Origin of the sequence: Desulfobotulus mexicanus (assembly GCF_006175995.1) — a bacterium.
Taxonomy (GTDB): Bacteria; Desulfobacterota; Desulfobacteria; order Desulfobacterales; family ASO4-4; genus Desulfobotulus; species Desulfobotulus mexicanus.
The window spans coordinates 1-42395 of record NZ_VDMB01000026.1 but is presented as its reverse complement, the minus strand read 5'-3'; the positions used below and the strand labels follow the sequence as shown (position 1 = coordinate 42395).

37 protein-coding genes, 1 tRNA gene and 2 pseudogenes are annotated in these 42395 nt (G+C 47.9%); 20 read left to right on the top strand and 20 right to left on the bottom strand.

The annotated features are described in order from the left end of the window. A pseudogene (locus FIM25_RS14660) lies at positions 1-769 on the bottom strand (Rpn family recombination-promoting nuclease/putative transposase); the annotation flags it as partial. Positions 770-1217: 448 nt separating this feature from the next. Next, on the bottom strand, positions 1218-2747 hold the full coding sequence (locus FIM25_RS14650; RefSeq protein WP_218961443.1) for a sigma-54 interaction domain-containing protein: 1530 nt from the start codon (positions 2745-2747) through the stop codon (positions 1218-1220). A 176-nt stretch (positions 2748-2923) separates the two neighbouring features. Here FIM25_RS14650 and FIM25_RS14645 point away from each other — a divergent pair, with 176 nt between their 5' ends. The 3 genes from FIM25_RS14645 (at position 2924) to FIM25_RS14635 (ending at position 5500) form a co-directional block, all read left to right on the top strand. Further along, positions 2924-4615, top strand: a complete 1692-nt coding sequence (locus FIM25_RS14645) for a CoA-transferase (RefSeq protein WP_139450606.1) — start codon at positions 2924-2926, stop codon at positions 4613-4615. A 139-nt stretch (positions 4616-4754) separates the two neighbouring features. Then, positions 4755-4958 carry a hypothetical protein gene (locus FIM25_RS14640; RefSeq protein WP_139450605.1) on the top strand — a complete coding sequence of 68 codons (204 nt, stop codon included), beginning with the start codon at positions 4755-4757 and terminating at the stop codon, positions 4956-4958. Between the two features lie 35 nt (positions 4959-4993). After that, a complete protein-coding gene (locus FIM25_RS14635) occupies positions 4994-5500 on the top strand; it encodes an amino acid ABC transporter substrate-binding protein (protein WP_139450604.1) in 507 nt (168 codons plus the stop codon). A gap of 152 nt (positions 5501-5652) precedes the next feature. On the opposite strand, the gene FIM25_RS14630 is transcribed toward FIM25_RS14635, so the two are convergent. Then, positions 5653-6774, bottom strand: coding sequence for an ATP-binding protein (locus tag FIM25_RS14630; RefSeq protein ID WP_246052220.1), 1122 nt, complete (start codon positions 6772-6774; stop codon positions 5653-5655). Between the two features lie 391 nt (positions 6775-7165). Here FIM25_RS14630 and FIM25_RS14625 point away from each other — a divergent pair, with 391 nt between their 5' ends. Next, positions 7166-7840, top strand: a complete 675-nt coding sequence (locus tag FIM25_RS14625) for a YkgJ family cysteine cluster protein (RefSeq protein WP_139450602.1) — start codon at positions 7166-7168, stop codon at positions 7838-7840. 118 nt (positions 7841-7958) lie between these two features. Here FIM25_RS14625 and FIM25_RS14620 read toward each other — a convergent pair whose 3' ends face one another. Continuing rightward, a complete protein-coding gene (locus FIM25_RS14620) occupies positions 7959-8804 on the bottom strand; it encodes an RnfABCDGE type electron transport complex subunit B (RefSeq protein ID WP_139450601.1) in 846 nt (281 codons plus the stop codon). 540 nt (positions 8805-9344) lie between these two features. On the opposite strand from FIM25_RS14620, the gene FIM25_RS14610 reads away from it, so the two are divergent. From FIM25_RS14610 to nifJ, 8 genes are all read left to right on the top strand, one after another. Continuing rightward, the gene (locus FIM25_RS14610) at positions 9345-9863 is read left to right on the top strand and encodes a SoxR reducing system RseC family protein (RefSeq protein ID WP_139450599.1); all 519 of its coding nucleotides are present in this window, start codon (positions 9345-9347) and stop codon (positions 9861-9863) included. A gap of 193 nt (positions 9864-10056) precedes the next feature. Beyond that, positions 10057-10425, top strand: coding sequence for a cytochrome c3 family protein (locus FIM25_RS14605; RefSeq protein WP_139450598.1), 369 nt, complete (start codon positions 10057-10059; stop codon positions 10423-10425). Between the two features lie 62 nt (positions 10426-10487). Next, positions 10488-11798 (top strand): 4Fe-4S dicluster domain-containing protein, encoded by a 1311-nt coding sequence (locus FIM25_RS14600; protein WP_139450597.1) that lies wholly within the window; start codon positions 10488-10490, stop codon positions 11796-11798. After that, a complete protein-coding gene (locus FIM25_RS14595; protein ID WP_179953415.1) occupies positions 11795-12766 on the top strand; it encodes an RnfABCDGE type electron transport complex subunit D in 972 nt (323 codons plus the stop codon). The genes FIM25_RS14600 and FIM25_RS14595 overlap by 4 nt, the downstream gene beginning before the upstream one ends. Continuing rightward, on the top strand, positions 12754-13344 hold the full coding sequence (rnfG, locus tag FIM25_RS14590; RefSeq protein WP_139450595.1) for an RnfABCDGE type electron transport complex subunit G: 591 nt from the start codon (positions 12754-12756) through the stop codon (positions 13342-13344). The genes FIM25_RS14595 and rnfG overlap by 13 nt, the downstream gene beginning before the upstream one ends. Beyond that, positions 13345-13941, top strand: a complete 597-nt coding sequence (gene rsxE / locus FIM25_RS14585; protein ID WP_139450594.1) for an electron transport complex subunit RsxE — start codon at positions 13345-13347, stop codon at positions 13939-13941. Between the two features lie 9 nt (positions 13942-13950). Next, complete coding sequence (locus FIM25_RS14580) at positions 13951-14526, top strand: electron transport complex protein RnfA (protein WP_139450593.1); 576 nt, start codon at positions 13951-13953, stop codon at positions 14524-14526. A gap of 95 nt (positions 14527-14621) precedes the next feature. Further along, complete coding sequence (nifJ, locus tag FIM25_RS14575; protein ID WP_139450592.1) at positions 14622-18152, top strand: pyruvate:ferredoxin (flavodoxin) oxidoreductase; 3531 nt, start codon at positions 14622-14624, stop codon at positions 18150-18152. A gap of 95 nt (positions 18153-18247) precedes the next feature. On the opposite strand, the gene phaC is transcribed toward nifJ, so the two are convergent. The 4 genes from phaC to FIM25_RS14555 form a co-directional block, all read right to left on the bottom strand. After that, complete coding sequence (gene phaC / locus FIM25_RS14570) at positions 18248-20101, bottom strand: class I poly(R)-hydroxyalkanoic acid synthase (RefSeq protein WP_179953414.1); 1854 nt, start codon at positions 20099-20101, stop codon at positions 18248-18250. Positions 20102-20391: 290 nt separating this feature from the next. Further along, positions 20392-21696 (bottom strand): CBS domain-containing protein, encoded by a 1305-nt coding sequence (locus tag FIM25_RS14565; RefSeq protein WP_139450590.1) that lies wholly within the window; start codon positions 21694-21696, stop codon positions 20392-20394. A 130-nt stretch (positions 21697-21826) separates the two neighbouring features. Then, the gene (locus FIM25_RS14560) at positions 21827-22636 is read right to left on the bottom strand and encodes a hypothetical protein (RefSeq protein ID WP_139450589.1); all 810 of its coding nucleotides are present in this window, start codon (positions 22634-22636) and stop codon (positions 21827-21829) included. Between the two features lie 142 nt (positions 22637-22778). Further along, positions 22779-23327 carry a hypothetical protein gene (locus tag FIM25_RS14555; RefSeq protein ID WP_139450588.1) on the bottom strand — a complete coding sequence of 183 codons (549 nt, stop codon included), beginning with the start codon at positions 23325-23327 and terminating at the stop codon, positions 22779-22781. Between the two features lie 319 nt (positions 23328-23646). On the opposite strand from FIM25_RS14555, the gene FIM25_RS14550 reads away from it, so the two are divergent. The 3 genes from FIM25_RS14550 to FIM25_RS14540 all read left to right on the top strand — a co-directional run bounded on the left by FIM25_RS14550 (position 23647) and on the right by FIM25_RS14540 (position 26037). After that, complete coding sequence (locus tag FIM25_RS14550) at positions 23647-24090, top strand: hypothetical protein (protein WP_179953413.1); 444 nt, start codon at positions 23647-23649, stop codon at positions 24088-24090. A 227-nt stretch (positions 24091-24317) separates the two neighbouring features. Further along, entirely contained in the window at positions 24318-24770 is a 453-nt protein-coding gene (gene dtd, locus FIM25_RS14545; protein WP_139450586.1) for a D-aminoacyl-tRNA deacylase, read from the top strand. A 28-nt stretch (positions 24771-24798) separates the two neighbouring features. Continuing rightward, positions 24799-26037, top strand: coding sequence for a D-alanyl-D-alanine carboxypeptidase (locus FIM25_RS14540; protein WP_139450585.1), 1239 nt, complete (start codon positions 24799-24801; stop codon positions 26035-26037). A 467-nt stretch (positions 26038-26504) separates the two neighbouring features. On the opposite strand, the gene FIM25_RS14535 is transcribed toward FIM25_RS14540, so the two are convergent. Continuing rightward, on the bottom strand, positions 26505-27818 hold the full coding sequence (locus FIM25_RS14535) for an NAD(P)/FAD-dependent oxidoreductase (RefSeq protein WP_139450584.1): 1314 nt from the start codon (positions 27816-27818) through the stop codon (positions 26505-26507). A 231-nt stretch (positions 27819-28049) separates the two neighbouring features. Here FIM25_RS14535 and FIM25_RS14530 point away from each other — a divergent pair, with 231 nt between their 5' ends. The 5 genes from FIM25_RS14530 (at position 28050) to rbr (ending at position 32719) form a co-directional block, all read left to right on the top strand. Then, positions 28050-29309, top strand: a complete 1260-nt coding sequence (locus FIM25_RS14530; RefSeq protein WP_139450583.1) for a PqiA/YebS family transporter subunit — start codon at positions 28050-28052, stop codon at positions 29307-29309. Next, complete coding sequence (locus tag FIM25_RS14525) at positions 29296-30864, top strand: PqiB family protein (RefSeq protein WP_139450582.1); 1569 nt, start codon at positions 29296-29298, stop codon at positions 30862-30864. Before FIM25_RS14530 ends, FIM25_RS14525 begins: the two co-directional genes overlap by 14 nt. A gap of 46 nt (positions 30865-30910) precedes the next feature. After that, positions 30911-31552, top strand: a complete 642-nt coding sequence (locus FIM25_RS14520) for a PqiC family protein (protein WP_139450581.1) — start codon at positions 30911-30913, stop codon at positions 31550-31552. 97 nt (positions 31553-31649) lie between these two features. Next, entirely contained in the window at positions 31650-32105 is a 456-nt protein-coding gene (locus FIM25_RS14515) for a Fur family transcriptional regulator (protein ID WP_179953412.1), read from the top strand. Between the two features lie 38 nt (positions 32106-32143). Continuing rightward, on the top strand, positions 32144-32719 hold the full coding sequence (rbr, locus tag FIM25_RS14510) for a rubrerythrin (protein WP_139450579.1): 576 nt from the start codon (positions 32144-32146) through the stop codon (positions 32717-32719). An 81-nt stretch (positions 32720-32800) separates the two neighbouring features. On the opposite strand, the gene FIM25_RS14505 is transcribed toward rbr, so the two are convergent. The 11 genes and pseudogenes from FIM25_RS14505 to FIM25_RS17925 form a co-directional block, all read right to left on the bottom strand. Further along, positions 32801-33997: a multidrug effflux MFS transporter gene (locus FIM25_RS14505; protein ID WP_139450578.1), complete on the bottom strand. Its 1197-nt coding sequence runs from the start codon at positions 33995-33997 to the stop codon at positions 32801-32803. Next, the gene (locus FIM25_RS14500) at positions 33994-34599 is read right to left on the bottom strand and encodes a MarC family protein (RefSeq protein WP_139450577.1); all 606 of its coding nucleotides are present in this window, start codon (positions 34597-34599) and stop codon (positions 33994-33996) included. Before FIM25_RS14500 ends, FIM25_RS14505 begins: the two co-directional genes overlap by 4 nt. A 128-nt stretch (positions 34600-34727) precedes the next feature. Further along, the gene (locus FIM25_RS14495; protein WP_139450576.1) at positions 34728-35102 is read right to left on the bottom strand and encodes a chemotaxis response regulator CheY; all 375 of its coding nucleotides are present in this window, start codon (positions 35100-35102) and stop codon (positions 34728-34730) included. A 525-nt stretch (positions 35103-35627) separates the two neighbouring features. Then, positions 35628-35704, bottom strand: a tRNA-Pro gene (locus FIM25_RS14490). 102 nt (positions 35705-35806) lie between these two features. Beyond that, the gene (gene divK / locus FIM25_RS14485; protein WP_139450575.1) at positions 35807-36160 is read right to left on the bottom strand and encodes a DVU0259 family response regulator domain-containing protein; all 354 of its coding nucleotides are present in this window, start codon (positions 36158-36160) and stop codon (positions 35807-35809) included. Between the two features lie 140 nt (positions 36161-36300). Continuing rightward, positions 36301-36687 (bottom strand): acidic tetraheme cytochrome c3 TmcA, encoded by a 387-nt coding sequence (tmcA, locus tag FIM25_RS14480; protein WP_179953411.1) that lies wholly within the window; start codon positions 36685-36687, stop codon positions 36301-36303. 17 nt (positions 36688-36704) lie between these two features. Continuing rightward, a complete protein-coding gene (gene tmcB / locus FIM25_RS14475) occupies positions 36705-38039 on the bottom strand; it encodes an electron transfer complex ferredoxin TmcB (protein ID WP_139450573.1) in 1335 nt (444 codons plus the stop codon). A gap of 10 nt (positions 38040-38049) precedes the next feature. Further along, positions 38050-38712, bottom strand: a complete 663-nt coding sequence (tmcC, locus tag FIM25_RS14470) for a TmcC family electron transfer complex membrane anchor subunit (RefSeq protein ID WP_246052219.1) — start codon at positions 38710-38712, stop codon at positions 38050-38052. A gap of 100 nt (positions 38713-38812) precedes the next feature. Next, positions 38813-40087 (bottom strand): electron transfer complex subunit TmcD, encoded by a 1275-nt coding sequence (gene tmcD, locus FIM25_RS14465; protein ID WP_139450572.1) that lies wholly within the window; start codon positions 40085-40087, stop codon positions 38813-38815. Positions 40088-40459: 372 nt separating this feature from the next. Further along, entirely contained in the window at positions 40460-41932 is a 1473-nt protein-coding gene (locus FIM25_RS14460) for a two-component system sensor histidine kinase NtrB (RefSeq protein ID WP_139450571.1), read from the bottom strand. Between the two features lie 154 nt (positions 41933-42086). Beyond that, positions 42087-42389 (bottom strand): annotated as a pseudogene (locus FIM25_RS17925) (IS701 family transposase); the annotation flags it as partial. Positions 42390-42395: the final 6 nt, after the last annotated feature.

The window sequence follows — 42395 nt, the reverse complement described above, 5'->3', positions numbered from 1 at the left end:
TCWTCMTACCTTCGTTTATMAGTCTTTCCGCTGTAGTCATGGCAAGCTCCTTTCCTTTCAGGCTTACAYTACCTATSGTCTCAGCCACATATTCAGGCTGAAGATCTGTGGATTTAAAAATGTACTCTATGGCATTTTTGATGATCTTAAGACCATCTTCATCTTCAAACAAAGAGGATGCCAGCTCAAAATATTCCTTTATGTTGTCTTTCAGCTTCTCTGGATGAAAAATGTTCTTAAAAATGAGCATACAGAACTTCATGGAAACCATTACAAAGAGCTTCTCTTTGATATCCTCATCTTGCCAGCTTGAAAGATCCACAAAAACATACTCTGAATCCGGGATGAAGGGCTTGATCATGGGAGGCAGGTCTTTAAAACAGTCACTGAGAAGACCTGGCTGCCATTTTCTTTCTCCATTATAGATCACTATGGGAATAATAGGGGTGCGTTCTATTTTCTGCTTACGGCAGCGTTCCCAAAAACCACCCGTGTATAAGTGAATCTGAAAAGGAAGATCATTATCCACATAGCTTTTATGCTCAAAAAGCAGAGCTATACGAATCAGCGTACCTTTGAACTGACAGCTGTAAAGCAGATCAGAAAAATACTCTGACAGCTCCTAACCCAAAAAAGAACCCTTTTCCTCCTTCAGGGTACCCAGATCCAGTTCCTCAAGTATGGCAGGCGGCAGGGATGACCGTACCAGTTCCTCTGCATGGCCCTCTACCTCTAAAATCTTCTTGAAAAAAACATCATGGTTGCCCACTGGCTTCCTCTCAATCCTATTACGCTGTTCTTACAGTAAAAACTCCTGCATGGCTACAGACTTGCAGCAGCCATGGGCGACACCCCTTATTATCAATAATTATAATCCCCTGAATCAGAAAGCGCAAGAAACAGCAGCCAAAAGATCCCTCTGCTCGATACCACCCGGAAGACCAGATTTACACCTTATATATAGGGGCCACAGGATCAGCCCCCCCTGCCATCTTCCCATCAGACACCCTCGGCCTTGGTTCTGGCTATGGTTCTGCGGCTCACACCCAAGGCTCCCTAGATCTCACTGTAGGTCAGACCCCTGCCCAGCAAGGCAAGGATCTTCTCCCGTTTGATACTGTCTCTTTTACGGCCACCGTACTTACCTTCCATCTTTGCCCTGCCATGGCTGCCAATGTAGCTTCATATTGCCAGAATTCAGACCTCGCCCTTATCCTTCACACCACCCCCAGCTTTTTCATACGGCTGCGGAGGGTATTGGGATGCAGTCCCAGAATGGCGGCTGCTCCCCTTTCACCGGCAATTCTGCCCGCTGTTTCCCGCAAAACAGCACGAATATGTTCAGCCATCACCCCATCCAGCGTCCGGTTTCCCGTAAAATCCTCTCTGCCCTCCCTTACAACTTCATGCCCCCTGTCCGGCAGAAGGGAAAAGGAAAGGGGCCTGCCCTGACAGAGGATCAGGGCACGCTCCACCACATTCTGAAGCTCCCGCACGTTGCCGGGCCAGTCATAGGCCATCAGCCCGTCCAGTCCTCCGGGGGCGATATCGGGGCGATAGGGAAGATTCATCTCTTCACATTTCATACGGATGAAATGATGCACCATGGCAGGGATATCCTGCTTTCTTTCCCTGAGTGGCGGAATATGAACGGGAAAAACATTGAGGCGATACCAGAGATCCCGGCGGAACTCTCCCGAAGGAATCATGGATTCCAGATTCCTGTGGGTGGCGGCAACAATGCGTACACTGGCCCTCATGGATCTGGCACCCCCTACCCTTTCAAATTCTCCACTCTGGAGAACCCGCAGAAGCTTCACCTGAGCACTGGCCGGGAGTTCTCCTATCTCATCGAGAAAAAGGGTTCCGCCATCGGCCCTTTCAAACCGTCCCGGCATGGTTTCCAGCGCCCCGGTAAAGGCCCCCTTTTCATGGCCGAAAAGCTCGGAATCGATGAGGGATTCGGGAATGGCACCGCAGTTGACCCGAATCAGCGGTCCTTGGGATCTGCGGGAAAGGGAATGGATTTCCGATGCCACCACTTCCTTTCCCGTACCCGTTTCGCCCAGAAGCAGCACGGGGCTGTCCGTGGGAGCCACATGGGCCATGAGCTTACGGACTTCCTTCAGTCCGCTGTCTGATCCCACCATAACACTTCCCATCATACGGCGGGCATCCTGCTGCAGGGCCTTATGATCCCGGACCAGATCCATGTAACGCAGGGCATTGGACAGGGCGATGGCAAAGGGTTCATTGAGTTCCCTCACCAGTGCCGCATGGCTGTCTTTATAATGATTGGCCCCAAGGGTTCCAAAGGTCAGATTGCCGATGAGGGTTTTCTGGATGCGCAGACCACAGGTCATGCTGCAGAAATCCCCTATTTCCATCTGCTGCAGGGCAGCCACTCCCGAACGCACCGTCCGCAGAATCTCCCGGTTGATGGGATGGGTATGATCCCGTATCCATGGTGTGGTATCGGATCTGGACCGGGCCTGCCATGATCGGATGGCTTCCCATGCGGCATCGGAAAGGGGAAAGCTCTCATCCAGAAGAAATCCCCCTCCATCATAGGCAAGGGCAATGACCCGTGAGCGTCTTTTTTCGTACTCATAGAGGGTGATGAAGAGGGCATCCAGCGGCAGTAGATCCTTCATGTATAAAAAAGCATCATAAAGGGCCTGATCCAGATCCAGACTGCCACAGATGCGGCGGGTTACTTCGCGGAAATGTTCATGGGTAATTTTCACGACATATCATACCTTTCACGAATATTCGTTTTCATAAAAACGATATATCGTAATACATCCTCCCTATCTTCTACGCAATAGCTGATTTTATTAATAAAATAACAGATGGCACATTAATAGCAATATTACTGATACGGTTACGCCAATCAAGATTAATTTTTTAAAAAAGGGGCATAATGAAATTCATCGAAACTGCAAAGATATACGGCCATTTGATATCATTTTTAGCAACACAAAACCGATACAACCTGAGCTACCACCCCGGAGCGATTGATCGAAACCGGTTTATCACTGCTGCTGAGGCCGCAAAACAGATACCCGATGGATCAACAGTTATCTCAGTGGGTATGGGCGGCCATGCCAGATGTTCAATTCTTTTCAGGGCCATCAGGAACAGCTATTTAAAGGATAAAACCCCAAAAAACTTAACATGGATGACCGTCAGTGCCCAAGGCGGCAGGGGAAAGGCACCTGGTACAGTTGAGGAAGTTGCGGTTTCCGGCCTGATCAAAGAATATATCAGCGGGCATGTGGAAACAGCGCACAAACAGCTTGAAATGGGCGCTAATAAAGAAATTGAAATCCACATCCTGCCCCAGGGTGAAATAACACAAATTTTACACAATCAGTCTGAAGGGAACACCACCAGCCTGAGCGAAATCGGCATCGGCACCTTTCTTGACCCTGATCTTGGAGGCAATACGGCTGCAACCCCGCACAGCACCAAATCCTATGTAAAGAAAAACGGAGATTTACTGGAGTACTCTCTGCCGAAAATCGATGTCGCTCTTTTCAATGCCCCTTATGCAGACAGTGAAGGCAACATCTATTTCAAAAACGCATCGGCCATTACAGAAATCCGTGAAGCAGCACTTGCGGCAAACTACAATGGTGGAAAAGTCATTGCCACGGTGTCTAAAATCATTGAAAAAGATGAAACATCCATAAGCCTGTCGTCAAAGCATGTCACCCATATTGTTGTGAACCCTGCCAATGAACAGACAGCAAGTATCAAACAGAAAAAATACTGGCCAATGTTTACTGAGGGGGCTAAGGAGTGCATGGAAAAATCCATTGCCAAAATGAATACAATCAATAAGATCACCTCATACACCCCTAAACGCGGCCCCGTTGAAAATGTACTTGCCAGAATGGCGGCATCCTTATTTGTTAAGGTGGCTCAAAAGGGCAATCTTGTAAATTTGGGGATTGGACTGCCGGAAGAAGTCGGTCGTCTTGTCTATGAAGGGGGACTCTTTGATGATTTTACCTTCTCCTCTGAAACCGGGGTTTATGGGGGGCTTCCGGCATCAGGTCTATTTTTCGGCGGTGCAATCAACCCTCAGAAAATGTACAGTTCCGCATGGATATTCAATCATTATAAAACCAGTCTTGATATTACGGTATTGGGAACACTTCAGGTCGATTCCAAGGGTAATGTCAATGTGTCCAAACGAGGTGAAGGTGTCAAAAACTATGTAGGCCCCGGCGGCTTCATGAATATTGCCGACAGCGCAAAAACGATTATCTTCATCGGCAGCTGGATGGCAAAGGCCGAATTTAAACTTAAAGATGGTAAACTGACCCTTATCAAAAAAGGAATTCCGAAATTCGTTGATGAAGTATTGGAGGTAACATTCAATGCTAAAGCTGCATTGAAAAGAGGCAAAACTGTTTACTATGTAACCACTGTCGGTATTTTCAAACTAACGGAAAAAGGCCCTGAACTGATTCAGGTGATGCCGGGCATTGATGTTAAAAAGGATATTCTGGAGGCCTCAACGGCAAAAATTCAGATTTCAGAAAATCTTGAACTGGTTCCTGAAAGCATTACCACCGGGAATGGCTATAAACTTGCCTGGGATTAAAGCAAAGAGGCAGGACAAAATAAAATCAGAAGGGTATAAAAAATTTGAACACAAAATAAAAAAACATTGTTTCGACATCTAAATAAATGATAATATAAGAACATGTTTTCACAAAAATTCATATAAAGGAGACAGGGCCATGAAAAAAATCAGTATATCAATCCTGACGATACTCATTTTGTACGGCAGCAGCGCCTTTGCCCAGACCCCTGTACGCGTGGGTGCCACCAACGAGCAACCGCCCTACACGATAGAAAACAATAATGGCATGATCAAAGATATCCTTGAAGCCCTTAACGGAATACAGAAAGACTATCTGAACTCTTCACCTCCCCCTCCCTGAGAACCCGACAATCCATTGAGTCGGGAGAACTGGACATGGTTGCCATGGTAAACATTGCATGGGGATATGACAGGAACACAGTCAAAGCCAGCAATGATATTCTTGAGGTAAAAGATAAATATTTTGCCCTGCGTTCAAAAACAGAAGACCAGTCTTATTTCCAAAAAGTAGGCATTGAACCCACCGTTGTTGTGAACGGCTTTACCTACCGTTTCTGCAATTTTGAAAAAAATCAGTCTGTACTCCGGGAAAAATACAATACCCACACAGTAAGAAACGAACCCACGGTAATTCAGATGGTACTCAACGAGAGAGGCAATATTGGTGTTTCATCAACAACAACCCTTGGCTATTTCAGCGTTACCCATCCCGAAGAATACAAAAAACTCCTCATTTCCGAAATCAATGACTCAGTATATCATCGGCATTTCATCATCCGCAATGATGCAGTTATTTCCCCTGAAATATTCAATGAATACCTCCAATCCATTAAAAATAATGGAACATTTCAGACAATATTAAAAAAATACGGCCTCCAATAGGCATACCCATTCCCAATGCTATAAAGGAAAACATTTCATGTACAAACATCAGCTTTAAGCAAGTATAAGGTTGGGTTGTGTATTTCACGGACAGGCGCAGGGCCTTCCCCTGTAAATGATTTTTACGGCGCTGTTTTATGCAGGGGCACCCTCTACGGGGACGCAGGCTGCCGGGTAAAACAGGTGAGAAGATATTCTGTAAAACTTTTTTTGACCTCAAAGTTGGGATAATTCAGACGATAGAGAACCTCGCCGGGCAGCACTTCCTCATGGGCAGTAATGGTAAGATAACCCGTCTGAAAGAGGAGGGTTTCCACAAAAATATTATCCAGCTCAAAGCTGCCAAGGAGTTCCGCCCCCACTTCAAGCTTCTCAATGGCCGGAATGGGATAATGCCGCTCCGTAAGAAGCTGAAGAAGAAATGCAGGAGTGCCGCTTTCAAACCAGTAGTTTCTGAAAAGTCCTTCCCTGAAAAAATTCAAGATACTGAAAGGATTATAAATCCTCTCTCCCAACCAGGAATAACCATTATACCAGCGCCGTATATCATCAAGGTTTTTTCCTTTCAGATGCTCTTCAAAAACACAAACAAGCTCCGATTCTGTAAGTCCGCAGATGGTTGCAAACATGGGGGAAAGGGTAATATCCACAAGATTGTTAAGCCCGGAAAACAGGCTTACCTTGGAAAACTTTGAAACCCCTGTGATAAAAACAAAGTGAAGATGAGCATCACTGTCTTTAATTACAGAATAAAAGTTTTTCAAGCCATCCCGGATCTCCTCAACCCTGTCTCTGCATATAATGTTATCCAGAATGGGCTTGTCGTATTCATCCACAAGAAGCACAACCCGTTGATTATACTTTATGGAGACAGACTCTATCAACTGGGCAAAACGGCCTGAAATACTCTTGAAATCAGACACAACACCAAATTTTTGTTCATAAAAATACAATATTTCAGCTATTTTTTCTTCCAGCTCACTCCGGCTTCCAATAATACCCTGCCCAAAGGATACACGAATCACAGGATAAACCTGTTCCCAGTCCCTCCTATTTTCCAGCCATAGGCCTTCAAACAGGCTTCGGTTTCCCTCAAAGGCTTCTTTTAATGTATCTACCATCAAGGATTTACCAAAGCGCCTTGGTCTGGAAAGAAAATAATATTTGCCTGTTTCTTCAAGATCATGCACGAACATAGATTTATCCACATAGGCATATCCATTCCCAATGATCTCCCTTAAATTACTGATTCCGACGGGCAGTTTTTTCATCATCTCATCTCCATTACATGCCCATGCCTTTATTTCAGCCCAGACATCAGAAATTCCTTAAACTCTTGAATATAAAAAAAGTCTCCCTTCCAGAACCGCTCAAAGCTCTATAAAGGGAGACTTTCCATGTACAAGACCAACATCAAATATTAAGCCACCCCCATTGGGATTGCAAGGATAAGGTGTTGGGTTGCGTATTTCACGGGCAGGCGCAGGGCCTTCCCCTGTGAATGATTTTTACGATGCGGAACACTTTGACACTTGCGCCTCTTTCGGCTAGATCCAGCAGGCAAGGGCATTGATAAAAAAAGATCTTTGCCAGACATTCTTTCAGACCAGACCCTGCACTGCAGACGCAGTCAGTATAGCAGACTTACAAGCAAAAGGAGTGACCATGCAGACATCCTGTACCCAGTGCGGCGAATGTTGCCGCAAAGGCGGACCCGCCCTGCACATTGAAGACAAGTTTCTCATCATGCAGGGCAAACTGCCTGCAAGCGGCCTTTTTACCCTTAGAAAAGGCGAGATTGGCATGGACCCGGTGGAAAACAAAAAAATCATACTGGAAGAAGAAATCATCAAAATCCAGCCGGACAGCAACAGGGACTGGGCCTGTATCCATCTTTCTGAAAAAGGGGACGCCTGTGATGTTTATGAAACCCGTCCTGTGGAATGCAGACTGCTGAAATGCTGGGACACCCGTGCCCTGCTGGCCCGCTATCAGGAAGACCGGCTTACCCGCAAAGATATTTTCGGCGGTGTTGAAGGTCTCTGGGATCTCATTGAAGACCATGAAAAGCGCTGCGGCTATGATACCATCCGCAGCCTTGTTGAAACCATAGAGGGAAAAAAAGGTGCCGACGAGGAAAGTGTCCGGAAACTCGGAGAAATCATTTTGTATGACAGACACATACGGGAGGTCATGCATGAAAAAAAACCGGAGATGGCAAAAATGACGGATCTTCTCTTTGGAAGACCTCTGATGCAGACACTGCCGGTTATGTTTGATCTGAAAATAGAAAAAAAAGAATCCGGCTGGGTGATCAAACCCAAACGGATTCCCGTATAAAAAAACCGTGGACAGGGCTGCCTCACCCCGACCCCCTCGCTTCGAGAGCCTCAGCCACCGCCCGGAGGGAGAGGGGGGGGACAAAAGGTATTTCTATTTTAGGAAATAGCCTAAGTCATCAGGCAGCCTGAGCTTCTGATATTTCCCCAGGCCGGATACCGGAAACGGGCAGAAAACAACCCGGCTTGCATTTCACCCCAAGGCATACAGGCTCAGGGCAGACGGCGCATCTGGCGTAATCTATTTCCGGGAGATTGCCTGCCATGGCAACGGCTCCGTGGGGGCAGGCTTTGGTGCAGAGACGGCAGCCGATGCAACCAAAGTCACAGGCTTTTTTAGTTTCTCCGCCCTTGTCCGGATTTTTGCAGAAAATCATGGTTTTTGCCGTTTCCGGAACCATGACAATCACATCCTTGGGGCAGGCCCGGACACAGATACCGCATCCGATGCAGGCTTCCTTATCCACTTCAGCAACACCACGCGCATTGACAAGGATAGCATTTTCAGGACAAACTGAAACACAGCTTCCAAGGCCAAGGCACCCCCATTTACAGGCCTTCTCCCCTTCCGTCAGCAAAGAAGCTGCACGGCAGTCGGAAATACCCTGATAAGTAAACAGGGAATGGCATCCCTCCACATTTCCACCACCACAGGCAACCACAGCTTTGGCAGCAAGCATTTCTTCGGCTTCCTTACCACTGATGCGGGCCACTTCACGGGCCACATCAGCCCCCCCCGGCGTGCAGAGAGCCGGAGAAACGCGGGGCTCAAGCACCACCTTTTCCGCATACTGCCGACATCCCGCATAACCGCAGGCACCGCACTGACCTGCGGGAAGCACACCTTCCACCAGATCAATGCGGGGATCTTCCTCCACATAAAGCCATTTGTCAGCAATGGCCAGCAAAAGACCGATAAGGGCACCCAGTCCGCTCAGGGCCAGTACAGAAATCAGGATATTCATTGCAAATTTTCTCCTTCTGGATTCGTGGAACCCGCAGGTGCGGGAATCTGTACAGATCTTGCTCCAAAAGCCGTCCTGTTTTCCGGACAGTATTTTTTATATAAAAAAGCAGACGCAAGGTACAAAACTCTATATATTAATGAAGGAAAGCGTATCTTTTTTCCAAAATACCCGTTCTTACTCTTTCGTCTTCCGCAAGCGTCCCTTTGTCCTGCAAATAACATTACAAGATTCATGCCATGTATTCAAAAGCTTTGACCTTTGATCCATTCCCAAAAAGGCTTCACCAATATTTTTTTGATTATCATTATCTTTCAGCCATAGCAAGCCTAAGCCTTTGAAATTAAACAACCATGTTTTACGCTTGTAGCCGGGCACCCGTAAAGGATGCCCCTGCAAAACAGGGACCGTAAAAAGACTCACAGACGCAGGCCTTACGCCTGCGACGAGCTGTCCCATCCGTCAAAAATTAAATCTGGCCTGTTTTTTGCTTTTATCATTAAAAGAGATGTATCAAACCACCTTCAGTGAGGAGCTGTCATGCGAACAACAGAGGCCATCGTCACCTTCACATCAGGAGAAAACACCCGAATTCAGGCCTGCAGACCCGAAGCCTGTGCCGCCTGTAAAGCCAGAAGTGTCTGTTCCGTAGATCCGGCAAGCATGGAGATAGAGGTCAAAACCCTTCCCGGTCTCAGAGCAGGAGACAAGGTTCTTGTGGGCATAGGAAACAGCGAGTTTGTAAGGGTCATGGCCCTTCTTTATGTCTCGCCCGTTGTCTTTTTTGTAAGTGCTGCACTTACCGCCCACCATGCCGCCAGCAGGCTGCACCTGCCGGCCGATGCCTTAGCTGCCTGTGCCGGTCTACTGTCCCTTGCACTGGCATTTTTTACCATACGCCACATCAGTTCCAGACTGGCCCGCTCTCCGGCATATGGACCAAAAATTTTAAAACGCATCAAAGGTCCGGAACAGTCCGCTTTTTCGGACAATCCCACAGAACCGCCCCGTCAGACCGAAGACAAAAACGAATCAATTCAAATAAAAACAACCATATAAACAATATGGCATTCATATTGCTAAACAATTCCATCAAGCAGGCTGCCTGAACCTCCTGTACAAACAGCCCCGATATCTCTCTCCCATCGGGGCTGCGTACAGTCACACCGGCCCCCTTTGTCTGTCAACCGGTAAGTATCGGTCATAGCCCTGCACATTCTTATGAACTTACGGATACAAAAGGCGGATTACCATGCAGCATTTACCACCAAAAAAGCTTCTGGCCATAGCCATTGTGCTTTCTCTGCTGGGTTTCGGGGCCTACACCCTCTTTCCGGCCCAGCCTCCCATGGAACCCGTACGTATACTTTTTGAAGGAAAGGCAGGCAATGTTCTTTTTGACCATCAGATCCATTCTGAAGATTACGGACTGGACTGTGCAAGCTGTCATCACAACCTGGATTACGGGGATGACACCTTTTCCTGCCTTGTCTGCCACGAAAAAGATTCTGAAGATCCCTTTATGCTTTCCTACATGGATGCCCTCCACGACCAGTGCATCCAGTGCCATGAAGATGAGCAGGCAGGGCCCGTGGATTGTGCAGCCTGTCATAGCCGCTGATATCAGATGCCACATCCCCATGCCCCTGCAAGGGACATACACATCTGCACCAGGAGATTCTTATGATTGTTAACCGACTGCTTACCCTTGGTTCTTCCCGGCTCAGGTATGCACTGCTGCCACCAACTCCCCCTGACCTGGACCCTCTGCCCGTCCCGCAGAGCGTCACCCTTCTTTCGGATCAGACTCTGGGCCATGGCATTGGTGGCAGGGAAGCCCTTCTGCGACTCAAGCAGATTCCGGGCAAGGAATTTAAACTTAAAAAAGGCGATGTCGTATCAAAGGGACAACTCCTTGAACTTTTTGACAAAGGCCATGCCGTCATATCCCCCATCTCCGGCACCGTGACAGGCATGACCCCCTATGTGGGAGACTATGGACGTGTCTATATGACCCTCACCATAGAAGCAGGAGAAACGGACTCCCCCCCTCAGGCGGAAAGTTTTCAGCGCAGCGACATGTTCCGGGCAGCTCCTGCACTTCCCGGCAAACCTGAGCTGCCCCAAAATCCGCCCCTGAGGGTTATTATCAACGGGCTTGGCTCCGATGTTCTGGCCACCAACAACCAGTACGTACTTAAGACAAGACAAAAAGATCTTGAAGCCGGACTGGAATGGATTCGCAGTACATGGCCTTCGGCTTCAGCCCACCTTATGGTGGTGGAAGGCCAGCAGCAGGAATGGAACAAGCTCAAGGGATGCCGCGTGCACGGAGTTGCACCGGTTTATCCGGCAGCTTCTCCCCGCCTCCTCCACCGCACTGTGACAGGAGAAGAAGCCCCTGCGGAAGCACCCCTCATGGAAGCAGGAACCCTTGTCCTGCAGGCCGAAGCCCTGGCTGCCATGGGAACTCTCTACGCAACGGGCGTTCCTCCCATGCAGAAACTGGTGCAGGTCATGGGAAAGGACGGCATTGGCCATCTGATTTCCGTTTGCATCGGAACGCCTGTTTCAAAGGTACTGGAACATCTGGGACTTAAGGCCGAATACGGAGACAGACTGATTCTGGGCGGCCCCATGACAGGCTATGCCGTATATACCGATGACTTCCCCATATGTCCGGACACGGATACCCTCCTCGTTCAGGCAGCAGAAAAGGGTGTTCCTTCACAGACCCCATCCTGCCTCAACTGCGGTGCCTGCAACCGCATCTGTCCGGCACGGGTTCCTGTGAATCTTCTTCTGCGGGTTCTGGAAGCTGGCCATTATGGGGAAGCAGCGGAATCCTTTGACCTTATGAGCTGCATCGACTGCGGCCTGTGCAGCTTTGTATGCCCCGGACGCATTCCCATTTTCCAGTATATTCAATTGGCCAAATACGAACACCGACGCTATCTGGCCGAAGAAGCGCAGAATCAGGAGGTGGCAGAATGATGTCTTCCGCAACCCGGTTCACCGTGGGGCATGCACCGTTCATGCACTGCGGACAGAGTATTTCCATCCGGCACCTCATCATCATGGCAGCAGCCCTTCCTGCCATAGTCCCAACGATTCTGCGCTTTGGCATGCCTGCCCTTGCAGTGCTTCTCATGGCCGTAGGCTCAGCCATGATCTGGGAAGTGCTTTTTCAGTTAATAAGCAGAAAGCCCTCTTCCGCAAAAGACGGCGGTGCTGCCCTGACCGGCCTTCTCATTGCCATGCTCATGCCCATGGCCATGCCATGGTGGGCTGTGGTCTGTGCAACGGGCCTTGCCGTAGGCCTTGGCCGGGAAATATATGGAGGCACGGGCACCCATCCCTTTAATCCTGCGGCTCTGGTCACAGCCCTTCTTCTCATATCCTGGCCCCACCTCTATGATCTGGATCGGACCTTTCTCAATTACACCCTTAATTTTCCGGCCATCTGGCCCCTCGTTGAAGTAAAGGCCATGGGAGCTGAAGCAGCCTTCCGCTTTAACATGGCCGATCTTTTTATGGGCAGGGAAATTGCCTATATCGGAACAGGCTGTGCCGCAGGGCTTCTGATCGGGGGCATCTTTCTCATGCTCACCGGCATTTCACGCTGGGAAATCTGCCTTTCCTTCCTTGCAGGTATTCTTCTTACGGCCACAGCTTTTCACCTGATGAATCCTGCCCTTTATGCAGGTCCCCTCTTCCATCTGCTCACGGGCAGCACCCTTCTGGTGGCCTTTTTTCTCATGCCTGAGGATGCAGGATCTCCGGTACTGCCCATACCCATGCTTATCTTTGGCCTTGGCGGCGGTGCACTGGTAATCATCATCCGTAATCTGGGTGTTTATGGAGACGGTGCTGTCTTTGCCGTTCTCCTGATGAATCTTCTTACGCCCATCCTGGACCGGATGCGGCCCAAAGCCCTGGGGAGGTCCTCATGGGAGAAATGATACGTATGGTGGTCACCCTTGCCATCCTCAGTGCCGTCTCCGGCGGAGTGCTGGCGGGAGTTCAGCAGTGGACCAAAGACCCCATTGAAAGACAGAAACTTGCCAATGAAAAAGCGCCGGTTATCCGGCAGATTCTTGAAGGCACGGAAAACGACCCCATTGCCGATCGGTTCACCTTAAATGACGGCAATCGTGACTATCTCATTTTTCCAGGCAAAGTGAACAATCAAAGCATCATGGTGCTGGAAGACAGGGCACAGGGCTATTCCGGAGATGTTCATGTGATGGTGGGCTTCAGCCTGAAGGACGATACCCTGATGGGTGCGGGTGTAACTACCCACAGCGAAACACCGGGCATAGGATCAAGGGCCAAGGATGACCCGTCCTTCACCCGTCAGTTTAAGGGTAAAAAAGCCGGATCACCGGAAAGCCTCCGCTTAGACGGTGGAAGCTTAGACAGCATAAGTGGTGCCACCATCACAGCCCGTGCGGTGGTTCAGGCAGTGGAACGGGCTTCTTCGGCCTACCTTCGCCTCAAACCCGAACTCGAATCTTCCAAAACGGAAAAGGAGGAATAAATGCCGCGTCCTTTGCATAAAGAGTTCCTCAAGGGACTGTGGGAAGAAATTCCGCCCTTCCGTCTGGTCCTTGGACTCTGCCCCGTACTGGCCGTTACCATGACCGTTGAAAACGGCATCGGCATGGGCCTTGCCACCACCTTTGTGCTGGTCTGCTCCAATGTGCTGATCTCCATTCTGAGAAATCAGATTCCACCCAAAGTGCGCATTGCCTGCTACATTCTTGTGATAGCAACCTTTGTCACCATTGTGGATATGCTCATGCAGGCCTTCACCTATCCTTTATACCAGAAGCTTGGAATTTTCATTCCCCTCATTGTCGTGAACTGTGTTGTTCTGGGAAGGGCCGAAGCCTTTGCCAGCAAAAACAGCGTCCTCCCATCCCTGGCCGACGGCCTTGGTATAGGCATCGGATTCACCCTTTCACTGGCTGCCCTTGGCGCTCTTCGGGAAGCCTTTGGAAACGGAACCCTGCTGGGACACAGTATTTTCGGTCCCGGATACCAGCCCCTCACATTTCTTGTGGAAGCGCCCGGTGCCTTTATAGGACTCGGTATTCTTCTGGGACTCATGAACCTCATCAGCCAGCGCCGATAGGAGCGAACCATGGAAACCTATATCCTCCTGGCCATTACCTGCATTCTTATCAACAACATTGTTCTCACCCAGTATCTTGGCATCTGCCCCTTCATGGGCACTTCCAAGGCAATGGAAACAGCTGTGGGCATGTCCATGGCCGTTCTATTTGTTCTGGTCATGGCCGGTTCCGTAACATGGATGGTGGAACACTGGCTGCTGGCACCCATGGGCATCACCTTTCTGCGTACCATTGCCTTTATCCTCATAATTGCCTCACTGGTGCAGTTTGTGGAAATGTTCCTTAAAAAAAGTGCCCCCGGCCTTTATGCGGGTCTGGGCATCTTTCTCCCCCTTATCACCACCAACTGCGCCGTAATGGGGGCCTGTCTGCTGGCCATCAGTGCGGAATACACCTTTATTGAAACCCTGGTGGCATCCACAGCCTATGCCGTGGGTTTCGGTCTGGCCCTCACCCTCTTTGCGGGCATCCGGGAAAGACTTTTCCAGATGCGGGTTCCAGGCCCTTTCCGGGACACAGCCATCGGGCTGGTAACCGCAGGCGTAGTTTCTTTAAGCTTCTTTGCATTTAAAGGAATGGGCTGAAGGAAAATCTCCAATGCCCTTATCTGTTTTGAACAAGCCACAAGCTTTATCCATGAAGCCGTGCAACCCACGGCATAACCCTTGAAGGAGACATCATGGCAGCAAAAGAAAAAAAGCTCATGACCATCGACGGCAACACCGCAGCGGCCCATGTGGCCTATGCCTTCAGCGATCTTGCCACCATTTATCCCATTACCCCGTCCACTCCCATCGGTGAAATTTCCGATGCCTGGGCAGCAGACGGGCGTAAAAATATCTTCGGTCAGCCCGTGACCGTGCGCCAGCTCCAGTCCGAAGCCGGTGCTGCTGGGGCCATGCACGGCGCCCTTGCCGCAGGAACATACACTTCCACATTCACGGCATCCCAGGGGCTTCTGCTCATGATCCCCAACATGTACAAGATGTCAGGCGAACTCCTGCCCGCCGTCTTCCATGTAACGGCCCGTGCCGTGGCAGCCCATGCCCTTTCCATCTTCGGGGATCATCAGGATGTCATGGCCTGCCGCCAGACAAGCTTTGCCCTGCTCTGCTCCAATTCCGTGCAGGAAGCCATGGACATGGCCCTTGTAGCCCACCTTGCAGCCATTGAAGGAAGGGTTCCCTTCCTCCACTTCTTTGACGGCTTCCGTACCTCCCATGAAGTTCAGAAAATTGAAGCCATCGATTATGAAGACATGGCAAAGCTTGTGAACCGTGAAGCAGTAGCAGAGTTCAAGCACCATGCCATGAACCCCGAGCATCCTGAAATCCGCGGTACTGCCCAGAACCCGGACATCTACTTCCAGGGCCGTGAAGCCTGCAACATATTCTATGATGAACTGCCCCATGTGGTTACAGACTACATGAAAAAGGTCTCCGCACTTACGGGAAGACAGTACAATCTCTTTGATTATGTGGGTCATCCCGAGGCGGAACGTGTAATTGTTGCCATGGGTTCTGCCTGTGAAACCATTGAAGAGACCATTGATTACCTCGTGGAAAAGGGCGAGCGTGTTGGCCTTGTCAAAGTCCGCCTTTACCGCCCCTTTGTGAACGAGGCTTTCCTTGCTGCCCTGCCCTCCACTGTAGAGCGCATCACCGTACTCGACCGCACCAAAGAGCCGGGTGCCATTGGTGAGCCCCTCTACCTTGATGTCTGCACTGCCTTCATGGAGCACGGCGAAGCCCCCGGTATCGTGGGCGGACGCTATGGTCTGGGTTCCAAGGAATTCACACCCTCCATGGTTAAAACCGTTTATGACAACATGAAGGGCTTTGCCCCCAAAAACCACTTCACCATCGGCATCACCGATGATGTGACCCACACCTCCCTTGAGGTAAAAGAGCAGATTGATACCGCTCCCAAAGGTACGGTTCGCTGCAAGTTCTACGGCCTTGGTTCCGATGGTACCGTAGGTGCCAACAAAACCGCCATCAAGATTATCGGCGACCATACGGATCTTTATGCTCAGGCATACTTCTCCTATGACTCCAAAAAATCCGGCGGCATCACCGTCAGCCATCTTCGTTTTGGTAAAACCCCCATCAAGTCCACCTACCTTGTCAACACCCCGGACTTTGTGGCTGTACACAAAACCAATTATGTACAGCTTTATGATGTGCTGGATGGCATTATGGACGGCGGCACCTTCCTGCTCAACACCCACTGGACAGCTGAAGAGCTGGAAAATGAGCTGCCTGCAGATATGCGCCGTACCATTGCAGCAAAAAACATCAAGGTTTACACCATAGATGCCGTGAAAATCGCCTCTGAAATCGGCCTTGGTAACCGCATCAACATGGTTATGCAAACCGCCTTCTTCAAGCTTTCCGGCGTACTGCCCTTTGAAGAAGCTATTGATCTCCTTAAAAAAGACATTGCCAAAACCTATGGCAACAAGGGTGAGGCTATAGTTTCCATGAACATTAAGGCCGTGGAAAAGGCTCTGGATGCTCTGGTTGCAATACCCGTTCCCGCTTCATGGGCAACGGCGGTCAAAAGAACCGCAGGTGACATGGACGAGCCCGAATTCATCCAGAATGTCATGCGTCCCATGCTGGCCCAGAAAGGTGATGACCTGCCCGTATCCGCCTTCTCTCCCGACGGCGTCTTCCCCGTAGGCACCACCCTTTATGAAAAACGGGGTGTTGCCATCGCCGTACCCGAATGGATCATGGATAACTGCATCCAGTGCAACCAGTGCTCCTATGTCTGCCCCCATGCAGCCATCATCCCCATTCTCGCCACAGATGACGAGCTGGAAGGTGCCCCCGCAGACTTTAAAGTCATGGAAGCCAAGGGCAAAGAGCTGGAAGGCATGAAGTTCCGCATTCAGGTCAACACCCTTGACTGCTACGGCTGCGGTAACTGTGTGGACATCTGCCCCGCCAAAACTCCTGCTCTGATCATGAAGCCCCTGGAAACCCAGACTACAGTGGAAGTACCCAACCACGAATTCTCCCTCACCGTGCCCTTCAAGGCCGGCATCATGAACAGGGAATCCGTAAAAGGTTCCCAGTTTGTAAAACCCCTCATGGAATTCTCCGGCGCCTGCGCAGGCTGCGGAGAGACTCCCTATGTAAAACTTCTCACCCAGCTCTTTGGTGAGCGCATGTTCATCTCCAACGCCACGGGCTGTTCCTCCATCTGGGGCGGCAGTGCGCCCAGCGCACCCTACTGCACCAATGAAGACGGACACGGACCCACCTGGGGCAACTCCCTGTTTGAGGATACAGCCGAATTCGGCTACGGCAAAATGATTGCCGTCAAGCACCGCCGTGAAGGTATAGCCCAGCTGGTAAAAGAAGCCCTTGAGCTGGATCTGGATGCCGAGGTTAAGGCAGCCATGCAGGAATGGCTGGATACCATGTGGGACGGCAAAAAATCCCCAGTAACAGGACGCCGCATGGAAGCTGCCCTGGCAACGGCCCCTGCCCATGATATCATCGATCAAATTCTGGATCAGGCAGATCTCTTTGTAAAAAAATCCCACTGGATCTTCGGTGGTGACGGCTGGGCCTATGACATCGGGTTCGGCGGCCTTGACCATGTTCTGGCTTCAGGAGAAGACATCAATATCCTTGTCATGGACACGGAAGTTTACTCCAACACCGGCGGTCAGTCTTCCAAGGCAACACCTACGGGTGCCATTGCAAAGTTTGCCGCATCCGGCAAGAAAACGGCCAAAAAAGACCTTGGCCGCATGATGATGAGCTACGGCTATGTGTATGTAGCCTCCGTATCCATGGGTGCCAACAAGCAGCAGGTTCTCAAAGCCTTTGTGGAAGCGGAAAACTACCCCGGACCTTCCATTGTAATCTGCTATGCCCCCTGCATCAATCAGGGCATCAAAAAGGGCATGGGCAAGACTCAGGAAGAAATGAAGCTGGCTGTTCAGTCCGGTTACTGGCCGCTTTACCGCTTCAATCCCCTACTGGAAGAAGAGGGCAAGAATCCCTTTGTTCTGGAGTCCAAAGCTCCGGACGGAACCCTGCAGGAATTCCTTTCCGGTGAAAACCGCTTTGCCATGCTGGAAAAGAGCTTCCCCGAGGAATCTAAAAAACTCAGGGCTTCCATTGAAGCAGATTACGCAAGACGTTATGCAGCCTTGAAATACATGGCAGACGCCAAGGGCAGCGCAGAATAAAAAAATCCGGGAGGCCTTAAGGCTTCCCGGATGCAGGACAAAGAAAAGGGGATGCGGCCTGATGCCGTGTCCCCTTTTTTAACCGGTTATCAAAATTATTTAATTGAAGGCTTGATCTGAGTAATTCCATTGCGCGAAGGCTTACTACAGGTACAGGTTTCCTTGCATTTGACCTTGGTGTCAACTCTTCTGAGTGCATAACTTCCGGGTGCCTTTTCAATTTCCTTAAAATTACCTTTGCCGGGTATTCTTTTTGCAACCTCTTCACCTGCAAACTCAATGTTCCAATCATGCCAGTCAAGCCACCATGAACCTTCCTTTTTTCCAGCATTTTTGACCCAGTTTACAGGAGAATCAAATTCAAGATCTGCAGCCCTGTAGCCGTACTTATTTTTCACAGGAGGATTAACAACTCCTGCAACATGGCCCGAACCACCAAGAACAAACCTCACTCTTCCTGCAAAAAGAAGAGCTCCTTTAAATGAAGATTTCCACAAAACTATATGATCATCTTCAGTTGCAAGAAAATATGAAGGCGTTTTTATTTTTGAAATATCAATTGGAACGCCACCTATTTTTATTCCACCGGGATCCTTAAGCCTGTTTTCAATATACATATTCTGAAGGTAAAAAGCATACATTCCGGCAGGAAGATTTGTAGAGTCGGAATTCCAGTACAAAATATCAAAAGGAACAGGATCCCGTCCCTTTATATAACTGTTAACAGCATAGGACCATATAAGATCACTTGGTTTCAACATATTAAATGTCTTGGCAAGATGCCTTCCGTCAAGATATCCTACTTTTTTAATATCCTCGGTTATTTTTTTTACCTGAGATTGATCAAGAAAATTCCCAATTTCTCCTGGTTCGGAAAAATCTATCAATGTTGCCATATAAGTAAGGGATGCAAACCTTTGTTGCTTTTTTGACTCAAGATATGCGGCTGTTGTGGCAAGAATTGTTCCACCAGTACAATATCCAATAGCTGAGATCTTTTTAACTTTTGTTATTTTTTCAATCACATCAAGAACTTCAATATGACCTTCAAGCACATAATCTTCATATCTTTTTGAAGCATGCTCTGTTGATGGATTTACCCATGAAATTACAAAAACAGTGTAACCCTGATCCACCAGCCATTTGACCATGGAAATTTTTTCATTAATATCAAGAATATAATATTTATTTATAAAAGGAGGAGAAATTAAAACAGGAATCTTAAAAACTTTATCCGTAGTTGGGGAATACTGAATAAGCTGAAGAATATCATTTTGATAAACAACACTTCCTTTACTCAGTGCAATATTTTCTCCAAGCATAAATGCTGTATCATCTGAAATTCTAATATTAAGACTTCCATCTTCACAGTTTACATCATCTAAAAAATTATCAATGCCCTCAAAAATATTTTCACCTTTATGATCAAAGGTATATTTTAACAGTTCCGGGTTAGTGGCAAGAAAATTGGAAGGTGAAACAGCTTCAAGAAACTGCTTTGTATAAAACTCAACTCTTTTCTTTTTAACAGCCTCAATACCTTCAACATTTGAAACAGCTTCACTTAAGGTTTTCACGTTTAAAAGGTACAAATCTTTCATAAACTGAAAAAATGGAGTTTTATTCCACTCTTCTCCTGAAAATCTTTTATCTTTTTCCTGTTTTTCTTCTTTTTCCTGAGGATCCAATAAGTTTCCTACAATAGATGATGAAACTTCATTATAATCTTTCATCATTTTAAAACTTAGATTTAAAAGATTGCCGGGATTTAGTGCCATTTTTTGAAATACTTCAAAAAAATCAAACATAACCCCAGGTGCAGGAAGCTCACTTTTTACTTTATTTTTTGAAAGAGCATCTACATAACTTTTCTGCTTACTGGTAAATTTGATCATAAGATCATAAATTCTATCCAAATCAAATCCTGATGATGCTATTTCTTTTTCCATGCGCCCCCCAAAAACTTGAACTTTATTATTTTTTAAAACAAAAAACTTATCAGATTCCAAAATTTGCAGATAATAAAGTATCATTAAATAATAAAAAATGCTTTAAAATACATAGTAATGATAACAAATAAGGATAGATCGTGGTTCGTCCCTCACACGATCTATCCTTATTTGTTGGCCTTCAACTACCAATTTCCAGTTAGCCATTAAATCCTCCTGATGGATTTCAACCCTTCTCCGGAACCTTCTTCCCGGCCTGCTGGCTCCCCACCCGCTAATTTTCTAATCTTTCAATCCGGAAGCAGATCATAAAAATAGCGCATGGCATCTGAACGGGAAACAATGCCGATAATTTTACCATCCCGGATCACAGGCAAGCGGCCGATATCATATTTTACCATCACCTTTGCTGCTTCCATGGGGCTTTTTTCCGGACCTATGGTGATGACATTACGGCTCATGAAAGCCTTTACCGGCGACTTTTTCTGGGCCTCTTTTCTTATTTTTCTGAAATCACGGCGGGAGATCACACCGGTCAGCACCCCGTCCTCCACCACAGGAAGCCCTGTGCATCCCTTTTCCTCCAGCACTTCCCAGACCTCATGCATGGGCATGCTGGCCTCAACGGTTTTAACGGGATAACTCATAATATCGCTTAACTGAATGGAGCTCTGCTGATTTCCCTCCAGAAGGGCCATCATCTGATCCACCACGGCCTCAGGATTGACCATGTCCAGCATTGCCGAGCCAGCCGCAGGATGCCCTCCGCCGCCAAGACTTCGCATGATGGACCCCACGTTCAGATCTTCGGTTTTACTCCGGCCGATGACAAAGGTACGCTGACGCTCAAGGTCCGTGAACACCCCAAAGGCAGCATCCACATTCATGATCTCCCTGTACATATTAATTACAACGGAAAGATTGCCCACATGCCCCTCGATCACCATGCGGCTGATGGCAATGCGGTGGCCCTTCACATCCACCTTGGCTGATTCTCCGGCCTGTATCATCTCAAAAAGAATGTCTTTCTGCCGCTCTCCGTAAACAGGGCGAAGAAAGGTGGAGAGTACATTCAGATCCGCCCTGTTTTCCAGAAGATAAGCCGCTGCCAACGCATCCTCGGATTTAGTGGAACTGAAACTCAAATTCCCCGTATCCTCATAAAGCCCCAGCAGAAAGAGGGTGGCCTGCATGGGTGTCAGGCGCATGCCCTGCTCCCGGAGGCGTCTTACCAGAAGAGTTACAGTGGCACCCACAAATTCCCTGCAGGTCCACTGGGGCTGCATATCGCCTTCCGGATGATGATCCCAGAGGATGAGCTCCAGATCCTTATTTTTCTGAAGCCTGCGCAGATGCCCGTCCAGCCTTGCCCAGGATCCCGTATCCACCACAATCAGACGCCGGACCTTATCAAGTTCTGCTTCTTTGGGGAGATAGGTATCAAAGATATCCTTATGAATGGATAAAAAAGCTTTCACATTGGGATTGAGATCGTTGGGCCTTACGGGTACAGCACCCGGATACAAAAGAGTTGCCGCAACCATGGAGGCCACAGCATCGAAATCCGCATTCTTATGGGTAGTGATGATATCCATGACCCTCACATCCTGAAATTCAGTCTATTATGCGCGCCATGCCAGTCAATGCAACCGGCAGTGAGACGGGATTTAAAAATACCGCCTGTCTTCCAGACAAACCTTTTTTCAGCCGGACTGCACTGCTTTCTTATGGAATTTTTTTCATTTCCACAGTCTCAGAAGACATCCTGTCTTCAGATTCCTTACCCTGCCTGTTGTCAGATATAAGTTGTGTCTTTTCTTCTTTACAGGCAATCTGTCCGACTTGCATTTCCAGATGAAGACGCAGACGCTCCAGCTCCAGTCTTGCATCCATGGCCCTTGCCGCCAGACGATAGCGGAGATAAATAAACCAGAAACAAAGACTTAAAACCCCTGTAAAAAGAGCAGCAAAAATCCAGCGGAAACGTAAAACCAGCTCCAAAGCAGAAAGGGCTGCACGGGAAAGCAGGGCAGGCAGCACCCAGAGGGCCAGCACAGAAACAAAAACCAGCCCGCCTACCATAAAAACACCGGGCCTGTCCATGCGGGAAACCACCCTGCCCCAGCTTTCATTTGCAGGATCGCTTTCTGAAGAACCCTCCGGCTTCCCCGAAAAAAGAGAACGCCATACTTTGACAAAAAAAGCCATAAAAAGAACCAGCCCCACAGGCACACCAATGGCAGCAAACAGCCAGGCTGTCATGGGAAAAGGTATTTCCTGGGCAATAAGCCGGGTATGATAGTTTTCCAGAGGACCAAAATTCTGTTCAAAATAATAGCGGTCAAAACGGGTAAGGGTATCTCCCCTTGTCTCGTAGATGATAGCTCCTTCACTGTTTTGCACCTGCAGCCAGGACTTTTTGCCCGATGTGTTCCACGCAACAGCAAAGACTATAACTTCTCCAAATACGAGAAGAACCAAAAGAACCAGTACAAACTTTCGGGACAGTCCGGATGACGGCATGGTCTGGGGCATAAATACCCTCCTCATAATAAAAAACAAAAGACAGACAGATCTTAATGATCTGCCTGTCTTTTCTTAACATAGCCCCATGCCCCGGACAATATCTCTTGGATAAAGCCCCGTTGAAAATCCTGTCAGAGTTCTGCCATACAGCTCATCTATTAGCAATCCTTCCGTCCCACTGAAAAATGGAAGTTCTCGGGGCAAGGAAAACCCGCATCTCCGCCGTTGCCATACCTTCAGCATAGGCAACTTCCATAATCTGAGCACCCCGAACATAGGCACGGGTTTCTGCAACAATCCTGTCATGGCTCATGTCCCCTTCACCGGACATGGTGTAGGAATCCAGAATAAAACCTGCTATCCTCTCCGAAAGCTGTCTGTAACCGTCGAGTACAGCAGCCCGTTCCGCATTATAGCGCCGTCTGGCAGGAGAACCTTCTTCCGGTGCAAGGCCCTGACCCCGAACACGAACTACAATTTTTGCAGCAGCTTCTTCTGCCTCCACACCGGGAACAATATTGGCCGAATGCACGGCAGCGGTTTTATGCCACAGAACCTGATTCCGGGTGGCACATCCACCCATAATAATCACCAATACCAGAACTAACAAAGCCATCTTGCAGATGTGACAAGAACTCCCCTTTTGTTTTTCCATGCACCCTCCGGATCTGAATGTTACCAGCATACTTATTGATGTCATGTCTTTCCTGTATGTTTTCTTTTTCTTCAATCTTTATTTCATTCAGATAACAAAGACAGGGAATCAGCCCTTTGCCCATGGCACCACCCTGTTCCGAATATTTTCTTGCTTTTTTAACCATCTCCATTCAAAAATACACACGACTGCAAGGCGGTTATAACCCTGATCGACCGGAAGATCCATTTTCTTTAGCTGCGGAAATAAAAAAATGAAAAAAGCCCTGCACTCACCTTATATATATTTCTCATCTCTGATTTTATTCCTGCTCCTCTGCATCTCCTGTGCTAGGCCTTATTACCATCAGAGCTCAGGTCCCTTTTTGATCCGGCTTGAACAGGACAACAGAAATGGTATACAGAGTGAAAGTCGGCTGATCATGTTTCCGGCACCGGAAGAATACCGAACGGACAACTGGAAAATACAGACTGTTTCCGTAAAAATTCCGGAGCAACCCGGCGAAGATGGCAGAATGCTGGCACTTAAAACAGCATGGGAAAGACTGCTCATTGAAGAGGGAACCCGGAGTATCACAGGCCGGAGTGAATCCTTTGACCGCCACCTTCAATCCAGACTGACCCTGCGTTATGAAGGTGTTATTACTGAACCCATACGCATTATTTCCTTTGTCCGGGAAAATGATCACCTTCATTTAACCCTTGAAACAAAATTTTCACCTCTGGCTTTCCCGGAGGACTGGGAAAAACTCAGAAAAAAGAGAACGAGAAAAGAAAATATCAAAGACATCCTTTCCGTTTTTCAATAAGCTTCTGAATATTTGTAAAAGGTAACGGTTCAACACATTTTTTCAGAAACACCAACGGTTTAATTTCACAAGTCTAATGCCGTTACAAGGCACCCTGGCTATTGCAAGTGACATTGCAATCGTTTCGGATCAGAGCTTTGAAGGCCTGTGCGCCTGCCTGACTGGTATGTTACTTATAAAACCATAGTAATCAAAGACTTAAAAAGTTACAGAGGAGCATATATACCATGATAGCCGTTGTGCAGCGTGTCCGTTCCGCTGAAGTCCGCATTGATGACATTATTGAAGGAAAAATTGATCATGGCCTTCTCATTCTTCTGGGAGTTGCAAAGGAAGACAGCCAGGAAGACAGCACCTTTCTTGCGGATAAAATTGTTCATTTAAGAATATTTGAAGATGAAGAAGGAAAAATGAACCACTCTCTTGTGGACATTTCAGGGGAAATTCTTGTGGTGTCTCAGTTCACCCTGCTTGCGGACTGTCGCAAAGGCCGCCGCCCCTCCTTTACGGATGCGGCAAAACCGGAAACAGCCATCCCCCTTTACCAGCATTTTGTGGAATCATGCAAAAACAGAGACATCAGGGTTGAGACGGGAAGATTTCAGGCCAACATGGATGTATCCCTTATCAATGAAGGCCCTGTAACCCTTACCCTGGACAGCCGGATGCGCAACAGATAAAAACCTGATGCATGAGAAAGGATAAACCATGCGTTTTTTTAATATTTTAATATTCTTTCTTCTATCCATACCCCTGACCTCTGCCGCAGAAAAACAGACGATTCAAAAGGCATGGATTCTGGAGACTCCGGGGGGAGAAATTCTCAGCTCCACAAATCCGGATGCCACCATGACCCCTGCATCTATTCTTAAAATTCTTACATCCCTCTATGCCCTGGAGACACTGGGACCGGATTACCGCATCACAACACCTGTAAGCAGAGACAGGGATAACTTCCTCGTGATAAAAGCCAGTGCCGATCCCCTGCTGACCTCCAACCCCCTCAGAGACATGGTTACCCGACTGGCGACAGCCACACCGGAACGGAATTTTAAAGGTATCATCATTGATATCTCCGCCTTTGAAAAGAAACTGCCTGTGGATGGCATAAGCCCCCTTTCCCAAAGAAGCTACAACGCCCCCCTTACACCCTTTGCCGTAAACTTCAACTCCGTTTCCTTTAAAACAGAAAAGGGACATTTCGTTTCCTCAGAAAACGAAACCCCCTTTTTACCCATGGTGCTGGCTCCAGTCAGGGCATCACGCCTTGCATCGGGACGCATCGCCCTGCCATCGGACAATGACTTTCCCATGCACTATGCCGCTGCCATGGTCCGATACTTCCTTGAAGATGCAGGATTCACCTTTGAAGAATCTAAAACAGATTTCAGATATGAAAATCCTGAGATTCCGGACATCCTGCTTCTGGAATATTCCTCACCCTTTACCGTTACAGACATTGTTCATCAACTCATGGCCTTTTCCAATAATTACGTGGCCAACAAACTGCTGCTGGCAACAGCCTTAAAGGATACAGATCATAGCGGCCCCTTAAGCCTTGAAAAAGCAGGAATTTATTTCTCGGACTTTATAAAAAACAAACTCGGAATAGAGGGCTTTGTGGTTGAGGAAGGTTCAGGGCTATCAAGGAAAAACCGGATAACAGCAAAAGAAATGCTCAAAGCCCTTCACGCCTTCAGCCCATATATGAGCCTGATGCGCAGGGAAAATCAGGGCTGGTTTAAAACAGGTACCCTCTCCGATGTCAGAACACGGGCCGGTTACCTGAGGGGACCCAATGGCTGGTATCCCTATGTTATCATGACCCAGGGAGAAAACGAAGCCTACCCCCTTTACCTGAATATTTTGAGAAAAGAAGCCAGAACAGGCCGGAGCCTCAGCAGCTCCGGTTCCGGGATGGCGCCTGACAATCCGGCCATAAATTAAGACAGGATCTGATTCCCGGAGGCTTTCATCCATGAAAAGCTTAAAAAATCGTAATTATTCAGCACAGTTTATTCCGAACTGCCAATGCTGTAATAATTGCAGCAGCTTCGTACTGTTGCAAGGCTCCGTGGCTATTTGCAAGTGACATTGCAATCGTTTCGGATCAGAGTTTTGTCCAGCACTCAAGCCATAAACCCAGAGCCTGCGATGAAAACAATGGGCTTTTGCAAGCTTGAGTGCCGGAGTGCTAATAAAAGCGGCAAACTGTCTGAGCCGCCACAAGGCAGCGTGCTTAAGATTGCCCTGGTAATCAAAATGCTTATCCTGCCTGTGGCGGGGAGTTTTTGCCGCTTCCGCACAGGCCAATAAGCCCTAAGAATAAGATTGCGTCACTGGCAAATAGCCTGGGGCCTGTGCATCTGTCTTGCAGGTATGGTACTTGGAAAACTGTGCTGAACAATAAAAAATCAGAGATTCTTTTTCTGCTCCCCGGAATCATCCTTCGGGACAGATTCTTTTTTTCCGGGCTTATAGAACTGCCATTCCTTGTTAACAATGAGACGGGCACCCCGGTTAAAGGTAAGATAGGCCCCGGCCCATTGCAACACCACAAAAAGCCTGTTTTTAAAGCCCGCAAGAAAATAAATATGGATGAAAAGCCAGGTGATCCAGGCAAAAAAACCAGAGAAACGAATTCTGCCGACTTCCACCACAGCCCGGCTTCTGCCTATGGTCGCCATCTGTCCTTTATCAAAATACTGAAAATCCCTGCGTGGTTTTTCTGCTATATCACAAAGTATATTACGTGCAATATGACGACCCTGATGCAGTGCCACCGGAGCAACCCCGGACAATGCCTCAGAAGCCCCTTCCGGCTTGAAAGCCGCCTGATCCCCACCCACAAATATTTCAGGGTGTCCCTCAATGCTCAGATCCTGTTTCACACCGACCCGCCCCAGCCAGTCTGTCTCCTGACCAAGGAACTGATTCATTTCCGAGGCCTGTATGCCCGCAGCCCAGATCACCGTAGCCGCCTGTATACGCTCCTTGCCAATGGTCACGCCTTCGGAATCCACAGCCTCAACCCTTTTGGATGTCCAGACCTGAACCCCCAGAGATTCCAGATCCCTTGTGGCCCTTGCAGAAAGATCCGGATGATATGCAGGAAGAATACGCTCGCCAGCCTCCACCAGAATAACCCTTGTCAGTTTTGGATCAATATTTTTAAAATCCTTGGAAAAGGTATACCTGCTCATCTCACCGATGGCTCCGGAAAGCTCCACCCCTGTTGTACCACCGCCTACCACCACAAAGGTGAGCTGCTTCATCTTTTCTTCAACGTTATCTGTAGATTCCGCCTTCTCAAAAGCATAAAGAATCCTTCTGCGGATTTCCGTGGCCTGTTCTATTGTTTTCAGGCCCGGAGCCAGTGGCTCCCATGCTTCATTACCAAAATAGGTATGTTGGGCTCCACAGCCTAGAACAAGATAATCATAGCTGGTACTGCCAATACTGGTTTCCACCTTTCTGGCATCCCTATCAATGGATAAGGCTTCTGCCTGAAGAACCCGCACATTGGGATAAACTGAAAGCAGACTGCGCAGAGGGGCTGCTATTTCAGCAGGGCTGAGTCCAGCCATGGCAACCTGATAGAGAAGTGGTTGAAAAAGATGATAATTTTTACGGTCCATCAGGGTAACCCTGACTTTACCCGATTTCCCAAGGATTTTTGCCGCATTGAGGCCCACAAAACCTCCACCTACAATAAGCACATGTTTCATAAGTATTTTCACCCCCTGCTTTCCAGTATACCGTTAAGAAAGCCCTGTCTGTATTTTCCTGTCTTTGGCAAAATCATCATATTTGTGTATTGTAATTTGGAAAGGGATTTTTGTCATCCAGAGACTTTCACAAAAAAACAAAAAGCCTTTTACTCATGTCAAAACAAAAGCGGTCTTTCATAAAGCCCTTTTAAAAAAAATATTATATGGGTTCAGAAAGAAAGGCTTTCAATGAATACTCTTATTTTTTACCGGGACTGGATTGCCTGCCCGTCCTGCGACCGCCTGCACATCAGGCCCCGTCTTCTGCCGGGTCATGTAGCTCTCTGTAAAAGCTGCGGTACCCGCCTGACAGGAAGATGCATGTATGGCACAGCCCTGCCTCTGGCTCTCTGCCTCACAGCCCTTGTGGGCTGGATCATTGCCATGACACTTCCTTTTATTGCCATAGGATTTGGCGGGCAGCACCAGACCATTTCCCTGCCATCTGCAGTTATAATCCTGACACAGCATAATATGCTGCCACTGGCCATTTTTACGGGGCTTCTTCTAATTGCCGCACCGCTTATTTCCATTCTCCTCTTAATCTACCTGCTTTTTTTTCTCTATCATAAAACAAAACCTCCCTTTTACCGCTTTATGCTCAAAGCCTTTTCCCGCATCCGTTTCTGGGATATGACAGATGTTTATCTTATCAGCATTATTGTAGTACTGGTAAAGGCCATGCATATGGCAGATATTCAGCTTCTCCACGGATTCTGGGCCTTCTGCATTCAGGTGTTTTTCATCCGCTTTTCCTTTCTGGTCATCCCGGTCAGGGATATGTGGCAGCGACTGAGCCGCCCCGGCCTTAACCCAGCACCCCTGCCGGGAAAACGGGCCATTGCAACGGGTCTTGTTCCCTGCCATACCTGCACCCGCATCCATAAAACAGGACAAAAACGCTGCACCCGTTGTGCAAGCCCCCTTCACAACCGGATTCCCCAGAGTATCAACCGTACCTTTGCCCTGACCATAACCGCTTTTATCCTCTATATTCCGGCTAACCTCTATCCCATCATGATTACGGAAAACCTTGGAACAACCATTTACAGTACCATTATTGGCGGTGTGATTCTCTTATGGGAAACAAAGGCCTATGCCGTTGCCTCCATTGTTTTTTTTGCCAGCGTTTTCATTCCTCTGGCAAAACTGCTGGCCCTCCTATATCTCACAGGCAGCGTATATTTCCGGAAAAAAAATTATCCGAATGACCTTACAAAAATATATAAAATCACAGAATTCATAGGCAAGTGGTCCATGGTGGATGTTTTTGTGGTCGCCACTCTGGCCGCCATGATACAGATGGGAAGCCTTGCCACCATACAACCCGGCATTGCAGCCACTGCCTTTGCCGCCATGGTTGTAATCACCCTTTTTGCCGCAGAAACCTTTGACCCCAGACTGCTCTGGGATTCAACTCCTCAGGGGAAAAACAATGAACAGTCCTGAAAATGAACTTCCGGAAATCACCATGGCGAAAAACCGCTTCTGGATCTGGCTGATTCCCCTTGCAGCAATGCTCATGGGTGGCTGGCTCCTTTTCCAGCACTATGCCCAGCGTGGTGTTCTCATAACCATAAGTTTTGAAACCGCATCCGGCCTTGTGACAGGCAAAACCCAGCTCCGCTTCAAGGATCTTTCCATCGGCACCGTGGAAAGCCTTGAGCTTTCACAAGATCTTTCCCATATCATGGTGCATGTCCGCGTTACGAGGGAGGTTCTGCCCTATCTCACGGAAGACAGCCGCTTCTGGGTAGTCCGTCCCCGCATCGACAGACAGGGCATATCCGGACTGAATACCCTTCTTTCGGGAGCCTATATTGCCATAGAGCCGGGAAGCGGAAAACCGGCAACGGTTTTCACAGGGCTTGAGAATCCGCCCATAACCCCTTCTGAAACACCGGGGCTGCGCATTCTCCTCGAAACCGATTCCGGCGGCATTGAGGTGGGCACCCCTGTCTATTTCAGAAAAATTCACGCAGGAACCGTGGAAGCTCGAACCATCCTTGGGAATCATGACAAAATTCTTCTCGATGTTTTCATAAAATCTCCCTACGACACCCATGTTACAGCATCCAGTCGTTTCTGGCGGGACTCGGGCATTGATTTTTCCTTTGGTGCAGACGGTATTCGTTTTCAATCAGAATCACTGGAGTCTATGCTGGTGGGTGGTATTGCCTTTGACAATCCCGATCCCGAAGCCAGCCCTGCAAAAAACGGAGATGAATTTCATCTTTTTCCAAGCTTCAGGGAAATCAGATCCAGATCCATGCAGATGGGGAAAAAATTTATCCTCTACTTTGACAGTTCCATACGGGGCCTGAATCCCGGTGCTCCCGTGGACTATAAAGGTGTACAGATCGGTGAGGTTCTAAGTGTCAGGCTTTACTATGACAAAGACAGCGACAATATCAAAATCCCCGTTAAAATATCCATTCTTCCGGAAATACTAATGGGAAATAACCATTCAGAAGCAGAAACACAACTTGTGGAAATGCTGGAAAAGGGACTTAAGGCCAGACTTGAAATGGGCAACATGCTTACAGGTCAGCTTTTTATCTCCATGGAAATGGACAGCGAAAACCCTTCAGGTAAACTATCCTATAACAAAGAAGGCTTTCCCGTCATTCCCACCCTTCCCCATCCCTTTACACAGCTTGCGGGAAAAGCCATTGCCATATTAGACCGTATTCAAAAGCTCCCCATGGAAGGTATTGCTGAAAATACTATTGAAACCATGAAAGAAGCACAGGCCATGCTGAAAGGCCTGCAGGAAATTCCTGAAGATATCAAGCCCCTGCTGACATACAGCCAGGAGGTCCTTACCGCCATTCATACAACCCTTGAAGGTTTGAATGAAGGCCTTGACGGAATGAAACCGGGAAGCCCCCTGTACAGAGATCTGAGTCAGGCGGCAAGGGAGCTTGCTGAATCAGCACGGGCCATCCGTATCCTTGCAGAAAGCATAGAAGCCAGACCTGATACACTGATCTACGGGAAATAAAATGTACTGAAAAATTAGAATAAAACGAAAAACAAGGAGACATTTCATGAGAGTTAAGAAAGCAGCTTTATTTAAAAAAATAAATATTTCTGATTTCTTATGCAATAAGGTATGCGGATTTCCAACACCCCTCTACCTGATACTTTTTGCATTGCTTATTTCAGGCTGCACGGCCACGCCCCAGCCAAGGGTTTATCATCTGGGTATCAGTACCCCCCCGCTTATAGAAAAAAACGAAAAGACAGAAATCCTTGTCATAGAAACAACAAATCTGCCAAGGCATCTTGATCGGCCGCAGCTCATTACCAGAAGCTCTGAAAACGAAATTATCATCCATGAACAGGAGAGATGGGCAGCAGCACTGGATCGTCTGTTCCGGGAATCCCTTGCAGCAAGGCTGGATGCAGCCCTTCCGGACTTCCGTGTAATTCCTGTGGATATCAGCGGTGCCTATGGAGGAGCAAATCAGCGAATACGTATACAGATACTCGATTTTTCATCGGATATAAATGGAAATGTCCGGCTTCTCGGAACCTTTGGTATTATTCGAAAATCAGCTGTTGAGAGGGAAGAAGCCTTTGAGGTGCAGGTCATGGCAGAAGACAGCAGTAAAGGTGCTGTAATAGCGGCCCATGATATTGCCATGGGTATACTTACAAGAAAAATCATTAAGATGATTCATCCCTGATTTTTCCTTGACAGGCTCAAGGCTTAATAGTAATCATTATCAGAAATTTAAAGCGGGTATCCACTTTAAATGGTCAGTCAGTGCAAGGAGCCGTCTTTTGGAAAAAAAAACAGAAAACAAACTGGGTGCCATACGCCTGAGTACCCAAAGACGTATTATCCTTGAAGAGGTGCTGAACACAAAAAAACATCCAACAGCAGACGCCATTTACCAGAATGTAAAGCACAGGCTGCCCCGCATAAGCCTTGGCACCGTATACCGCAATCTTGAAAGCTTAAGCGAGAACGGCTATATTCAAAGAATTGATACAGGGACTGGCCCAAGGCGCTACGATGGCAATACAAATCCCCATGTGCATATACGCTGCACCTGCTGCGACAGCCTTGGGGATATTAATGAAACGGATCTTTTGGAGAAACTTCTTTTACAGGATCTGAAAACAGCATACCAGATACACGAAGTTATTGTTGAAATCAGGGGATTATGCCCGGAATGTCAGAAACACGATTTTCCCCAAGGCCTCATCAAAAATCCCCTTTCAGTGGAACCATAATAAAATGAACCTTCAATTTATCAAAGGAGAGATGCGTAATGAAATCTATTAAAGGAACACAGACTGAAAAAAACCTTCTGACAGCTTTTGCAGGTGAATCCCAGGCAAGAAACCGCTACACCTATTTTGCAGCACAAGCCAAAAAAGAAGGCTATGTTCAGATTGCGGCCATTTTCGAAGAAACTGCCAATCAGGAAAAAGAACATGCAAAGCGTTTTTTCAAATTCCTTGAAGGCGGCGAAGTGGAAGTACGCTGGAATTTCCCTGCAGGAGTTATCGGCAGCACCCTTGAAAACCTCAAAGCAGCCGCCCAGGGGGAGTATGAAGAATTCACCTCCATGTATCCCGGATACGCAAAAACTGCCCGTGAAGAAGGTTTTGAAGCCATCGCCGTTGTCTTTGAAAAAATCTGTATCGCCGAAGAACATCATGAAAACCGTTACAATGCCCTTGCAGCAAATATAGAGGCAGGACGGGTTTTCAAAAGAGATCCTGAAACCACCTGGGCCTGCCGCAACTGCGGTTATGTGCACACAGGGGACAATGCACCTGAAATGTGTCCTGCCTGTGCCCATCCCCAGGCACATTTTGAAATGAAACCAACCAACTACTAAACTACCATAATCCTGATTCGGGTCATTATTCCTGAAAAAGACATGATGGTATAGAGATAGAATACCGAAAGCCTCCTGATATCAGGAGGCTTTTCTTTTCTGCTCCATCACAGGCATACGAAGAAACGGCTTTAAAAACTGCCAGCATACAAAACACCCAGCTCCACTGCATGCAGCCAGAATACCAATAACCCGTACTTTATCCGTCCAGTCCAGAGAGATAAAGAACATGGAAAAAGCCCCCATGACAAAATAGATAAAGATCAGAATTGAAGAAGCGCTGCCCGTATCCACATCCACCTGTTCCAGGGCAATATTATTGGATGGCGGACGGCTTAGACCTATACAGAAAGTAATCAGAGCCATGGGAAGGGCCATCTGCATGGCTCCCGGCAGGGGCAGAAAAACAAGGGCCATTCCCCCAGTAAAAATTCCGCAGAACCCTATACTCATAAGTCGCATGCCGCCTGCCTTCCGAACCAGACGTGAACAGCAGAAAGAACCAACCATAAAACAGAAGGCATTGGCACCAAATAAGACCCCAAACTGACTTTCGGAGAGTCCCATGGTGCTGATATAAATATCCGAGGACCCACCAATAAAGGCAAAAAGAGGAAGCCCCACAAGGGAAATAACCATTACAATACTCAAAAAACGACGGTTTTTGATCACGCCCATATAGCGGCGCATGAAAGAAACCTGAATTCCAGGAGTTCTCTGCAGAGACTCCCGCATCATGGCCACGCCACCCAAGGAAATCAAACCAAGAATACCCTGAGAAACAAAAATCCAGGGCCATGTCAGGCGAATCATGATAAGCCCTCCGATCACAGGGGCAATCATGGGTGCCAGTGCAGTGATAATGGCCACATGGGCCATGGCCTGTTCCCTTCTCTGTCCGGGGATACGGTCCTTAATGATGGCCAGTGCAATGGCAGATGCAGCGGCCGCCCCGGAAGCCTGAAGAACACGATAGGCAATCAGGTGATAGATCGATGGAGCAGAAGCACAAAGAAAAGAGGCCGCAACATAAATCACGATACCCGCAATAAGGGGCGGTTTCCGGCCAAAGCGATCTGAAAGGGGACCATAAACCAGAAGAAAAAAACAGTAAGTGACAAAAAAAGCCACAAGGGTCAGATTGACAATACTCAGGGGCTGATTCCACTGAGCCTGCAGGGTGGGAAGGGCCGGAAGATACATATCTGTTGCCAGGGGAGGAAATGCCGATAAAAGAGCAATCAGAGCTATGATACGCCCGAAACCATCTTTTTTCATGGCAGGGGGCCTAAAAAATTACGAATACCTGTGAAGATAATCTGAGCTGCAATGGAAGCAACAAAAAGTCCTGTCAGCTTGGTAAGTATGGAAAGCCCGAGACGACCAAGGATACGCTCCACACCACCTGCGGACCAGAGCAGGGCACCAACGGAAAATGCAGCAGCCGTAAGGGACATACAGGCAGTAATTTTTTCTGCCACCGTCTCATATCCTGTTCCCATAACAAGAAGGGCACCTATGGTTCCGGGACCTACGGTAATGGGTATGGCCAGGGGCACAACGGAAAAATCCCCTTCATTCACGGGAGGAGGCGTGCCAGGTGCAGGTCCCCGTACAAGGGTCACGGCCGATAAAAAAAGAATTGCACCTGCCCCAATGCGAAAGGCATCAATGGTGATACCAAATACAAGAAAAATATAATGACCGAAGAAAAAAAGCACAAAGGATGCCACAAGAACCGCAATGGTTACCTTGCCGGCAATTTTACGGCGCTCATTTTTTCCCATACCCGCTGTCATGGAAAGAAATACCGAAAGAACAAAAAAGGGAGTCAGCAATAAAAATATCTTAAGGTAAAGATGGACAAAAATCTGCAGCATGGTACTCCATGGGGAAAAAATCTGATGCCCGCATTTGTTCAGCTATGCATATCTGAATCATAAAAAACAAGTCCTATGGGCAGATCTTTTGCCTGCCCACACTAAAAAAACAGTTCCTGTACAGGTTTTCAGGAGATAATCTTTTCAAGTTTTTCGGCAATGGACTCTGCTGTAAAGGGTTTTACCACATAATTAGAAACCCCCGCCTGCACAGCTTCAACCACATTCTGTTTCTGGGCTTCCGCCGTGACCATCAAAAATGGGATATTCTTATAGGCCGGATCGGAACGAACCTTTTTTAACAGTTCAAGGCCTGTCATCTTAGGCATGTTCCAGTCGGAAATAATAAGGTCAAAGCTGTTTTTAGAAAGGGCTTCAAGGGCTGTTGTGCCATCATCTGCTTCGGTTATATTAGTAAAGCCCAGCTGCTTGAGAATATTTTTCAGTATGCGCCGCATGGTGGCAAAATCATCTACTACAAGGATTTTAATTGAAACATCCATTGTCTTTCAATCCCTCCTGATTCCCGCATAACTTCATAATGACGGGACAATGATATTAGTGCAAACCGATTCGGATACAGGCATCATCAATCACATTACAGATCCCCTGCGACCTTATTGCAATGCCGCAGCACAAAATATTTAATCTACAGAACTGATAATTATAGCAAGTCTGATTTTTTGGCAAGCATCTTTACTTGTCCGGTACAGGGGATATCTTAAAATATGTTTTTCTCTCCATGCCAGTCTATAAATACACAAAGATGCACATCATAATAAATTTAAAAAAAGAAACGGTGGAAGCCATAAAGGTTCTTCCACCGTTCTGAAATTCGGCTCAAAGTGGGCGAGCCATACAGGCAGGGTAATGATGGGGCTCACTTTGTGAGATTTTAGATATGACGTTATGGCAGGATATTTATGATCCCGAATCTTTCAACCAAACTGACTTATTCGGAATTCTTTTTAATTATCAATGCAATAAAAACATAAAGCCTGCTATTTCCTGTACCCAGTATACACATGTGGTCGGGAAGACTGGATTCGAACCAGCGACCCCAGCGTCCCGAACGCTGTGCTCTACCAGGCTGAGCCACTTCCCGACAACAATCGATACCTTTACATGACAAAAAAACGACTGTCAATATTTTTTATGCCTGTTTTTATACCCTGAATCAGGGATTTTTTTATCCGTTAAAAACAGATCAGCCGATGGTGTTTTTGATAATTCCGATCAGTTTTTCCGGATCAAAAGGCTTATCCAGATAGGCAATGGCCTTGTTAATGGAAAGATGCCGGCTCTGCATACCGGAAATCACGATTACCGGAATCTTCGCATACTCAGGATTTTTAGTCATGCGTCGGTAGAACCTTGGACCCCATTCATCGGGCATTTCCAAATCTAAAGTAATAAGATCCGGCTTTTCCTTTTCCAGAAGCTCCGAAGCCTCAGGGCCCGATGCTGCACCACAGGCCTCATAGCCATTATCATTGAACACATTCATCAGATATTTACGGATAATGGGGTCGTCATCCACCACCATGATTTTTTTAAGCATGCCTCACCTCCTCCAGTGGGATACACTATCCCGGGCCGGATAATTTTTATTACATTGGCCCGGGCATCCAGAATTGACAACCCGGATACATACAAACTGCCTGACGGATCAAAACCCGATACCATAAATCAGACAGAAAATCAGGGTTTCTCATGACACCCGGCACAGGTTACAGGACCTGCCTGCTGCTCAATGTGACAGCTCCGGCACTGCTGATGATAGGCTTCTATCAGGGGCATGATATCCCCGCCCTTACCCATATGACACTCAGAACAGCTCAACCCTTCGGAAGATTCAAATTCAATCAGAACTCCATCTTCATAATAATGGTGGCAGGTGGCACAATCCGTGACACCCGGTGCCTCCATATGCATATCATGGTCAAAGGCAACAGTTCCACGGGTTTTACGCTCAAAGGCCGGGTCCGTCACCGTGCCCTCATCAATACCTGAAAAGGCATTCAGAGAAAACACAATCAGGCCAAGGATGCCGAGAACAGATAGAAAAGCAAGGGATTTTTTAAGCATATACACTCCTTCATGTCTCATTCTGGCTTCTCCATGACTTCATAGATGATATCACCGAAAAACTTCAGCTCCATTTCCACGCCATAGTGGTGAATAATGTCTTCCAGACCACCATGGCAGTTATGGCAGGGAGCAATTACAACCTCCGCACCCATGGCCTTGGCATCAAAAAGCTGCTTTGCCTTCACGGAGTTTGCTTCCACCCGCTTATCCTTAAAAGGAGGACCGCAGTTAATGATACCGCCTCCGGCATTGCAGCAGATGTTATGCTCCCGGTTGGGAGTCATTTCCACCACGGTTTCACAGAGAGCATGGGCAAGCTCCCTTGCCTTTTCGTAAAGCCCCATACCCCTTGCAATATTGCAGGGGTCATGCAGGGTGATGGGCTGGGCAAACTTTTTAAGAATGCGGATTTTTCCGTTACAGACAAGGTCATGATAAAACTCAACGGCATGGATAACGGGAATGGGCGGCATCTTAAAGCCCAGCCAGCGGTTACCCACATCATATACGGAACGGAAGGCGTGACCACACTCGCCCATGACTATCTTTTTCACCCGAAGTTTTGCGGCAGCCTCAAAATGGGCTCGCTTATTACGGCCCATCATCTCATTATCTCCACTGAACATGCAGAGATCAGAGTTATCCCAACCCGGAGAACCGGGCATGGTCCAGTCCGAGCCTGCGGCTTCAAAAATCATGGCTGCCTGATAAATAAGCTGGGCGCGGAATTTTGGTTCAGGACCGATTACAGAATAGAAGATGTCAGAGCCTTCCTTATCCACGGGGATACGGATATCCGGCGCTTCATCCCTGGCCTCCTCCTCCTGCCAGAACAGGGTATCCACCCACTCATCTCCGTTGATCCACATCTGATTGAAATGCACTGACTGGCTGTGGGCCGTATCCTGCATATAACGGGGCACTACACCAAGAAGATGACAGATGCGGCGCACAAGGGTCATCAGATATCCGACATCTATGCCAAAGGGGCAGTAAAGCACACATTTTTTACAAAGATTGCACTCACTATAGGCCACCATGGCAGCTTCCCGGATAAAATCCTTAGAAACCTTCCCTTTTTTCTGCATCATAACGCCAATGGTCCGCTTCACCTTACCCGCAGGAGAAAGCTTAGGATCCCGGTTCATGGATACAAAATGATGGCAGGCGTCGGAGCAGAGACCGCAGTGTACACAGGTCCTTGCATAGGTTTTCAGGCGTGCACCTGCTTCACGGTTCAGTACACGCTGAATAACGGACTCTATCCGTTCCGGCGTAAGACGGGCAAGGCCCGCCTCAATGCCTTCATCCACAATATTCTTTTTTACCTTTACCGTCTGCTGTGTCATGGCGCCTCCCTTACCAGTCCCGGGCATGGCGGATGCCGCCGAATTCAGAGCCCATATAACCGCGAGTCATGAAAAATAAAACCATATGCCCCAAACGCGTAAAGGGAATGGCCAGAAGAAGTATTTCTCCGGAAAGCATATGGAGAAGGGTAACCCACTCAGCAGCCCACCATCCCTTGTATGCCCAGATACCCGTGAAAAATGGAAGAGCTATCAACAGGAGAATCAAATAATCAGAAAGGGTTGTGAGATAACGAACCTCAGGCAGTATAAGTCTCCGGCCCAGAAAAAAAACCAGAGCAAGGAGTACGGCCCAGCTCATCCATTCCACAAAAACATCCGGCAGGGTTGGCCAGGAAAGACCGAAGGCTTCATAAACCATCAGCATATGGGCAAAAATGAAAAAGGGCATCACCACCATACCTAGATGAAATACAAAGGTCACCAGAGTCATAATGGGATGGCGACGCATATTCACCGTTGAATAGGGTGTAAGCCATCTCAGAATGGAACGCAGGGCATAGCGGGGATGAAAATATTCAATTACCATCCGGTCCGATGCCGTCTGCCGCACCGCCATAACAATGCGGTACACACAGCCAAGGACAAAGCCTGTGATGGCAAGCACAGCCAGAGGACCGGCAATGATGGTATAAAGGGTTTGCAGGGTCATGGAACCTCCTTTATCAAGTTCCGGGAACGGTTTTTAAAGTACCTGGTCCCGACAATTTCAGCGATTAAACGAAAAAATCTTTCGTTCGTTCACACATGACTCAGCCGATTTCCAGCACTTCCCGGAAGACCTTGCCTGCGCCTCCTTCACCGCCCACACCACGGATCAGCACCAGCTTTCCATCGGGACTGAATACCGGGTCGCAGGCAAAATCAAGATCTGAAACCATGGCTTTTCCATTCACATACACAGCATACCGGCCTTTGTCCCGCACACGGCATCCCACATGGGCACTGTCCGGAGAAAAAACCGGAGTCCAAATCTGTTCAAAACGATGATCCCAGGCCTTGTCGTCACAGGCAAGGGTCCAGGCATGACCGCTTTTACCCGTACATGCCAGACGCCTGCCATCCGGGCTGAAAACAGGATCCATAACCATATCCCCGAACCGCAGCCCCCAGACCCTGCCGTTATCCACCATCGTCCATTTGCCGAATTCAGGAGCACAAACCCCTGCCACCCTTCCGGATACGGGATCTTCAACAAGCTGCCATAGCTGGGTAAAAGCCTGGGACCACAAAGGAGCACCATTTACCACAAGCTGCCATTTTCCAGCGGAACGTCCCGGCACAGCCACCCTGCCGTCTTTCAGAAACAGGGGCTCCCACAAACCGTCAAAACGCTGATTCCAGCTCTTACCGTCCACGACCACCGTATAATCATAGAGGCTGGAACGCGCCGCTGCGGCAACATGTTGACCATCTGCTGAAAAACGAACATCCCAGAGATTCACAAAATTCTGGTGCCAGCTTTCTCCATTAACGGCAACGGTAAAACATCCGCTCTGGAACTTTTCTATGTCCCCTTCCTGCAGAGCCACGGTCTGCACCACGGCAGCCAGCTTATCTCCGGACGGAGCCATGGCAAGATCATTTATGGCAAAAAAGGTCTTTTCCCATATTACTCCGTTAAGTACCGCAGCATACTGCCGTCCCTGCTGTACAGATGCAGCAATGTGGCTGCCATCAGAGCTTTTCAGGGGAGTCCAGAGGAAATCAAAACTCTCTTCCCAGGTTTCATCATCCACAGCCATGGACCAGGTGCCCATTTCCGCAACCAGCGCAGACAGACGCTGATCTGCACCATAGTTAAGCTTCCATATTTTATCCCAGCGACCTTCCCACAGCCCCGTTTCGGAAACAATGGAATACTCTGCCTCATCCGTGCGCACAATGGCAGCAGCCCCTTCACCATCGGGGCGGATTACAGGCTCCTCCATATAACCATACTCATTTTTCCACTGGTTCAGATCCGCCACAATACGGCGACCTGCCTGCCAGTCCCATTCTGCTTTCGAAATTGTTTTCTGCTTCATCGGCGCATCTCCTCAGGAATGCGATGGGTTAAAAAAACCATCGGCTGGATTGGAATGCAGAACGCACCGCTTCCGGCACATCCGCAGACGCCACTCTTGATGCTGATAATAAAAGCAAATAACGGGCCATAAGATTCTGAAACAGGCACCCACAGCCTAAAAACTGTCTTCAAAAAACAGGAGAACAGACCTGCACCTGCTTCCTTTAAAAAAAATCACCCATGGTACATAAATTTCATGGAATACACAGGACTGGGGCAAAAAAGAAGACAAAAACTTTAAAACAGGACCTTGAAAAGAGGCTGGTTTTTCGGACAAATACAAAACAGTCCTGTTTTCAGGACTCGTAAACCGGAAATAAAACCCTGAAATTTAACTGCCCAAAACACTACCCTGCGTGCGTTCTTCAGATTTTTCAACAATCTCAAGCCGTGCTTTGGGAATACGCAGGGTAAATACCGTTCCTTCTCCGGGGGAAGAAGTCACACGTATCTCACCTCCATGCTGATGGATGACACGGCTTGTGATAAAAAGTCCAAGCCCTGTCCCACTGCGGCCCTTGGAGGAAAAAAAGATGGTAAACATACGCCTGCGGGTTTCCTCATCCATTCCGATACCCGTATCCCGGATCTCAATTAGAATCTCACTGCCATCATCGGATTCCTGCCCATGCATTTCAATACGGTGACTTTCCTTTGTGGCATCTGCCATACAGGCATCCAGGGCGTTTTCCAAAAGATTGATCAGGGCAGTCCTGAATATTCCCGCATCCACATCAAAAAAATCAAGGCCAGAATCAAAATAAGAAACAAAGGATATTCCCTGTATCCTGATTCTTGGGGCCATGGTCTGAAAGACATCCTCCAGAAAACTCATGGCATCCATACGCTCCCAGTCCATGGGCCTGTCCTTGGCATACAGGAGTATATCCAGCACCAGACTCCGCAGACGATCTGTAATATGTTTGACCGCTTCAAAGCCCTCTTCCATATCTTCCGTACTGTTCTTGCGGAATCCGGAACTCATGAGATAAATTCCACCATCCATGCCCGTCAGAAGCCCTTTAATACTATGGGAAAGAGTACTGATCATCAGCCCCAGATGGGAAAGATGCTCCCTTTCCCTGTAAAAATTGGTGATATCCGTACTCACCATCATAACTTCATTAAAACTGCCACTCTCATCATACACAGGGGCTGTCCACACAAGGAGCTGAACCTCTTCCCCCTTTCGGTTGATCATAAGCATCTCCGACTGATGGGGGTTGCCGTCCTGTATGGTTTTTTTCAATGGGCAGCTGGGGCAGGGTGCCGAACGGACCTGGGGATCATCCCTGTACACCATGTAACAGGGGAGCCCGGCCTTCACACCAAAATCCTTCTGAAAACGACGGTTAACCGCCCGGATGTTGCACTCCTTACCCTGAATGGTGATATAGCAGGGCGAATTGTGGAAAAAGCGCTCCATCCGTAAAAGCTCCTGCTCATTTTTTACCCGCAGAAAATGCCTCCGCAGCAAAGCGTGGATTTCCCAGGACTTAAGGGGCGTGAAAAGAAGATCCACAGCTCCCCTGTCCATGCACCGCAGCATTGCCTCTTCCTGTTTCGGTTCTCCGAGAATAACAATATTGCAGTGGTCCGAAAGACTGCGTACACGGTCCTGCAGAGCTTTGGCCAGCACAGGATCCGAAGGCATCTGCCAGATAACAATATCCGCATCCCAGGTAAAGGGTTCAGCACTTCCAGGAGGATAGACATGAAGATTCACATCCTTATCTTTCAGAAATGAAGACAGAAGCGGCAGATGCTCTTTATCTCTGGGTATCCACATTATGCTCAGAGCCATAAGCGCTATTCCATAAAAAAATCATAAGTATTGATTTAAGGACTTTTTTCTGGTGTCCTGTTCTACCAGATGGTTTCAAGCTGATACCATGCAAAAAATCAGCCACACAATCAAGATACCTGCTTTGTTTTTACAGAGATTTCAAGATTAGGAGTTACGCAGTTGCCTCAAAAGTCCAAGCTGGGTGCTCCATATATTTCCTGACAGCATCCCTGATAATTCTGTATTTGAGTTCAAAACAGCTGAGGCCTGTCTTGAAACTGAAGACCGAAAAACGCAAGAATGTCCTTATTGCAAGTCCGATATGATTTCTTTGAGCTTTGGCAGCTCTTACATGAGAGCGTTCCACTCCACAGAACTGTTTAAGGTTACGATGATACTCTTCGATTTTCCATGAAAATTCAGACAGTTGAAGTCGCTTAAGATCATCCATATCAAGATGGTTTGTTGCCCAGTATTAAAT

What these genes read in the sequence shown, in the direction of transcription:
- FIM25_RS14580 (WP_139450593.1), top strand. Translation starts at nt 13,951, where the DNA reads ATGGAAACCTATATCCTCCTGGCCATTACCTGCATTCTTATCAACAAC.
- rnfG (WP_139450595.1), top strand. Translation starts at nt 12,754, where the DNA reads ATGGGAGAAATGATACGTATGGTGGTCACCCTTGCCATCCTCAGTGCC.
- FIM25_RS14635 (WP_139450604.1), top strand. Translation starts at nt 4,994, where the DNA reads ATGGTTGCCATGGTAAACATTGCATGGGGATATGACAGGAACACAGTC.
- rsxE (WP_139450594.1), top strand. Translation starts at nt 13,345, where the DNA reads ATGCCGCGTCCTTTGCATAAAGAGTTCCTCAAGGGACTGTGGGAAGAA.
- nifJ (WP_139450592.1), top strand. Translation starts at nt 14,622, where the DNA reads ATGGCAGCAAAAGAAAAAAAGCTCATGACCATCGACGGCAACACCGCA.
- FIM25_RS14620 (WP_139450601.1), bottom strand. Translation starts at nt 8,804, where the DNA reads ATGAATATCCTGATTTCTGTACTGGCCCTGAGCGGACTGGGTGCCCTT.
- phaC (WP_179953414.1), bottom strand. Translation starts at nt 20,101, where the DNA reads ATGGAAAAAGAAATAGCATCATCAGGATTTGATTTGGATAGAATTTAT.
- FIM25_RS14535 (WP_139450584.1), bottom strand. Translation starts at nt 27,818, where the DNA reads ATGAAACATGTGCTTATTGTAGGTGGAGGTTTTGTGGGCCTCAATGCG.
- FIM25_RS14555 (WP_139450588.1), bottom strand. Translation starts at nt 23,327, where the DNA reads ATGACATCAATAAGTATGCTGGTAACATTCAGATCCGGAGGGTGCATG.
- tmcA (WP_179953411.1), bottom strand. Translation starts at nt 36,687, where the DNA reads ATGCTTAAAAAATCCCTTGCTTTTCTATCTGTTCTCGGCATCCTTGGC.
- FIM25_RS14595 (WP_179953415.1), top strand. Translation starts at nt 11,795, where the DNA reads ATGATGTCTTCCGCAACCCGGTTCACCGTGGGGCATGCACCGTTCATG.
- FIM25_RS14500 (WP_139450577.1), bottom strand. Translation starts at nt 34,599, where the DNA reads ATGCTGCAGATTTTTGTCCATCTTTACCTTAAGATATTTTTATTGCTG.
- FIM25_RS14520 (WP_139450581.1), top strand. Translation starts at nt 30,911, where the DNA reads ATGAGAGTTAAGAAAGCAGCTTTATTTAAAAAAATAAATATTTCTGAT.
- FIM25_RS14600 (WP_139450597.1), top strand. Translation starts at nt 10,488, where the DNA reads ATGATTGTTAACCGACTGCTTACCCTTGGTTCTTCCCGGCTCAGGTAT.
- FIM25_RS14645 (WP_139450606.1), top strand. Translation starts at nt 2,924, where the DNA reads ATGAAATTCATCGAAACTGCAAAGATATACGGCCATTTGATATCATTT.
- FIM25_RS14530 (WP_139450583.1), top strand. Translation starts at nt 28,050, where the DNA reads ATGAATACTCTTATTTTTTACCGGGACTGGATTGCCTGCCCGTCCTGC.
- tmcB (WP_139450573.1), bottom strand. Translation starts at nt 38,039, where the DNA reads ATGACACAGCAGACGGTAAAGGTAAAAAAGAATATTGTGGATGAAGGC.
- FIM25_RS14630 (WP_246052220.1), bottom strand. Translation starts at nt 6,774, where the DNA reads ATGATGAAAAAACTGCCCGTCGGAATCAGTAATTTAAGGGAGATCATT.
- FIM25_RS14565 (WP_139450590.1), bottom strand. Translation starts at nt 21,696, where the DNA reads ATGGATATCATCACTACCCATAAGAATGCGGATTTCGATGCTGTGGCC.
- FIM25_RS14540 (WP_139450585.1), top strand. Translation starts at nt 24,799, where the DNA reads ATGCGTTTTTTTAATATTTTAATATTCTTTCTTCTATCCATACCCCTG.
- FIM25_RS14605 (WP_139450598.1), top strand. Translation starts at nt 10,057, where the DNA reads ATGCAGCATTTACCACCAAAAAAGCTTCTGGCCATAGCCATTGTGCTT.
- FIM25_RS14525 (WP_139450582.1), top strand. Translation starts at nt 29,296, where the DNA reads ATGAACAGTCCTGAAAATGAACTTCCGGAAATCACCATGGCGAAAAAC.
- rbr (WP_139450579.1), top strand. Translation starts at nt 32,144, where the DNA reads ATGAAATCTATTAAAGGAACACAGACTGAAAAAAACCTTCTGACAGCT.
- FIM25_RS14495 (WP_139450576.1), bottom strand. Translation starts at nt 35,102, where the DNA reads ATGGATGTTTCAATTAAAATCCTTGTAGTAGATGATTTTGCCACCATG.
- dtd (WP_139450586.1), top strand. Translation starts at nt 24,318, where the DNA reads ATGATAGCCGTTGTGCAGCGTGTCCGTTCCGCTGAAGTCCGCATTGAT.
- FIM25_RS14610 (WP_139450599.1), top strand. Translation starts at nt 9,345, where the DNA reads ATGCGAACAACAGAGGCCATCGTCACCTTCACATCAGGAGAAAACACC.
- FIM25_RS14560 (WP_139450589.1), bottom strand. Translation starts at nt 22,636, where the DNA reads ATGCCCCAGACCATGCCGTCATCCGGACTGTCCCGAAAGTTTGTACTG.
- divK (WP_139450575.1), bottom strand. Translation starts at nt 36,160, where the DNA reads ATGCTTAAAAAAATCATGGTGGTGGATGACGACCCCATTATCCGTAAA.
- tmcD (WP_139450572.1), bottom strand. Translation starts at nt 40,087, where the DNA reads ATGAAGCAGAAAACAATTTCGAAAGCAGAATGGGACTGGCAGGCAGGT.
- FIM25_RS14625 (WP_139450602.1), top strand. Translation starts at nt 7,166, where the DNA reads ATGCAGACATCCTGTACCCAGTGCGGCGAATGTTGCCGCAAAGGCGGA.
- FIM25_RS14505 (WP_139450578.1), bottom strand. Translation starts at nt 33,997, where the DNA reads ATGAAAAAAGATGGTTTCGGGCGTATCATAGCTCTGATTGCTCTTTTA.
- FIM25_RS14460 (WP_139450571.1), bottom strand. Translation starts at nt 41,932, where the DNA reads ATGGCTCTGAGCATAATGTGGATACCCAGAGATAAAGAGCATCTGCCG.
- FIM25_RS14640 (WP_139450605.1), top strand. Translation starts at nt 4,755, where the DNA reads ATGAAAAAAATCAGTATATCAATCCTGACGATACTCATTTTGTACGGC.
- tmcC (WP_246052219.1), bottom strand. Translation starts at nt 38,712, where the DNA reads ATGACCCTGCAAACCCTTTATACCATCATTGCCGGTCCTCTGGCTGTG.